The sequence below is a fragment of the Lysinibacillus sp. NPDC096382 genome, from assembly GCF_044762845.1.
GTDB lineage: Bacteria > Bacillota > Bacilli > Bacillales_A > Planococcaceae > Lysinibacillus.
The window spans coordinates 304,749-362,419 of sequence record NZ_JBIWFC010000002.1; the positions used below are offsets into that span (position 1 = coordinate 304,749).

Consider the following 57,671-nt stretch of genomic DNA (forward strand, 5'->3'; position numbering starts at 1 on the left):
AAAATAATAAATATATTTTTGTGACATAAATATTGTCCTTACTGAAATTAAAAACAATTCGAACATCACTTTTTATCATATCCCAAGTAAATCTTTGCCCCCCTATCTCTTTGAGTCTTGAATCAACATTAGGTAACATCATTATAATAAGTGCTGAAATAAATAATGCCACTGCATTTACATGAATGGCAGTATAAGGGGTACCCATCCAAAATAATATCCCAGCAATAGCAGGACCTATTAGCGAACCACAAGAGTTGATAAAACTACGTAGTGCATTAAAGCGTTGCCGATCTTGTTCTGGTATAAGTTTAGTCATATAAACCATAGATGTAGGTTGAAAAATAGCACTTCCCATATTTATGATAAACGCTAGTACATAAACATAAATAAGTGAAGGTAAAAATGGAATTAACGCAATACATATTGCTCGGAAAACGTCTAATCCCATCATAAGTCGCCGTGTATTTACCCGATCAATTAAACTACCTGACCAAGCATTAGAACATATAGTTGCAATTGGACTTAGTATATATAATAAAGCAATTGCAAGTGGGGAACCTGTTTCGTTCAATATTATTAAATTCAGTGCAATTAGGTAAACCCATGCACCCACATTTGAAATGCCTATTCCTCCTAATAGTATTAAAGGATATTTCCATCTGGACATAATCACCACTCCTATTTTATTTTTTTTAAAACAAAATAAAAAACTCACCCCCAAGATATTTATCTTGGGGGCGAGTCATATCGCGGTGCCACCCCAGTTTACTTCTACATTGCTGCAGAAACCTTATCGAGTACGGCTTTGTAAATAAATCACCTGCGATACTCTATCTCTATAACGTGAGAACACGTTGCATCATCATTGTTCCAACAAACAAATCCTATACACAGCTCAAAGACTTGTTTCAACACATTTCCTATCCCTCTTTTTCAGCTACCAGAGGTCTCTGTTGATAGTACATATGTTTACTCTTCTTTTCATAGCTTTTTATATGCATTTTTGTAAATTTTATACTATCCCAAACTGAAATTCAATACAAAAAAGTATGACCACTAATATTCTTTCCATGATAAATACAGAATTATTTTCATTTAAAGTATTGGTGTTACAGAATTTATTTACTTCATGCAAAATATCCATCTTTATTCAAACCGTCCCTGTCTTTCAGTAAGCACCCATTTTCGTACATAGCCCATCTTTTCTTGAATACTTTCGACTGTATTTTCACTTTTAAATGCCTTTTGCATGACAGTGTAGCGCAAATCCGTGGCTCTCACATTTGTAACGATATCCTTTGATATCGTTTGGAAAATTCGCTCAATTGTTTTTGTTGAGATGGCTTTTGATTGACTCGCCTCGCTTACCCAAACCCATTCTCCAAGCTTTTCTTCATGTAATTCCTCTGTTGCCTCTTTATAGTGCACCAACATCCCCATTAAAATTGGAGAAAGCTGTATTTCTCTACGCCCGTTTTGATTAGCAATGAAAACTACCGAAGATTCAAAATCAATATGAGACCATTTCATACGTACAAGTTCTGCAGGCTTACATCCTGTTTCCATCAGTAGTTGGACAATGCAGCCATTACGTCTTGCTAGCCAAGCATGCTCCTTTGTTTTAGCGTATTGAAAATAAGTTGGCCAGACATTCGCAATTTGCATCAATTGTTTCTTTGTCAGTAATGTCAAAACCTCTTTCTGTCTCTTTTTTGGCTGTAAAATGCCCTCATAATCAAAAGGCGCCACCCACTCTCTTAAAAAGACAAAGTCTATAAAGCCTCGTAATGTAGCAATTTTATGATTAAACGTGTTGCCATTTGCGTAGGTCTCTTTCAAGTAATTACTATATATATATAACAATTCTTTTAAATAATGATCTACATACAAGTAGTTGTTCTCATGAGCAAACGCTAAAAATTGCTGTCCATCTATATTGTATTGTTTTTTCGTAGCAGCACTTTTCTTCAAAGAGTTTAAAAGTAAAAAATAGCTATTCCATGCCTCGACTAGTGTGACCATCTTGCGACCTCCTTAATAACTGTGCGTGTTTTATTCAAGTTTACTATATTTTTGGGGCGTCAGTTATAATTTATTTATTTAAATTTTAATGTCGGATAATCTGTAGTATTTATACACTATTCTGCTTCCCGTGTTCAAATGCTTCTTTCAAAATGAGGAAACAAATGATCCTATAGCAGTGTCCCACATCTTTTGTTTTCTTACAATAGTAATTTTCCGCACATTGTTGTAGGACAATTTCTTTAAAATGACCCTATTCTTGTATAACCGGGCTAATTTACATGAAAATTCGTATAATTTAGTGTTTATTGCTGTTTGTGTTATATAATAAGAGTATCAACTATACATGTAGGGGGTTTTTTAAGTATGCAAGTAAAAACAACTCGACTTGAAGCAGAAGACGCAAAAATTATTTATCAAGAAACAGCTGGGCTAGCAATAATTACGATCCATCGCCCACAGGCTAAAAACGCACTAACAGCAAATATGTGGGATCAATTAGCAAAAATTGCCTTACAAGTATTAGATAATCCGAAAAATAAAGTATTGATTTTACGCGGCTCTGGTGAAAATTTTACGGCAGGTTCTGATATTAAAGAATTCAACGCCATATCCCTTGAAAAAGCCGAAGAAGCATTTGTACATATGGAAAAAACGATATCCACAATTGAGCGTTTACCGATTCCAACGATTGGCGTCATTAATGGTCCCGCAATGGGGGCTGGTTTAGAGCTTGCGCTAGCTTGTGATATTCGCATCGGCTCTGAAAAGGCAAAGCTCGGCATCCCTGTCGGTAAATTAGGGATCACTTTAAATAACAAATTTGCACAACGTTTAGTTCAACTAGTTGGCCCTTCTACGACGAAAGATTTAGTATTTACTGGTCGTATGTTTAAAGCTGAAGAAGCCTTTAAGATTGGCATGCTTAACTATTTAGTAACTGAAAAAGACTTAAATAAATACATGATTCGCATGGGTAAACTTGTTGCAGGAATGTCACCTGAATCTTTACTGGCTGTGAAGCAATCTGTTCAAGAATGCGTGGACAGTGTACCCACATTATGGCAAGGTTCAACACCGTTTGTCGGAAAGGATTTTGCGGAAGGCTGCAGTGCCTTTGTAGAAAAACGTCAGCCACAATTTACACGTCAATCAAAATAAAAAACAGGTACTCTGCTCGCCCCATTAGCGATTGGAGGTACCTGTTTTTAGTCTTTTCGCTTTAACGCTACCGACTTAATGTGAAGATGAATGGCATCTAATTCATAACCAAAATGCTTATAAAATTCCTCCTGTATCGTTTTTTGTAAAGTATGCAATCGATCTGGTAAGGAATAATTAATAGGTAGCTTTAACTGCAATGTAATCGTTGCTTGCGCTAGATCGCCTAATACGAAATGTACGTGCTCGACTTTCTGTACATTATCTTGCTTTGCACAGCAATACGTTAGTAGTTGCACATAAACATGCTTACTAATATCGATATACTCTTGTTGAAAATCAGGGCGAACAATTGTCGTCTCCCCTATTTTTTCACGCTTTGACGAGAAAATCTCGATCCCTCTTTGAACGAGTCGTTTAAAAAAGTTTTGCTCGACTTGTCGATACGGTATAGGCATTACATGCATCCCCTGCGTCTGTCGAATAAAGCGCGCTTTTGCAATTTCTTTTTGGGAACGCACATCCTCAACATAGTAAAATTTATCGATAGGACCAAGCTCTAGCTGTCGAGCTATCGTTTTTGTCATTTTATCGGACGTACCGATCAGTAAAATTGTCTGTACCTTATATGTATCGAGTGCGTTTTTTACTTCCTCGCAATGTGTATCATCTGTAAAAATAGCTCGACGAACGGCTGTTATCGTATTTTTCTCAAATTTTGCGGAGATACCCGCTACTTTCACACCATTGACAATAAGAAGACCATCATCAATAAGAGCATCTACCCCAATTTTATGGGCGAAAACAAGTGCGCTTGTACTTTTCCCTGTTCCACTTGGCCCACTTAAAGAATATACATTCATGTTATACAGCTCCTTTCCATTTCATGATAGCAGAAACATAACATTTTTTTCGTTAAAATTATTATTCCCAACATAAGTTAAATCATTTCCGCTAGCATAGGCACACATCTTCTTTAATTTAGAAATATATTCTTTTTTCAGAATAACTTTCCCTTTATGTGCTTTAGTATGATAAAATGTGAACTACTATTCTGTTATACAACTATAAGGAGTGTACTAGTTTGAAAATCGTACCATCTAAAAAAATGTCATTATTTAAACCAGCAATTTTCGGAGATTTAAAAAATCATGCTAAACAACAGGAAGCTAAAGGCATGAAAATAATAGATTTAAGCTTAGGTAGCCCTGACCTTCCCCCAGACGCTAAAATTCGCGAGCATTTATCGTATAGAGCGGGTTTAGCAGAATCCTATGGCTATACTTTAACAGGCACACAACGTTTTTATGATGCAGTTAGTCGTTATTATAAACGTCGTAGCAATGTAGATTTAGATCCCGCATCTGAAATCATTCAAACGATTGGCTCTCAAGAAGGATTAGTACATTTACCAATCGCCTTTTGTGATCCAGGAGATATCGTATTATCCACAAACCCAGCTTACGTTGCCTATGATGCAGGAATTCATCTAGCAGGGGCAACACCTTACTATATGCCTCAAACAGCTGACAACGATTATTTACCAGACTTAGATGCTGTTCCTGAAGATATTGCGCAAAAAGCTAAGCTACTAATTCTAAACTTACCAGGTAACCCAGTACCTGCAATGCCTTCATTAGCCTATTTTGAAAAAGTCATTGCATTTGCTAAAAAATATAACATCATCGTTCTACATGATGCGGCATACTCTGAGTTCTACTTTACAGGTGATGGCCCGATTAGCTTCCTATCAACTCCTGAAGCAAAAGAAGTCGGGATGGAAATTAACTCATTATCGAAAAGCTTTAGCCTTGCTGGTACACGTATCGCTTATATCGCGGGTAACGCCGAGATGATTTCGATTTTAAAACAATTAAAATCAAATTTAGATTTCGGTATTTTCGAACCAATTCAAGATGCTGCGGTCGTAGCGCTTGATAACGCAGAGGAAATTACAGCAAGCCTACGTGCAATATTCTCAGAACGCCATAAAACATTAATGGACGGCTTGCGTGAATTAGGATGGGATGCAGCCCCTTCTGACGGTGGCATGTTTGTCTGGGCAAAATATCCGTACGATATTGACTGCACAGAGCTTGCATTTAAAATAATTGAACAAGCTGGTATCGTGACAGTCCCTGGTACAGTATTTGGTTCGGCTGGACAAGGTTACTTACGTTTAGCTTTAGTACAACCGAAAGAATTGTTGCAGGAAGCTGTTGATCGTTTAGCACAAGTGCAAATTACATCACAGAAATAAACATATAAACAATATGAAAACCCTTCTAACTTTAATGGTTGGAAGGGCTTTTTCTATAGTTACCGATATAATCCTCAAGTATCGGTCTATCAGGAGGACTAATATTTTTGGGTAAATCATCTAAAGAGTAAAATTGTAGCATTGTTGCCTCATTTTGATCATGAACTAGGAGACCACTATATTCTTTACATTCGAATGCTGTAACAACGATATAAACTTCATCACCATGCGGATATTGATAAAAAAAATCTTGTCCGGAATACGTGTTGATTAATTGTAGACTTTTAGCAGTTAGTCCTGTTTCCTCAAATAATTCTCGATGGGCAACTTGCTCTAATGTTTCACCTAACTCCATTGATCCCCCAATTAACCCCCAACACCCATTATCTTTCCGAAGCTGCATTAAAACCTGTTGACGATTATTAATGACCAATACACAAGCACCACACATAATTAATGGTCGAGTTCCAACTACTTTACGCAAATCTTGTATATATCCCATAAAATCCTCCTTTAAATGTAAGTTTCATTTATACAACGCTCTTATTCGTTAAAATTGACTGATATTTTCACTAACACATAGTCTCCAGTCACTTTTGTGTCGCTACAATCAAATTTCCACCATGTCTTTCAAAGAAGACAATTCGCAGTACTTTTTGTGCAACTTGGTTTGATATTTCGTGAAGTACCCAGCTTATTGTATAACGACTTCTTTATCTTTTCTTCAATACCTGTAAAATTACCTTTTGCCTGTGCCACCTGAACATACGGGGAGGTTCGTCAAAAAGTTTAATTAACTATATTATACATTTTTGATTGATAAATGTCTTTGAAGGCGAGAATTAACGTGTTTAAAATGCTTCTTCAAATAAACTGCACCGTAGTTGTTTAAATTAATACGTTAACTAATTCGAGCAAAATAAAGATTATGTATTCGCATCGTTAAAGAACTTTCTATAATGTAACTTTATTAATGCGATTTGATATACCAATTCGTATGAAAATTGTTAAAAAGTCGCTTTATATCAATAAAAAAAGGATATCCAAATCATTTCGATTTGATATCCCTTTTATCGTGATTTTTTAAGTTTTGGACTCGAAAACAGAACCCGTTATCATAAAGGAGTCCTTTTTTCATCTACGACCCATTTTTATTGTGTAGCATCATTTTTCATCTATCAACACACGTAGTTCAATTACTTTTTCTCCGTCGCATAATAAATCATCGCAATGGTCGGTAAAGCTATTCCAATCAATATTGCTGCTTTCCAGCCAACCATGGCGTATGCCCATGCTCCTGTCGCAGAACCTATAGCGCCGCCACCAAAAAAAATGGCCATATATAAACCATTAAGTCGGCTTCGAAACTCGGCTCCCAATGAGAAAATAGCGCGTTGACCAAGAACCAGATTAGCAGAAACCCCCATATCTAAAAGAATGGCCGAAACTACCAAAGTTACTAAAGCAAACGTCGAGCCGCTTTGGATCATAAAGGGTAGCATTACAGAAATGATAACTAAAGCTAAAGCTACTCCAGTAGCTGGTCTAACCCAATCTTTATCAGCAAGACGCCCTGCCACAGGTGCAGCTACCGCCCCAGACACCCCAACCAATGCGAACAGCGCAACTTCTTTTTGGGAAAAATTAAAAATTGGACTTGTCAATAACATAGGAACAGTTGTCCAGAACAAACTAAAAGTTCCGAACACACAAAAGTGATAGAATGCTCTACGTTGCAGGACTGGTGTCGTTTTAAGTAAATGCAACATCGATTTCAGCAGTGTTGGATATTGTGTTGTTGTCATCGGCTGCCTTGTAGGAAGTAACTTTACTAATAGAAGTGCCAGAACAAAAATTATTGCTGCAGAAAAGACGAATATAGCCCGCCAGCCCATAAACTCCGTCATTACACTTGATATTGGACGAGCTAGCATGATACCAAGTAACAAGCCACTCATAACATTACCCACATTACGGCCGCGTGTGGCTTCGGGCGAAAGATGAGCTGCATACGGTACTAGTACTTGAGCAGCGACTGAGCCTAACCCGATAAACAGTGAAGTTGCAAGAAATAGCGTAGCGCTTTTAACTACAGCAGCAATCGCCAACACGACTGCAGTGAAAAGCAATAACGTAACAACAAGTTTTCGGTTTTCAAGGATATCTCCCAGAGGAACGATAAATAACAATCCGATTCCGTAACCAATTTGAGTCAGCGTGACGATAAGGCCTGCTGCCCCGGAAGATAATCCGAGTGTAGAACTGATGGGTCCTACTAAAGGCTGCGCATAATAAAGATTAGCAACAATCACGCCACAAGCTATGGCAAGAATGAGTATAATCCACGATGAAACTGGTTTCTCTACTTTTGGTTTTGTGATTGAACGCATAGAAAACTCTCCCTCAGTTTTTTTTGGTCGCATTTTCGGAATGATCATTCCAGTAATCGCAAAAAAAAAATTATTTATAGCATCTCAATTACAGTATTCATCATGTCATAAATAATTTTTTTGTTGTTTTTCACCTTGGATACTACTTTGATACTATGATTTAGATTAAGCAATAAATGTGATAAAGCCTTAATATCTTTCTCAGGGTCGATTTCTCCCGTCTGCTGTCCTTTACTTAATAGTTCATAGAAAGCCTGTTCTAATTCCTCAAAACTGTCTCGTATCAATTTGCTTAGTTGTTCATCCGGTGAATCCAAGCCAATGCTTGCTTTTGTAATCAAGCATCCTTTGGGCAAATCATCATCAAATGCAGAAGTAATATGCAGATCAAAATACTGCCGTATTCCGACTTTCGCAGACGGCGCATTTACCAAGAGGTTGCGTTTATTTTGATTGAATTTTTTGTATTGGTGTATTGCCTCAATATAAAGTGTCTGTTTGTCCGTAAAAGTTTCGTACAAACTTGATCTGCTTAATTCCATAGCTTTTAACAAATCCGGTATACTTGTTGCATCGTACCCTTTTTCCCAAAATACTAACATTGCCTTATGGAGTACGCGCTCCTTGTCAAACTCTTTTGAACGTCCGATGGTAAATTCCTCCTTTCAATAAGAATACTATAATATTTCCGGAACGAATAGTCCAGTATTATTTTTTCGACTCAATACGGGCGATCAAAATCTTCTCCGCTTGCCTTATCGACATATATGTGGTGAGCTTATACCCTTCGTTCTAGTATTTTCTGTAATTTCGTTGTTCGTTTTATTCTTTCTTACCTACGTGCAACATTCTCAGAACGCTATAAAACATTTATGAACGGCAGGGGCTGCATCCCATCCTAATTTTCGTAAGGACAGAGCTAGCCTTCCGTTTGTATAAGCCCACTTATGATTATATTGGTATTACATTGATGTAATTGCTAAAGCTAATAACAATAGACCCAACTTTTAATATAACCATATAAAAAAACAGCTACTGCTTGTTCGCAGTAGCTATCTCTTTTTACACATCATATTTTTGATGTATCTCATCCTCGTAACGATTGTAACGATGTTTAAATAGCTTGAATAAATGTGTCACAAGCACTTTAATAATAGCATAGCCTGGAATACCTAAAATAACACCTGGTACACCAAACAAAGAACCAGCCGTTAATAACACGAAAATAATAGTTATTGGATGGATACTAAGTGATTTACCCATAATTTGTGGAGAAATGAATTTCCCTTCAATCAACTGTACGACCGTCCACACTATGGCTAGCTTAATAAGCATGAATGGTGATGTTACAAGAGCGATAATGACCGCTGGTGTAATGGCGATAACTGGACCTAAGTATGGAACAACGCTCGTAATCATAGCAAGGAACCCTAGCAATAAAGCATATTTCATACCGATAATTAAAAAGCCAATTGTCACCATGGCACCTATGCACATTGACACTAAAATTTGCCCTTGAATATAGGAACTTATTTGCTTGTCCATGTCATGGAAAATTTCGTGTACTTCTTTACGCATACGTGGCGGGCACATTTTTAAAATAAAGCTTGGTAGTTTTTCGCCATCTTTAAGTAAGTAAAATAAAATAAATGGCACCGTTACTAATGATAGAACAATTCCTGTTAAGGCTGAAACGAAGCCAGTAATACCAGAAGCCACGCCTTGCGCTAAATTCGCAGCCGTATCTTTTACCGTCTCCACCATATCCGTAGTAAAATTTTTCACCATTGCGTCATAGTTTAAATTAATTTTATCTAGGAACTCGTTAATACGAGCATTATTCAGATAATCAGCAATATTTTGTGTAAACGCCATAAAATATCCTGGGAATTCCTGCGCTAAATTAGTAAACTGGTCTCGTAAAAACGGATAGACAAGTACTACTAATAACGTAATTATCCCAATCAGAATGATATATAGAAGAAAGATACCCCAAACTCTTGGGATACGCCATCTTTCGAATAGCCCTACTATTGGGCGTAATAAATAATACCCAATAATGGCAAGTACCCCTGGTAGAATAACTACCTCAAATAAAACTTTTAGCGGGGTAAATATAAAGGAAACTTTTTGGAACATAAAAATAACGCATGCTAGCAATAATAAAATAATCAGTGTAAAAAATAAGTTTTTACCACCTAAAAAACGAATAAACTTCGTTGAAAAGAAATTCGAACGCTCTTTTGGTCTTTCTTTCTCCATCTACTCACCCCAATACAAATCCTATATCCATATAGTACAGGATAATGTTGGATTTTGCGAAAAATCACTCTAGGGAAATGCCTAAAAAGTTACGTAAAAATTCTTTATTTTTCTCTACATTAATAACAATTGAATCACCGACACCACTAAAGCTTTTGAAACTATAACTACCTTCAATTGGAACAGTTGCTTTTTCTATTTTGACTTTACCTTTCGACACCATTTTAAGCACTTGCTGAATCTCTCCTGAAGATGAATAGTCCGTTGTTACATAACCTTGTGCTGCACCAACGAATTTTGGTAAGTTCAAAATATTTTGAGGTGATAAAACTTCATTCTTTAACGCTTCGATAACCTTTTGCTGACGTTCTACCCGACCAAAATCTCCTTTTTCATCGTGTCGGAATCGGGCAAAACCAAGTAATTCTTTACCGTTTAAGTTATGCACACCTTGTTTTAATGAAACCCCAATTTTTTCGGACATATCCTTGTCTACATTCATTTCAACTCCATTTGGCGCTATAATATCTACAAGAGATTCAAAATTTTTAAAATCGATAATTGCATAATGATTAATGGGCAGGCCAAACATATTACCGATCGTATCCTTTAATAATTGGACACCGCCTAAATAGTAAGCCGTATTAAGCTTATAGGATTTATAACCTGGTATATCTGCATAAATATCTCGCATTAATGACACGAGCTTCACATCATTTGTTTTCTTATTCCAAGATAGTACCATCATTGTATCTGTACGTGATTTTTCTTCACCACGAGTATCGATTCCTAATAATAAATAATTTTCAACATCGCCTTTTACTGCATCACCTTTAAAATCCTCTTGGGCTACCTTTGTATCCGTTGCCAATTCTAGTCCACTGCGGTATTGCATAACGGAATAACCTACAATAACAATGACACAAAGTAATAGCAATGTGAACAATGCTCTCCCTTTACGCAAGCGACGTTTTTTTGGACGTTGCGAGCGTCTTGAATAATCTTGCTCTTCCATAACTGTTAACTCCTCTATTTTTTATAGTTAATGTAACGATTCCATATAAAGAAAGGTTCATTTTATATTATATTATGAATGCTAACAACAACTATTTATAGATTATTTTACACCCTATTTGCCAGTTATGAACAAAATAATGCTATAATATTTTCACGAAAGAAAGGATGATGTACATGATCGAGAAAGCTACGTTTGCTGGCGGTTGTTTTTGGTGTATGGTAAAGCCATTTGTTGAGTGGGACGGTATACATAAGGTCACTTCGGGCTACATGGGTGGCCATTTAAACAACCCTACTTATGAGGATGTCAAAAAAGGTACTTCTGGCCATTTAGAAGTAGTCGAAATTGAATTCGACCCTAACATTTTTAGTTATGAGCAGCTCCTTGATATTTACTGGATGCAAATCGACCCAACGGATGCTTATGGTCAATTCCATGACCGTGGTGAATCATACACAACGGCAATCTTTACATATTCAGAAGAGCAAAAACACATTGCTGAAGCATCCAAGGAAAAACTAGCAAAAAGTGGTCGCTTTGATAAACCTATTGTAACCACAATTCGCGATGCCAAGCCCTTCTACCCTGCAGAAGATTATCATCAGGACTATTATAAAAAAGAGTCGGAGCATTATCAGAATGATCGAGCACATTCTGGTCGAGATCAGTTCATCAATAAAAATTGGGGGAAATAGCCAAATAAAATCATTTATTTCGATAGACGATTCACTTCCCTGACTCAAAATATAACCGCTTTTTTTCTTTTCATAATAAGATGAAGATTTCAACCTAAACAAGTCGAATTCTCGTACGCGAAGGATTCGACTTGTTTTACATTAATGCCTGTAAAAACGTTTGATTAAAAGCGTTTTCTGATCTTTCTATAACGTGTATAAAAAATAATAAATAGCCAATACTATTTAAGATTTCACTTCAAATCCAATGACAAGGAGGGTTAACCCGATGAGTGGGGCTGACCGGTAACTCAGAAGGACCATCAAAGCTGAATGAAGCTAAAGCACAGTTGTCTTAAAGAATTTTAAGATGAATGCGGAAGCGAGGCAGTGTGTCATGGAGCACTATAAGTAAGTGAGAATCAAGCCCGGAATAATAATTATTCCGGGTTATTTTTTTGTTTAATCACCTCTTTAGTTATGTTTGACTAATATCGTGTCGGCCCTCATGTTGCTGTTGCTACCGCTGCTCTTTCGCACAGAAAACATCTGCTGGCCTAAGCACAAAGTCGATCTTGAACCCATTGTTTATCAGTAGCGAAAAAGCGACAACTACAATTATGCCCAGTCACAATTAATCTCGATGTATAGCCGTTTTCAATGGATTTTTTCATTTTTTTAAGTAACATGTATAGAAAATAATAAACAGTTTATACTATTAAAGATTTCACTTCAAATCCAATGACAAGGAGGGTTAACCCGATGAGTGGGGCTGACCGGTAACTCAGAAGGACCATCAAAGCTGAATGAAGCTAAAGCACAGTTCTTAAAGAATTTTAAGATGAATGCGGAAGCGAGGCAGTGTGTCATGGAGCACTATAAGTAAGTGAGAATCAAGACCCGGAATAATAAATATTCCGGGTTATTTTTTTGTTTAATCACCTCTTTAGTTATTTTTGAGGTGATTTTTTCAAGTTTATTTTGGGAAAAGTTGTACTCAAAGCAGTATAGTTGAAGAAGGAACTGAGCAATAAATTGAAAAACTAAAAATTTGAAGGCAGACAGGAGTTAGAACGATGATAAAAGGTGTAGGAGGAATATTTTGGAGAACGAAGAATATTGATGTTATAAAAAAATGGTACGGTGAAGTGTTGAAGACGGACATTGAAGATTGGAATGGGACTGTGATTAAACCCCAATTAGGAAATGAGACTATCTTTTCATTCTTCAGTGAAAATGACAGTTATTTCCCAAAAGAACAACAAGTGATGTTAAATTTCCAAGTACATGATTTAAACGAGACTATTAACCATCTTGATCATATTGGAGTACCTCTTGAAAAGGAACAAGAAATCAATGAATTTGGAAAGTTTATTTGGATTAAGGATCCTGATGGTCGACTGATCGAGCTTTGGGAAAACTAGCCATTGTCATACTTTGTAAAATAAAAAGGAGGTGCATAATTCTTTTGAATTAAACACTTCCCTTTCTTCCTATATCATGTTGTTTTCAAAAAAGAGTGAAGAGCATCGAAGAAACGCTTACCGTATTTTTCGAATTTAACTTCACCAATCCCACTTACATGACGTAAGTCTTCTAGTTCTGTCGGCTTTTTATCACATAAATCACGCAATGTTTTATCAGAGAACACAACAAATGGTGGTACTTGTTCTTCATCCGCAATCTCTTTACGTAATAATCGTAAATGTTCAAATAACGGATCATTGTCAACAAGCTTACGAACAGTAACAGCTTCTTTTCGCATGACCTGTCGATTCCCGAGTAGAACTTCTTTGCCTTCCTCTGATACATAAATAGTTGGAAACGTGCCATGTTTAACGGCAAGTACACCCTCAGCAATTAAAAATTCAATAAAGGTTGAGACATCCTTTGAGGAATATTGTCCTTTTAAAATGCCATAAGTAGACAGCCTTGCAAAGCCAAATTCAGTGACCTTTTGATTTTTGGAGCCAATTAACACTTGGGCCACCATCGTCTTACCGAATTTTTGCCCCATCCTTACAACACAAGCTAATACCTTTTGTGCATCTACCGTCACATCTTTGACTTCTCGCCCATCATTACAATTACTACAACGACTACAAGGTGCCCCTGCTTCCTCGGCAAAATACGTTAAGATGGCATTTTGTAAGCAGCCTTCTGTATGACAATAATCAACCATCGTTTGTAGCTTCGCTAATTCCTGTGCAATGCGTGTTTCATCCTGCGTCTGTTCAATTAAAAAGCGCTGTGTTTGAACATCACCTGATGCATAAAGTAAAATACAGGCACTTGGCAAGCCATCACGTCCTGCACGTCCCGCTTCCTGATAATAGCTCTCCATATTGCGCGGCATTTGATAATGAATAACAAAGCGTACATTACTCTTATCAATACCCATTCCAAATGCATTGGTCGCTACCATAATGCGTGCCTCGTCTTTTAAAAAGCGCTCCTGCTCTGACATACGCATGTCCTCTGACAGGCCCGCATGGTATTTTGCCACAGCTTCGCCCGAGCGACTTAAAAGCTCATAGATTGCGTCTACAGCCTTTCGTGTAGCTGCATAAATAATGCCCGCTTCATTTTTATTTTTTACTAAATAATTTTTAATGTAACGCTCTTTGTTTTCACCAATTAACACTGAGAAAGATAAATTCTCACGTGAAAAGCCGGTAATCACAGTTGATTGCTCATCAATCCCTAATAATTGTCTAATATCGTCACATACAGCCGGTGTAGCTGTTGCTGTAAGTGCTAAGACAGTTGGCTTTTGCGGCCATAATGTAAATAATTTTTGGATTGCTCGGTAACTTGGTCTAAAATCATGCCCCCACTGAGAAATACAATGTGCTTCATCCACTGCAAGTAAAGGTACTGATAAATTCGATAATACCTGTAAAAATGTTGCACTTTCTAATCGCTCAGGTGCTATATAAAGGAGCTTTAAATAACCTGCACTCGCTAGCTGCATTGTTTCGTTCACTTCTTGCACGGTTAAAGTACTATTTATATACGCGGCCGGAATATTTGCAGCACGTAATGCTTCTACCTGATCTTGCATAAGAGAAATTAAAGGAGATATGACGACTGTAAGGCCATCTAGCATGAGTGCCGGAATTTGATAGCAAATTGATTTACCTCCGCCAGTTGGCATCACACAAAGACTTGATTGACCTCGTAATGTTTGTTCAATAATTGGTTCTTGTCCATTGCGAAATGAATCATAGCCAAAATGATGTTGTAGCATTTGTCTTGCTTGCTCCATCCAACTTTTCACTCCTCTGTTGTTAGGCGAATAAGCTTATACTCGCCCTGTTTATTTTTATTTAATTCATATACCATCATAGAGTTCGCAAATGCCTCTTGACCAGCAGAATTTGTTAGTACATACTCTATTTTTGCACGAATAACAATAGTTTGGCCCTTCATGCTGATGTTTTTAATCGATGTATTGTAAAAACGAATTTTTGCTTGTTTAGTTGCGTAATGCGCTACCATATTATCCAGCATGCTTTGTAAATCGTCTGAACCTACAAAAGGCTTCATGACACTAGCATCATGATTTTCAACAGCCGCTTTTAAATGCTTATAAAATGTATCTAAAAATAGTTTTACCTCATCGGCATTATAAGCAAAAATATTTTTCCCGTATTGATCAATAGCTTGCTGGACTGCTTCTTTATCGCCTTGTTCAATATATGGATTTAAGTTTTTGGATTGGGTTAGCCGATCACTTGTCTTCATAGTACCTGAGATCCACTCATCCAATAACTGTACAATATCTTTATATGGCAATATAAACGGCTGTGATCCACCGTTTTGCTGGCGTTTAAAATAGATGCCCACAAGTTCACCATTTTCTGCTTCTAGAACCGGGCTCCCAATAAGTGTATGTTGTTTTGCATCTATGTAATAAGCTGCTACGCTGTCACTATATTTTTTAATGATGTGTGGTAAGCTATCAACATAAACAGCTACCTGATTTAATTCACCTTTATAGACGTTCGGCACCTTTACCGATGCGTTATACGGTACTTCTAAAATGGCTATATTATAAGCGGTAGATATATAGTGCACATCGGCTTCCATAAGTTTATCATTATTAAATTGCACGAGCGCAACTGGCTTTGAAGCGACGAGCGCACCATTTGTCAAAATATAGAGCTTAGTGTCTTCTTTTTTAATAATGACTCCTGCACCGATTCCGTCCTCCCCAACTACTTTTACTTCTGGTACAATTTTTTCTTGCTGCTTCGTCACAGCTTTTTCCGATTTTGCATCGGTCTTTTCAGTATGAAACACCTCTGCCAATGTTTCATTTCCACAGCCTGTTAATAATAAAGCTGTTGCTCCAAGGATGAGCATCTTTTTCCGCATACGTTCACCAAAACTTTCTATCAAATCTGCCTCTGCAAAGGCACGATGTTGGTCACTTAAGCATTCTCACAAATGTGAAGTTCATAGCCGAGTTCCGCTATCTCAGCGGTTATTTGTAAACCGCCAAACAATAACCTCACCCCGCACCCACTTATCACCAATAGAGGTGATGACTATCAGTGCTAAATGCAAGTTAAACATCTTTCTTTACTATCATAAACAAGGTTACAAAACGTTTCAAGTTTACATAATAATATTATTTGAGATTAAGTGTTATAAAAATATTGCCCTCACCTTTTAGTCAATCCGATATACCTATAAAAAACGTCTCTTTTTTACATTTGCTATGAAAAATGACTTATTATTTGCGGTTAAAATGTTATTAACAATAGAAGTCTTCTCACTTATGTGACCGTTCATTTATTTTATAGACAATACATTGTCCATTTTATTATGATGATTTTAGACAATATATTGTCTAAAGGAAAGGACATCTTTATGAACAATGACTTATTTCTAATGCAACAAATCTATTCAGCCCTTTTTTCTGTTGGCAATAAAATTCAAGTACAATCCGATCAATATTTAGAAAAACTAACGTCTAGACAATTTATGGTGATCTTAGCTATTGCCCATTTACCTGAAGATCAAGCATCGTTCAACAATATCGCAAGAAAATTAGGAACGACTAAACAGAATGTAAAGCAATTAGTCACTACTATGAAAAACAAAGGCTATGTTGAAATTGCCCCTAGTCAGCAAGATAAACGTGCGGTCAACACGACGATTACTGAGTTTGGTAAACAAGTTGCGCTAGAGGCGGGAGAAAAAGGAACATATTTTTTAGCGGAGCTTTTTAAAAATTTTTCTACTAATGAGCTCGAAACAATGTGGGGTTTATTAAAGAAGTTATTTAGTTTTGATGGTGAAGAACAAGATGGCTTTGAGGAGCGCAGTAACTTGACAATGGATGAAAATCAAATTGACGTTCAGCTAAAGGTTTTAAAGGAGTTTGAAAGACGAAGAAATCATCTAGAGGGAGAATGAGAAATGAACAGTAAATCCGAGAAATTAATTAATAGTGAAGAATTTGTCTCGGTTAACGGTGTAAATCATTATTTATTTCATTCAGGTACTAATTATGATAACCCAGTATTGCTTTATTTACATGGTGGTCCTGGTAGTGTTGAATCTCTTTTTGCCCATGCTTTTCAATATAAAATAGAAGAAACGTTTACGATTGTTCATTGGGATCAGCGTGGTGCTGGAAAAACGCTTACTAAAAACCCCGATAAGTACCCTACAATTGATGTCATGCTAGAAGATTTATATGGGATTATTCAATATTTAAAGCAGAAATATAATAAAGAAAAGATTGTTTTACTCGGAAGGTCTTGGGGCACTATTATAGGAAGTATATTTATCAAGCTATATCCTGAAGATATTGCTTATTATATTGGCGTGGCACAAGTTGTCTCCCTTCTTGAAAATGAGCGTGTTGCTTATGCCAAAATGAAGGAACAAATAGTAAAGGCAAATGATAAAAAAGCTTGAAGCTATAGGAACTTATCCTGGAGAAAAAATAAAATTTGATCGTGAGTTTTTAAAGAAATGTATGAAAATCCGAAAACTTCAAGGGTTATATGGTTTAGCTGTGAAAAGTGATCTTCCTGTATTTATATCAGCGTTTAGAAGTCCTATTTTTAAGTTATCGGATCTTTTCGCATTTTCAAAAGGACTAAAAGCAAATAGCAAAGTCCTTGAATTTTTAGAAGACTTTGACCTGGCGGCAGACTCCTCAGATTATAAAGTTCCCATTTATTTCATTTTAGGTGACGATGACTGGCAGGCTCCCTACATTATTGCCGAAGAATACTTTACTATAATTAATGCTCCCCATAAAAAATTATTTATCATTCCAAATGCCGGTCATAGAATTATGATGGACCAAACCAACTTGTTCTCAGATACATTACTCCAGATATATAACAATGAACATTGTACGGAGGCGTCTAGATCTTATAAAAGTTCATCATAAAAATGTGAACTTAAAGCCGATTATGGAGCTTTGAAAAAAGACATGCTCGTACATTTAAGCATGTCTTCCCATTATTTTTTCTTAAGCATAAATGTAGTAGCAATTATGCCAATCATTAATAGTATAAAAATCAAATAGGTAAATGTATGGTTTCCAGTCACATCATAGCAATAGCCGATCAATATTGGGATAACGGAGCTTATCATAAAGCCTCCTGAAAACACCATAGATGACCAGCTATTTGCCTCCTCGTCATTTCTTGCCTCATCCAGTGGTAGCAATAAACCAATTGGAAATAAGCCGCTTAATACGATACCTATTATAAATACAGCAATCCATAACAAAGTCCCTGAGCCTAACCATAGGAACACAAAGCCAATCACGCCTAAGACCCCTAAAGAAAAGAGCCAACCGATTCGACTGAACCATTTTTCCATTAGTATAGGAACCGAAATATTTCCAATCATTTGTACAATAGACATAAATGTTAGCATAGAGCTTGCAGCGACAAGAGAAAAGCCCTTATCCTGTAATATCGGTGCTAGCCAAGACATTATTGAAAAGAACAAAGATGTTTGTATCCCAAAGTAAATTAAAATGGTCCAAGCACGTGCATTTTTCCAAGGATTTCGTGCTGCATTTTCTGTCAATACACCTGTTTCTGGCCGCTCTTGATTTTGTATTGCTAGTAACCATATACAAAGAGCAATGATAGCAAGTATTGCCCAATTGCCAAGCGCCATCGTCCAGCTCTCATGAAAATGATTAAAAAATGTTATGGTTAGTGCCGCACTCAATGTTGCCCCTGTTCCTATTCCGAATGAATAAACACCTACCACGGTTGTAAAACGATTCGGGAATTTTTTCTTTATATAGGCATTTAAGATGGGTCCAATAAGAGCAATGGCAAATCCTGTAGCGAAGCTTGTGACTACAAGTAGTACATAACTTTCTTTTAAAAAGCGTAGCCCATTTGCTAATGCTAGGATTATTATTAAAAGCGTAATGGCTGTTTTTGTTCCGAGTTTTCTTTGTAATGGTACTGCAAATGGTGCAAAGAGACCCATACAAAACACCGGAATAGAAGTTAAAAAGCTCATTTTTGTATTTGATATATGGAGTGATTCCAAAAGTATATTAAATAGTGGTCCTATTCCTGTGATTGCTGGGCGCATATTGAGTGCAACGAAGAAAATACTAACAACCACAAGTACCATGGAAACACGCCATTGCTTTTTCTCCATACGTTATAAAAACCTTCTCTCTATTGATACGGTTAAAAATTCAACGAAATTTGTTAGACCTTTGAATTCTCACTATTTCCTTTTACCATTTTTTCTAGTATCGGTCAATTTAATGGTAATTATTGATGTAGTATCAAGACATAGCTGCAGCTTACGATACTTACATTTTTTTTGGCGCTGCAATGCCCAATAATGCTAACGATTCTTTTAAAACAATGGCTACACAATGACAAAATGCTAATCGTGATGTTCTCTGGCTATCATCGACCAATATTTTATTTTGAGCATAATATTTATTAAATACACGCGCTAATTGCAAGGCATATTTAGCAATTTGTGATGGATCTGCTTGCTCAAAAGCGTTGACGATTACATTCGGAAACTGTTCTAGTAATAAAACAACTGGCCACGCTTGCTCCCCTAATGCTTCAAACGATACTTCGTAACTAGTTTCATTTGCTTTTTCCAAAAGAGATGAGATACGTGCATACGTATATTGAATATATGGCCCTGTTTCACCCTCAAAATGCATCATTTGCTCAATCGAAAAGTCAATATCATGAAGACGATCATTTTTTAAATCATTAAAAATAACCGCTCCTACACCAACCTGACGTGCAATGTTCTCTTTATCCACTAGATTTGGATTTTTTCCCTCGATATTTCGCTTCGCCGTAGCTATCGCTTCTGTTAGTACTTCTGCTAATAGAACAATCTTTCCTTTACGCGTCGACATTTTTTTACCGTCTTTTAGAATCATCCCAAAAGGTACATGCTGTAAGTCTTTTGCCCAATCGTATCCCATCTTCTCAATTACGTTAAATAGTTGTTTAAAATGAAGAGATTGTTCATTCCCTACAACATAAAATATTTTTTTAGGATCATATTGTTGTTTACGATAAAAAGAAGCTGCTAAATCACGTGTAGCATAGAGCGTAGCACCGTCTGTTTTAGTGATTAAGCATGGAGGCATATTGTCTATTTCAACGACATACGCACCATCTGATTGCACAAGTAGATCTTTCTCTTTCAATTCTTTAACAACAGCAGTCATTTTGTCATTGTAGAACGCTTCCCCAGCGAAAGAATCAAAGTTTATTCCAAGCAATTGATAAATGGTTTTGAATTCTTCGAGTGATGCATCTCTAAACCATTGCCAAAGAGCTAAAGCCTCTCCATCTCCATCTTCTAATGCTTTAAATGCAGCACGCCCCTGTTCATTGAGTGTTTCATCCTGTTCCGCTTCTTTATGGAACTTTACATATATTTTTAACAGTTCCTCTATTGGGGCAGCTTCAATTACTTTTTGATCTCCCCATTTTCGATAGGCAACGATTAACTTACCAAACTGTGTGCCCCAGTCACCTATATGATTTATACGAATTGCTTGATAGCCATTTTTCTCAGCAATATTCGCCAAAGCATTCCCGATCACTGTTGAGCGTAAATGGCCCATGGAAAAAGGCTTCGCTATATTTGGGGAAGAAAAGTCTAAAACTACATTCCCTTTTGACTCCTGATGAGTCCCGTATAAATTTTCTTCTTTTACTATTTGGCAAAGTACTTGATGTGTAATCGTTGGCTGATGGTAAAAAATATTGACATAGCCACCTACTACTTGAACTTCTTGTATTAAATTACAGCTTAAATTGTGTTTTATGTCGGATGCAATACTGTTTGGAGATTTTCTTAATTTTTTTGCCAGTGTAAAGCAAGGGAATGCTACATCTCCTAAGCCCAAATTTTTCGGTCTTTCTAGTAGATCTTGAATGTCATTAACAGATAACTCATTATTTAATGCCACAGCGATTCTTTTCGCAATTTGTGTATGCATGTTCATTCTCCTCTCAATAAAAAAAGCCCCCATCTCTAAATATAGAGACGAGAGCATAGTTATCCCGTGGTACCACTCTAGTTGCCATATAAATATGACCACTTTCCATTGTTAACGAGGTGACTCCCCGATATTCTCTACTACTCATTCGAGAACCTTCTCCAAAGTGCGTTTCATTTATGGCTGCTGCATTAGGCTCACACCATCCCTAATTCGCTTTCCAGTAGCTCCATAAACTACTCTCTTTTTCATCGAATTTGACTGTAATTTCAAAATATTCTACACGAGCTACTAATTATTGTCAACAGTCTTTTCAGAAATATCAAGAAGTAAATGTTTACATTAAAAATGTTCTGCTGAATAATTAACAATAACACTTTTTTTAGCCCGCCATACATTTCGCACCTTATTTTTCTTGATGTCATAGTACGAGAGTACGCTCTCCTTTGGTATTTCCAAAATACTATAACCCTTTTTTTCATCAATAAAACTAGATAAGAAATAAAACCCTTCTTTTTTTTCATCGTATTTAACTGAGCGAATTTTTGAATAAATATTACTACTATCTAGTAGGTGCTTTACTTTTTTTGTTTTGACATCTATTTCAACAACATGCGAAATAGGACTATCTACAGCTTCATCATAGCTAATAATAACAGAGCTTGCATCTGGAGCCAATGATGCGCCACTTATAAATCTTTCTACATCGGCTACATGTTTCTTTTTTTGTCCTTCAATATCATAAATATCTAAACTGTATTTGGTCGGTTGTAATTTCGTTTGATTTTTATTAACCTCGTCAAGTTTCTTCTGATCTTCGTCCTCGGAGAAAGAAACCACAATTAATTGATTATTGTTCGGGTTATAATTAAAATCTAAAATACTGCTATCCTTGTTGTCTTCGTCCCATATTTGTATTTTCTGCGTATCAAGATTATAGGTAGCCATATGAAAATTTTTAAGTTCATCTCTTAATAGCACTCTCATAAAGATAATTCTTTGAGCTTTGTCTATTTGGATAAAGTCAACGTTATGAAATACAGTGGTTAATTGTTTCATTTGATTCGTGTTTAGGTCATTTTCAAATAATTGTATTGTATGATCTGATATGACATCAGCAAAATACAATATATTAGTACGTTCAGAATAAGCGAAAGCAGTAAAATCCGTCGTTTCCTTACTAAATAGTACTTTACTTTTATTTTGACTCTGATCAAAATGATAGAATGTAAACTTCAAACTTTTAGGATCAAACACATTGATATAAAGTTTAGATTCTGAGGGATTATGATCATTAATTGAAAATATTTTTTTACTAAAGACAATGCAAATCATTACGGTAATTATCAAAATTAATGTAAGTCTCTTCAAGATCCCCTCCCTTTCTACTAAAAGTTTGCTATTTCGCCCTACTATTTAATGTACCCCTCATCCTTACCTGCTAGAACTCTTCCTAAAGGTTATTTAGCTTACGAGTACTCACAACACATTTACACGCTTTTTTATAAAAGTAAAACCAGTATTATTTGGCAATCGTCTAATGAATGAACACGTAAGGAGGTACGATATGGAGGAAACAATAACAGCAAGCGGTTTATCACGAGATCAGGTGATTGAGGAGCTAATGTCCAATTATGGCCAAGCGATTCTGCAGCTTGTTTATACATATATACATGATACTGCTCTTGCTGAAGATTTGACGCAAGAGATTTTTATCAAGTGCTATAAGGCTCTCTCAACATATCAGGGGCATGCCAGTTTGAAAACTTGGTTATGGCGTATTGCTATTAATCATTCAAAGGACTATATAAAGAGCAAGAAAAACGTCGATGTTATCGAAACGAATGTGTTAGAGGAAACATTAGAAACGAGCGATTTGCTTGAGCAAGTTGTGAAAAATAGTGAGGACGAGGCGTTGTTTGACTTAGTGATGGCACTTCCCGTAAAGTATCGTGAACTTATTTACTTTTATTATTTTGAGGACTATTCGATCCAGGAAATTGCTAGCATTTTATCATTGAATAACAATACGGTGAAAACAAGACTTCGTAAGGCACGTTCCTTGTTACAAAAAGCGTTAGGAGGGAATCCATTTGACGGAAACACGTTTTAAACAAGCTATGAAAAATCAATTTAAAAAGGTGCAGTTTACGGAGACACATAAGGAAGCTGTGCGCAAAGGCATTCATGAGGAACTTTCGGATCAGGTGCTGTTACCGATGCTACAAACGATGCGCTCAGGCTATGAGATTACGCAACTTCTTTATACAAAAAACAAAGAGGTAGTTCATTTTAACGAAGGGATGATCTATGCTTCTCTACATCGCCTTGAACAGCAACAACTCGTCGTAAGTGAGTGGCACGAGAACGAAAAGCGATATGTTCTTTCACGTAAGGGTGTTAAACTTCTGACGCTTAACAAAGAAACAGACAAGCTCCCTTCTCTTCAGCAATTACTGAAGGAGGTGCGCTATGCGAACGGTTAAAGAATTTATTCAACATGTAAAGGGTCATATTCGGAACAAGGAGGCACATAAAGCTGTTGAAAAGGAGTTAACCTATCATTTAGCGAAGTCAAAACAGGCTTGGCAGGAAAAGGGCTATAACGATGCAGATGCAGATGCAGAGCAACAGGCTGTAAGTGAAATGGGTAATGCTACAAATCTCGGCGTCTCACTCAATCAAATTCATCAGCCGAAAATCGATTGGCTACTCGTTATTCCATTTGTGCTGGTAGCGATGTGTAGCTTTTTACCGCTCCTACCAGCTGAGCTCTCGTTACGACATTTTATCATGCGTAATGTCGTTATTGTTATTGGTGGAATTGCTGTGACAATTTTCTTAACGCGACTCGATTTCCGCAAGCTAGAGCGCTATTCCACGCATTTGTATGTACTGGGATGTCTCATATTTCTTATTATCTTAAATGGTAATCAAATGATGAATGATGTGATCTTTTTTCAAGCAGGTTCCCTAGAACTTAAAGGTTGGATGACATTGCCTCTCTTTTTAATAGCATTTGCGGGATTTTTTGCTAAACAAAAAAAATCATTATGGTGGTTGCTCATTCTTTATTCTATCGGTGCATATTGCTACATACGATTGCCGGACTTTTCATTATTCTGCACGTACACGGTGATTGTTGCCATATTATTTTATGCGAGTAGCTTTTCTCGCAAACAAAAATTAGCCTGTACCGTAGCTTTTAGTTTCTTATTTGTTGCCTTAATAAGCTATTTAATGGTTGTGCCTTTAGCCCCCTATAACCTTTCACTGGCTCGAATGAAGACTATATATACACCAGGTTTAGAAGATAATGGTGTATCCTATATTTCAACCGTGATGAAGAACCTCACATGGTTTGGCAACAGCAAGGTAATATGGGAGATTGAGGCACATACTAATTATGTATTACTGACGATTTTACAAACGTATGGAATTATTGCAGGAGTAGCCGTTGTATGTCTTCTTGGCTTCATCATTTTCCGTTTAGCATACACACTAGGCTCCATTCATAACGAATACGGTCGTTTATTAATTGTAGGTGGCCTTGCCTATGTCACAACGCAAATTATATATCACATACTTATGCTTTTCGGACTTGTCCCCCTCATGTCAATGCCAATCCCATTCATTAGCCATGGTGTTTTCCCAATGCTACTAGGGAGCGTTGCTATCGGCTTGACGCTAAGTATTTATCGAAGAAAATCATATATTTAATGTTTTTAAGCCATTTAAAGTAACCTTTTACCAATCTATCTGATAAAAGGTTACTTTATTTATAGAGCATAATTTGTCCCTTAACTATATGTCTCTGAATTAAGTGAGAATTTATCAAAAAAGCTACCCAATTACAGGTAGTTAAATTTCATTAAGTATCGATATTTAAAAAATCTATTTAGGAAAATAGACAGGTTCTGTGTACATGAAAACCGATATAAATATGCCCACAGTCACTACAAATAAGGCAATTTTCTGTAATAATGAAAAGTCTCGGAATTTTTTATTGTGAAAAGCAAGATCAGAAATTATCGTAAATAGAAAAGCTACTAACAAAACCTCCAAAGCTCTATTAAGAAATGAAATATTGTATATAGCAATTGCTATAATTGCTATAAATGAAAAGATAAACTGCCTAAAATATTTGTTTCTTAATAGCATTTCATCACCTCCACATCCCCTTGTATTACCAAAATGTATTTACATTGATATATATGTGAATAAAACTTTGAATATTTACCTTAGGAGGGAATCACGAGAAGTTTACTTTTACTGCTGGTATGATGGCGAATTTAATCAGAAGTAGGGAAGAGGAAATAATGTAGTAAACTCATGCCCTTCTTACAAGAGAGGGCTTTTATTATTATTACGCGTTCTTTACCTTAGTGACGATAAAATACATATGAAAGTATCTGGCTTTACTTTTTATTAACATTATCCCACTCTCCTATTCCACTCGAACACCCGAGAACTAATAACGCAAACGTTGATTTAATAATGTTTATAGACTATGGTACATATTTCATGATATACTAGTGCCATTGTGAAAAAAGGAGGAACTTGCATGATTCAAGTAAGTAATGTAGGTCTTCGCTATGGCGATCGTAAACTATTTGAAGACGTAAATATAAAATTCACACCGGGGAATTGCTACGGTTTAATCGGAGCAAATGGTGCTGGTAAATCAACATTTTTAAAAATTCTTTCTGGTGAAATTGAAGCACAAGAAGGTCACGTATCGATGGGTAAGGACGAACGTTTATCAGTTCTTAAACAAAACCACTTTGAATACGATGAATTTAATGTATTAGATACAGTTGTTATGGGGAACAAACGTCTTTGGGAAGTAAAATCTGAAAAAGACGCTATCTACGCAAAAGAAGACTTTTCTGATGAGGATGGCATGCGTGCTGCTGAATTAGAGGGTGAATTCGCTGATCTAAATGGTTGGGAAGCTGACTCAGAAGCAGCAACATTATTAAACGGATTAGGGATTGGCGACGAGCTTCACTATATGCTAATGGCTGACCTTGAAGGTTCTGACAAAGTCAAAGTATTGTTAGCACAAGCTCTATTTGGTAAGCCAGACGTTCTATTACTAGATGAGCCTACCAACCACCTTGACTTAAAAGCAATCCAATGGTTAGAAGAATTCTTAATTAACTTTGAAAATACGGTTATTGTCGTATCCCATGACCGTCACTTCTTAAACAAAGTATGTACACATATTGCTGACCTTGATTTCTCTAAAATCCAATTATATGTTGGTAACTATGACTTCTGGTATGAGTCTAGCCAACTAGCACAAAAAATGATGGCAGACCAAAACAAGAAGAAAGAAGAAAAGATTAAAGAGCTACAAGCATTCGTTGCTCGTTTCTCTGCGAACGCTTCAAAATCAAGCCAAGCAACTTCTCGTAAGAAAATGTTGGATAAAATCGAGCTAGACGACATTAAACCTTCTAGCCGAAAATATCCGTTCATCAACTTCCAAACTGGACGTGAAATCGGTAATGATGTGTTAACGGTGGAAGGCCTTACAGCAAGCAATGAAGGCGAAACACTATTTAAAGATATTCGCTTTTCAATGAACAAAGAGGATAAAATCATTTTACTTGGTAATCCAATGGCAAAAACGGCTCTTCTTGATATTCTAATGGACGAAAGAAAAGCAGATGCTGGTACATTCAAATGGGGCGTAACAACCTCTCAAAGCTACTTTGAAAATGATCACGATAAATACTTCGAAGGCTCAGAGAAATCATTAGTGGAATGGTTACGCCAATATTCTCCTGATGATGAAACAGAAAGCTTCTTACGTGGCTTCTTAGGTCGTATGCTATTCTCTGGTGAAGAAGTGAAAAAATCTCCTTCCGTTTTATCAGGAGGCGAAAAAGTTCGTTGTATGCTATCAAAAATGATGCTTGCAACAGCAAACGTTATTTTACTGGATGAGCCAACGAACCACCTTGACCTTGAGTCAATCCAAGCATTAAACGAAGGACTTATGCGCTTCAAAGGTGCAATGCTCTTCACATCTCATGACCATCAGTTCATCCAAACTATTGCTAACCGTGTCATCGAAATCCGTGAAGACGGTACAATTTTAGATAAACTATTAACTTATGATGAATTCCTAGAGTGGAAAGATAGCCAAGGCTTAAACTAATGAACAAAACAGGGTCCTCCTATTCAAAAAGGAGAACCCTGTTTTTTTATACATTTATTTACTTAATTTTTGCAAGTAAATTATTACTTTGTCGAGCTTATACTAGCTTCTCCCATCGATCAATTTCTGTAACAAAGAAAATTCGTAATAAAACTTTCCTTTCCACGCAAATTCACTATAGAATTAAGATAACTTATTCTTGAATCTTTTTAATTCTTCTATGAATGTATGGAATTCCAGAATATCCATTTGCTGTGCAGAATCAGATAATGCGACTGCTGGGTCTGGATGTACTTCTGCCATAACTGCATCTACACCAATTGCTAGTGCCGCTTTTGCAGTTGGAAGAAGTAAATCTTTTCGTCCAGTTGAATGTGTTACATCAACAACAACCGGTAAATGTGTTTCTTTCTTTAAAATCGGCACTGCAGAAATATCAAGTGTATTACGTGTTGCCTTTTCATATGTACGAATACCTCGCTCACATAAAATTATTTCATCATTTCCTTGCGCAATAATATATTCGGCTGCATGGACGAACTCATCAATTGTCGCTGCTATGCCCCGTTTTAATAATACTGGTTTACTCGTTTTTCCTAGGGTTTTTAATAAATCGAAGTTTTGCATATTTCGAGCGCCAACTTGAATTACATCAACGTAATCAAGTGCCATTTCTACATCATTGGGATTTAATATTTCACTAATAATTGCTAAATCATATTCATCTGCTACTTGGCGTAAAATTTGTAATCCTTCTATTCCCAATCCTTGAAAATCATAAGGCGATGTTCTCGGTTTGAACGCACCACCCCGCATTAATTTTATTCCATGTTCTCTCATAGCCTGAGCTACTTGACGAACCTGGTCTAAGCTTTCAACTGCACAAGGTCCCATAATAAATGTCTGTAAGCCACTTCCTAATAATTCACCTTTAATATCTACAATTGTATTTTCCTGTTTCTTTTTTCGTGAAACCAATAATGCTTTCCGATTATCATCTTCTTGCAATTCTAGACTTGCTTTAAAAATAGTTTTGAAAATATGCTGAATTGTAGCTGTTTCGAACGGACCTTCATTATTCTGGGCAATCAAATCAAGTGCTTCACGCTCGCGTAGGGGATCAAAGCGTTTTGTACTTTGTGATTTTTTGTATCCACCAATTTCTTGAACAACCTTTGCACGTTCATTTAGTAAATGTAATATTTGTAAATTAATATCATCTATTTTTTCTCGTAGCAAGTCTACTTCATGAGTTAATATCATAAAATCCTCCTTGTTAGTTACTTAACTATATATGATAAAATATGATCGTTTTTTGAGCTCTAGGAAATTCATTTTGTAACAATCTGTTTATTTAAAAAAATGCAAGCAATATTGAACGGTATATTTCTACCAAGAAATAATACCACCCAATATTGCTTCAACTTCAAACTCTCATTGGACAAATAACTAATAATTGAATGTTATATATTATAGGTGGATAGATTTCTCGAACATTCGCTTTCCAAATATGAAGCTTGAGCCACACAGCAGCGTAAAACCAGCATAGATGAATAAAACTAGTGAAGTTAGGTTCAATGATGACTGGATGCCTTGAGCTTCAATTGTATTAGCTATGATAGGAACAAGGAACACTGCTACCAATGACATGAACACATCCTGAAAAATAGCTGTCCGACCCAGGTAATTGCTTCCAACACGTAATTGCAAAGAAGTATCTAAGCATATCACTGCACTTGTAGATGAAAAGCCTATTACAAATAACCAAAAACCAGCAAAGTAAATGTTACCCCCTCCAACTAAGAAGATCGCTCCTGTAGATAACCACAAACTAATATTTACAATATATCGAGATAAACGTTCTAACCTAACTATACGTGAAAGTAGATAGGAAGCTAAAAATGCTCCGACTATGTATCCACCATCCAATATAACGTATCCAAATGATTGACCTTTAAGTGATTCGTTGAGCGGAACAATCAGCAAGTTAATAATTGCTGTAATTAATAGACCACTACTGGATATCAAGACATGGGCATATATGCTTGGGGTAGTGCGAAATGCCACTAATAGCTCCTTCCATTCAAGTAATGTTTGAGTAAAGTTAAACATTTTGGAATGTATTGTTTTTTCAAGAGAAGGTAATTTGCCTAGTGAAAATGTCATAAGACCTCCCAGCAAGAACCAAATTCCAAGAGAGATGAAAGCAATCTCTTTATTAGCCATTGCAAGTATAAGGGTGCTCATCCCTAGACCAAGTAATTGCCCAGCTTGCATGACCCCCATCCGAAGTGCATTGTAGCGGCTAAGCAATTCTTGCTGGATTAACTGTGGTGACAATGAAAAGATACTTGCACGGTATGCAGGCCCCATTATACTCATGTATAGCGAAACAATTATCACACCCACGATGCTTTTTGTAACGATTACAAGAATACCCGCGATAATTATCAGAAGCCCCCTAGAAATATTGACGAAATTAGCTGTACTACGTGGGCTAATCCGATCAAGAATACCTCCTCCGAAGAACTGACCGACTAAATCAAGAGCAAACCCCAAACTTAATGTAGTGGCAAATGCTACCACTGACCCTGTTACATTATAAATCAAAATCCCGGTCATTAATGAATGACCACCAAGCCCGATATTAGTAAACAATACATTTAATAGTAAAAAGTAAGCTCTTCGGTCTAGCTGTTTTAACAAAAAGGTATTTGACTTCAATCAATCAACTCCCTACGTTACTGTGAACTTTTACTTGTAACTTGAGTTGATCTGCTGCTGCTTTTGCCAACTCTAACGCTTGTATAGGAGTTTCAGCAACTGTTCGAATTGATGCCAGGCGTGAATATGAGTTTTTCAAACCTTCCAAAGTCATACCAAGTTCGAAGCTAGGAATGAATTCTACGACCCCTTCGGCTTGTGATACTTGCTCAGTGTTCTCCACATTTAGTAACTCCCCTTCTAGGTCGGTATGAACAAACCAGATTGCCACTCCTTTTTGCGTTCGTTTGGCTCTTTGTACATCCATCTTCAATCGCTCATATATCGATTCACCAGCGGCCTGTTCCACCACGTACTGCAACGGGTCTAATCCCAGAGAATCTTGTAATAAATAGGGAATATCATCCCCAGCTGCTCGCACATGTGTTTCGATGACACGAGGACCTTCCCCAGTTAACATGATTTCGGTGTGAGTAATTCCAAAGCGAATGTTTAATGCATCTAATACCTTTACGATATGGTTTTCAATTTCTGTATATGTGTTTGAATCAAGTATAGCCGGAATCATATGGCCAATTTCGACCTTACTGACCTCCTCTTTATACTTCTCAACGATAGACAGAATTACATGTTGGCCTCCCTCAGAAATTGCTTCAACACTATATTCACGACCTTGCAGATAACGTTCTACTATTAAGGGTGAAGGTTCCAAACGGGGTGCAGTCGCCGTATTGGAACGTTCAAATTTTATAGCCACATCTTCTGGTCCATAGACAACTGAAACCCCTGCACTAGCACGACCTTTGCAAGGTTTAATAATCAGTGGGTATCCCCACTTTTGTCCAAATTCCATCACTTCTTCAGCACTCATAACTAATGCATTTGGAATATCTTCTACTCCGGTTGAGCGCAGTTGTTCACGCATTTGAAGTTTGTTATGCACCCACTCTATTGTAGAGGAGCTGTGATAGTCCAATCCTAGTGCCTCACTAATTGCAGCTGCTTTATCTTGATCAATCTCTGCGAAGGAAACTACTGAGTCGAAAGGATCAATTTTGTGTAGTGCACCTGCATGTTCTACCCACGCCTGAGTATCCGCTTTTTCTTCTATAACTAAGACTTTATTGTTCTTTTCAATCTCATAAACAAATTTTAAAACAGAGGGACGACAGATTACAGACGTTTGTACATTTGTGTCAACGGCACGAAGTCGAGGTATGAGATCAGAACCACCACCTACAATTAAGACGTGGTGGCGTTTTTGAAATAAAGTTTCGTTCGGTACTTTATCAGATGTGTTCATTATCCACAGCTCTCCTTTGGTTATCAAATTTACTATTTAGTAATTGTGACTTTGGCTTTCACGTGGCGTAGGACTGGCTCTCCGAAAATATCCACCACACGATTTCCAGTAAATTCAAAACGCTCCTTAGCAACTACGTGGTATTGTATCCCGTACCATAATGGTAGAATAGGCATTTGTTCTAATATGATATTCTCAGCTTCTTGATATTTTAATTTACGCTGATCGATATCTAACATAGCACGTGCTTCCATTAACGTATTATCGAAGATTGCGTTGTTAAAGCTTGAAAAATTGTCCATTCCAATAGAATTAGAATGGAAAAGTGGGAACAATACGTTATCGGGACTTGGGCAGTCAATCGCCCAAGTCATTCGGAACATTCCGTCAATTCCACTCTGTAACTTGTCTAAAAATTGACCCCAGGGTAACGGACGTAATTCGAGTTCAATATTGAGATTATTTACGAGCTGATGCTTTACCTCACGTACCCAAGTTTCGTGTCCTAAACCTTCATTGTAATAAAATGGAACTTTTAAAGGTAGAGATACTCCTGCCTGCTTAAGTAGTTCACGTGCTCGGTCTACATTAGTCTCTTGAGAAAGAATATCTGAAATGTTGGTGCGGAATTCGGATCCAACCATTGGTGGTAATACACCCGTTGCTAAGGGACGAGTACCTGCAAACACGTTATCAATTATATTTTGACGGTCAATCCCCAAAGCAATTGCTTGCCGAACCAAAACATTGTCAAAAGGAGGCAAATCATTCGGAAATCCAATATACTGCATCAATGCACAAGGTGTGCTACGGAAGCAGTCTCCAAAAGACATTGCTTCATCCAACGACTTCGGTGGTACTTTTGTGATATCTAACTTACCTTCTTTCCAATCAGAATAGGCATCATCAAGATCTTCATAAATACGGAACTCGATTTCATCTAAATATCCTCTTCCACCATCAATAAAAGCTTCATTAGCTGCATAGTAATCATCAAAACGTTTCAACCGAACATAGCTATTATGCACCCACGGTTCAGCCAACATATATGGTCCTGTAGAGACTACATTGTCACGAAATTTTTCTGGGTCCTGCTCAACCAATTCTCGAGGTACAGCAGCGGTACAATGATGTCCGAAGAGGGCTGGGACTTCAGCAAATGGTTCAGTCAAACGTACTAATAACTCATATGGTCCGATTGCTTCCAAGCCACTCATATGATCAGCTACACCAGAATGTATCTCTTCAAATCCCTTAATTATGCTTAAATGATAAGCAAGCTCGGAGTTTTGTGAAGGTTTTGCTAAACGATTCCAAGAATAGATGTAGTCATCGGCAACAACTTCGCGCCCATGATGAAAACGAACGCCTTTTCGTAAAAACAAACGGATAACGCATCCTTCTTCTTCTAATATCCATGATTGAGCTGCCGCCGGCTTAGCTTGTCCGGTATCCGGTGTAAAGTCTATTAACGGATCGCTTAAAAAACGCAATACCAAGGCACCATCATGCTCTGAACCAAAACATGGGTCAATTGAAGTGGGCTCACCCATAAATACACTTATTACATTATTTTCTTTCATACATTTACACCCTTTCTGTAATCAGAATCGCTACTTTCCTTACCTTTTGTCGAATAACTGAATAAGCTTAAGTCTGACAATTTTGTACCAAGATTGAGAATATCCTCTCTTTTATTTGATACCGCTATAACACGGGCCAAATTACTTCCTGTCCCAATGCGCCAATTTGGTTCCGATCCGACAGGGTACACGATTTCCGCTTCTATCACCCCAGGTAAATCCATAATTTCAGTTACGCTTGGTACTCTTTCTAATTTAATGTCCAAAACAGGCGGTTGTGGCGTGAAAAATCCGCAATAGTCCCTGAATGATGGTTCATTTGATGGCGGAATACCTACTGCAATTCGTGCTAACTCAGCTACTATGTTATAATTAGCAGCATAGGATAACATCTCTGTTATCCCCCCTCCCACACGTCCGTTTACTTCAATTATACGTGGTCCATCTGTTGTCAATTTAATCTCAGTGTGTACAGCTCCTACTTCAATACCAAGTAATTGAATAGCACGCTCCGCTTCCTCATAAATACTTTTTAGTCGAAATTCAGGCAGAAAAGATGGCATGACATCGCCCGTTTCACGAAACGGAAATACCAAAGGCAGTTTGTCTGTCACTGTTAAATGAAGAATATTTCCGTGTGACACTAGTGACTCAACACTTACATGATCTCCGTATCGCTCGTCTTCGTGCCAACGTGTACCAATCAATTTTTTCTCCAACAGAAAATTGGGGGAGCCATGCACACGTGCATCATTTTGATATAATGTTGTCGCTAATTCAAATACTTCCTCTAACTCTGTCATTGATTGAATATCGTAAGTTGACAAACTACCAATTCCAATAACTGGTTTCAGAACAGCAGGGAAGCCAACGTATTTCGCAGCAGCTTGCAGGTGATGAGAACCTTCTATCTTATAGATTTTTGGAGTGGCTACCCCTCCTTTAGATAAAGTTTCACGTTGCAACTCCTTATTTTGTAAAGCTTGTTGTGTCTGCTCCGAATTTGACGGTAATCCCAAACGATAAGCAACTTCGTTTACGTCATGTACAACTCTTTCACTAAAAGCAAGTAATCCTTGAGCTCCAAATAAACTTGCAATACGTTCTACCTCCTGCTTAAGCTTACATCGGTCTTCAACTACATATACCTTCACATGCTTTTCTAAAGCAGATAATCGTTGTTGAAACATCTTATCTTTCTCTGGTTTTGCGAGAACCACTCTCACTTCGAAATCTTTGGGAAGCATAGGTATGTACACTGATGGCGACGGCCCACCTGGAGCATCCACTATTAAAAGACGATATCGTTTTTCACTCATGAATAAACACCAACTTCCTAATAAATTAATAGTCTTTCAATGATTGAACAACCATTTTTCGGAAATAGTTTAATTGCTGTTCTTCACTGTACGACATAAGATTGACAATATGTTTTAGTAATGAATCATCATATTCGGTATCCAGTGTTATATACGCTCCTAAATCAAAAAGTTCACAACCCCGCCTTACCTTCCCTTCATAAGAGGAAAGTCCATAATGAATTCGCGTAATTCCCTGTTTTATCGCATAAATTAAAGGTTCGTAAAAACAAATATTAGGGTAGCAAAATACCTTATCTAACTTTTCATAGTCAAATCCGGCTACATGAGAATACAATACGTTATCATATTCGAAAAATAATACAAACCCAAGGGTCTCTCCTTTACAAACAGCAGTAAAAACTCTAATCCGATCAGCAAGATTTTCCCGCATCGCAATAAAACTGTTGCGTAATTGGTTAAGGTCTCCACCATGACCATACTTTGAGCGTATGGAGAGCTGTAATTCAATTAACTCGTCTGTAAGTCCTTCGGCACCGCATAAGACCTTAACGTCCAACCCAGCATTTATGAATTTTTTACGCTCTCTGCGGATTGTGTTACGGCGATGATCATTAAAAATCTTTAAATACTCCTCGAACGACTTCCAGCGTACAGGTAAAATCGTATCAGCCCCAACCCTTACTTTTTGATATTTATCTGGTAAATTTCGTGCCATATCTGTAGACAAATCCTCTGGTATATAAAATAATCCGTGAACTCGACTTCCTAATTGATATGCGCAACATTCAAAAAATTTCACCATTGCGCTAATGATTTTTTGACGTTCATTAGCAGAAATGCTTGGGCTAACCATAAGCGCACAATATGAATTAGGTGTAGCTGCTATCAAGGATGGATATAGGTTTTGACATTGTATTTCGTTTTGAGATTCTTTAAGTTCCTCTTGTTGTGCTAGAGTCAAAAAATCTGGATTGCCAAAGTTTCCACCTTCAATCAAACTACGGGGTATATTATAAAATAATAAGCCATTTGCATTTGTAACAAGTTGACAAGGTAAAATTCCTGCTAAGTTCCCCTTACAGTCCTCTATTACAAGATACAACATTTGTACTTCTGGTATCTGCTCAACGTAAGTCAACCATTCACTAGAACACCAAAAGCTTTGTTCCTGAGTAATCTTTTGCAGAGCATCCGAGGGAATCTCCTTAACACTTTTATAACAACGTCCAATATTGCCATTTAAATCGAATCTCTCTGAAAAAAGTTGTTCAACCTTCTGTGTAATATCTAAATTCATTTGTGTATTCATACCTTTCACCTTTCTAATACATTTGCTTTGGAAGAATTGAGCCCTCTGCTAGAACCTCCACTTTTGCTCCAAGGAAAGTACGACCGCTCGAATCTTGTTGTAAATAGATACAGCCCCTGCTAGAGGATTCTATATGTCCTTGATCCACACGAACGTTACTAGACAGGCCAAATGAACAATACTGATCATATCCAATTAAACCAAGAGCGGCGCCCCCTGTAGCTGCATCTTCATTACCAGCTAGCGAGGTAGTAAACACACGTAAGAGAATATAATCCGATCTGAGCTTGACAAAAAACGAAATCCCAGTTATACCAAGTTTTGTACATATATGCATAACCTTTGACGGTATTAAACGAATACTGTATAGGTCATCTTCTGTTGCTACCGGAATGTAAAGTCGTCGTCGGCCAACACCGCCTATACAAACTTTTCCAGCCAATATCTCTCCTGATATACCAAGTTGTGTCAGTCCGTGTATATCCGAATAAGGAATGACCAGGTCGGGGTTGGAATCAATCCACCAAAAACCATCACCTTCTGTAAATACAGAAACTATACCAACAGCAGTTTCATATTGAAAGCGCGCAAAACCAATACTTTGCCCATATTGTACTGCGGCACTTGCCAACAAAGTCTGGGTACAAAATTTTAGCTCTTCATACGGAGAGAACGTCCGGTGTTGCATCGTTTTATTATTCCAAATAAAAGCCGTGTCGGGTAATTGAAGTCGGGTAGCTATCCCCTGACTAGTCTCTATTCCTATATCGGATTCAAGCTTGACAACTCCTGTAAGGTTGCCCGAAATATCTTCATCATAAAATACACGTGCTAACCAGAATTTTTCCATAACTTTCTCTCCTCTTAATAATTCAAAGTGGACTCCTCGGTAATCATCTTGCCAATCGCTAAAGCAAACCGATTGCAAATCATATCCACATCTGATGATGTTAAAGTAAGTGGCGGTGTAATTTTGATTACGTTATTAAACGTTCCTCCCAGCAAACAAATAACATATTGTTCCTTTAAATACTCATTAAGCTGCCTTGCTAGTCTTTCAGAGTTAGCTGGCGTATTAGCTTCTATTCGAACTCCTAGCATGAGCCCTCGTCCTGTAACGACAAGGCGAACTCCGCTATTCTCTAAAAACTCTCCGTTAAGTGCCTCCAATCTGCTCCTAAATTGCTCTCCCCGTTCTAAAGCATTTTGAGGTAAGTTCTCTTGGATTAGGATCTCTAACACTTTCACACCAGCCGCACACGCAACCGGATGTGCAGAAAATGTACTGGTTTGCTTGTAAGCAGGTACTTGTTGCATAATTGATGATGGGGCAGCAACTAACGAAATTGGTAAACCACCTCCTAGTGCTTTTCCCATAATAATAATATCTGGTGTTATATTGTCATGCTGGAACCCAAATAAACGACCTGTTCTGCCCATGCCAGTATAGATCTCGTCTAAAATTAACAACATATCATTCTCATCCGTCAGCTGTCTTAGAGCTTTAAGAAAGTTTGGTGGCGCGGCAGTCATACCAGAAGATCCTTGCACCGGTTCAACTATAATCCCAGCAACCTGATCGATAGGAAAATCTGGATGTATAATAAAGCGCTTTATCCATTCAAGATATTCCTCTACGGAAGGGACCTTAAATCCGTGCACACGTAACGCATCATCATCCGGGAAGGGGAGACGAATAGTATCAGCAGCATGACTAGAGACACCTGCACGTAATTTCGGATTTGCCGTCACAGTAAGTGATCCTCCCGTTTTCCCATGAAAACCACCTTGAAAACTAAGTATAGCCGGTCGCTTCTTGGCCATCCGTGCTACTTTCAAGGCACCCTCTACGGCTTCAGATCCTGTAACAGTAAAGAGGAATTGTGGCTGTTCAAACGGGACTAAGTTACTAAGTTTCTCCAGAAGGTTAGCACGGGAGCGAGTAGGAAATTGCCAACCTGTGTGGGAAATAGATTGGAGTTGCTGAATTATAGCAGTGAGAACTTCAGGATGATTGTGGCCAACATTGTGTACGCCAGAACCTGCAGTCAAATCCAAATGTTCATCTCCGGTTTCGTTCCAGACGCGAAATCCTGAACTACTTTCCCAATCCAGTTTTGTTTCTTTACAAATAATATCCGCCATTGATGGGGATTCTAGCTTCGTCACAACATCTATAATCGTTTGTTTATTCATCGAGCGGCTGCTCCTTCCCAATTTAATTCTCGCACCAGTTCTGTTACACGCTTTATCAAGGCTTCTGATATTTTTGCACCTTTCTCGGCATTAGCAAGAGAAGGATTGCCAAACACGCCTGATGCCTCAGGGCTTGGGTTAATCAAACGTGGGTTATATGCCCTATGATCAAGATGGATATCGTTTGAAGCGAGACCTCCTGAAATTTGTGTACCTTCCTTAATTCGCTCCATTCTCACATGTTGAGGAAACCAATGGAGAAACAGTGATGTCAATCCTTCTCCAGCGTGCATTTCATATTTTGACTCACAAACCGAACGTAGAATATCAAGAACCAATTCCGCCCATTCAAAAACCACGACTTCCATACCGTAGTCTGTAACCAGTTGCTGTGCAGCCGTGAGTAGTAAAGGCTGATTTTCATCATGTCCATTAATAATTAGGAGACGCGGACAGATTTTTGCTGCATTAGCTCCGATTTCCACGATAAGCTTAGTGTATGTTTCAGCTGAAATGTTGAGTGTCCCTGCCCAGTTTTGGAACATAAAATTCACTCCAACTGGAGTAAAAGGGAGCTGTAAAACGCTAAAGCGGCGTACGACCTCCTGCGCAATTCGCTCCGCCACAAGATAGTCAGCACCAAGAGGAAGATGTGGCCCATGCTGCTCGACACTGCCAGTCGCAAGTACCAAGAAATCAAGTTGACTCGATTTTAAATCTACCCAAGGTATATCTGTCAAGACTCCGTTTCCGGCTAAAGTATAACTCATATCTCTTCTCTCCTTTTTAAATTACAGATTAAACTGGAGTACGTCCCCCGTCTAAAGTAATAACTTTCCCTGTTATATATGTGTTCCGCTCCGAAGCCAAAAATTGTATCATTTCTGATATTTCATCAGCCTTAGCAAGTCGTCCGAGAGGGACTGTACTCGCATAACGCTCCATTTCAGACTTTACATCGCCCCAGTTTGGGTTTTCGATTTTCCCCGGAGCCACCGAGTTGATCAATATGCCATCAGAAGCAAACTCGATTGCTAGTGATTTTGTCAATCCGATAATCGCAGACTTCGCTGTACAGTAATGTACCCCTGCAGTTTGCGAACCAACTAGGCCAGCCGTTGATGAAATCGTAACGATCCGCCCACTTTTAACGTCTTTCATCTGAGGTAAGAAAGATGCGATGCTGTAAAAGACAGCGTTTAAATTAATATCCATTACTAAACGCCACTCATCACCCTGTACTTCTAATGTGCTCGGTCGTTTACCGTTCCGTTTAGGAGAAAAGCCGTTAGCAGTCACCAAAGTTGCTGCAGGTCCAATTACTCGGTATAAACTATCGGCTTCCTGTTTCATTTGCTCTTCGTTAAGAGCATCTACCACCCTTGGGTGACACTCAATGCCGAGGGCTTGTAATGATGCAGTTGCAGACTTTAACGCTTGTTCGTCACGATCAAACAAGCTAACAGCATATCCATCTTCACCGAAACGTTTAGCTACACTTTGTCCGATAAAGCCAGCCCCCCCTATAATTACTGCGAGTTTTTTCATTCTTATACCCCCACTTCCTCTAGAGAATGAGGACCCCATAACTTCAATTCGCTATCTGCTACGGCATGCCCTATGCGATTAAATTCATCTAAAAAACCCGGAAACGAAACACGTACCACATCCCAGTTATGTATAATCGTTTCCTGAGCGCAACAACTCGCTATAATCATGGCTACCATAGCTATCCGATGGTCATTTGGTACTGTTACAGTTCCAGGACTACTAAACGGTCCCGGAGGAATTATCAGTCCTCCGTCAATAGACCGAGCATTAATTCCAAATTGTCGCAATAACTCAATGGTAGTAAACGCACGGTCAGTATCTTTATCAGCTAGTTCGTGAGCATCTAAAATTACTGTTTCACCTTCAGCGGTTGCTGCTACAGCTGCGATGATTGGTATTTCATCAATCATACTCTGGACAAATGCATCACCAGCAATCGTCACACCTTTAAGTTTACGGCCTGAGCGGATAACCACTTTCCCTATCGGCTCACCACATACCGTACCTTGCTCTAGAACATCTATATCAGCCCCCATACGTCGAATTACATCTAAGAATCCTGTACGTGTTGGATTTAAGTTCACATCTTTAACCGTTAATGATAGGCCTGGATTTCTTTGCATGGCGACCAATCCAACTAGAAACGCAGCAGAAGATACATCTCCAGGAACTGACAAATCAAGCGCCAGTATTTTGTTCGGAGGAGTAAGTTCAAGATAATCACCAGTATCAACTAAATTAAATCCAAAATAGTTAAACAGCCGTTCAGTATGATCCCGAGCTTTTGTCTTCCTATAAATACGAGTTGGGTTATCAGCCAGCAGAGCTGCAAAAAGTAGCGCCGAGACTGCTTGAGCACTTGAGACTCGAATTCGGTGATGCCTGCCCTTTAATAAAGTTCCAGTTACATCTACAGGAAGATAACCAGTTTCTCCTTCCCATTCAATCTTGGCTCCCATATCTCTTAAAGATTCAACAATCCAGCTCATTGGACGACGACGCAAAACTTGGTTGCCATCAACTCGGAAACACCCACGCTGACCACATAAGAGCGCAAGCATGATGCGAGATGAAGTAGCGGAATTTCCCAAGTTAACAGATTTGTTTCCTGTATGATATCCATACTTCCCTACACCAGATATGAGGACATCCTCTTCAACAGTTTTAATCTGTACGCCAATCTGCTTAAGTGATTTCAAATTGTTTATCGTATCCTCAGACCAGAGTAGTCCTGAGATGCGACTGGTTCCCTCCGCTAGACTTGTCAAAAAGGTAGCTCTTTGACTGATAGACTTGTCTCCAGGAGGCCTCCAAATTATATTTTCATGAGGCATAAGCCTCGGATATATTGTCACTTTATTCAAGAAAAAACCCCCATTTTAAAATAGCCGATTCATTAGGTCAGGAGATGCGGTTTGACATAGTAGCAATTATCTCATCATCCTCCCTTTCCGCGTCATCATCTGGAAACAAGACCGCAGAATCCGGAACACGTCCTGGATATTCCTTTGCAAAGCTAGAGCTACGGAATCTTTTACGTTGCAAACCTAAGCTCTCTTCTGGTTCAAATTTTTCAGGCACTGCTACTAAGGTACCAGAATTTACGCCGAGTTCGAGTAATCTCTGACCAATGTCTGTTCGGGTTACTACCATTGAGAAACGACTTGGGATATCACCGTGTTGACTTGAAGCATAAATGTTAGGATCCCCATCTGAAATAGAAATGTCTGCAATACCAGACCACCAATCACGACAAGATAGACACCTGAATGTTTTGAATTTTTTGAACTCCTTTACCAATTCAAAAAATGGAAGTCCTTTGGATTTATCGTCCTTTGTATAAACTGTAAAGGCTCCTGGATACTGGCCATCGCGATATCTCACATTTGCTACCTCTTCGAGCGGGATATTAAGTTTATTCTCTATAAGATGCTCTGTTCCCGACAACTTAGTACTAGATGCACACCCAATTTCAATTGTAAACACTATTTTCTTGGCTAGATCTGCAGTTTTTGGATGTCGTTGAATCTTTCGGATAGCCTGGATCTCACATGCCAACCCAACTATGCCAATTCGTTCGTACTTTGTTTCTTTTAACAAGTGCAAGTTTGGAGCCACACAATATGTTGATTGCGCGCAATTAATAATTGTCTGTTCATCATCAGTCAAGATTGCCTGAGGAATCCAAGGATGTTCTTTATCACGATCAATAACTAGAACTGCATCAACTAATCCTGATCGTAGTGCAGACACTAATAAACCAGTTGCAGCACCACCAGCAGAAGCTCGATCACGTATGCTTGAATCTACAGCGGAAACTAAATTAGATTTTTGCATAATACCAGTCCAACGCTCCTCAGGAATCCGTGTGCGGCCGAAGAGAAACATCTCGGATGCCGGTACGTCCGTCTCCTTCCCAGGACATATCTCACTGCATAGGTTACATGAAACACAAACATTCGATATCATTTCAGAATCCAAAGTCGCTTCAGGTAAAAAAGCGTCGTTTAAACTGATGATGTTAGCCGGACATACTGCCACACAAGCACCACAACTAGTACATAAATCTTGATCCAAAATTTCTTCTTGAAGTTGCAAGTACGACATCTATATTAAACCCCTTTCACTAATTTTTTCAGTCGTTATGTTGACTTCTAACGCCCGTTCTACATATTCGATTGTCCGTTTCATTTGATTGATATGATTCTCATCATGACCTGCCAGAACACCTATTAGAACACGCAGTTGTTCATTTCCTCGATAATCTAAATATCCGACACGATTCCACTCTTCTTCATGTAAGGTATCTAGTAAAGATAACAGGTTCATACGTTCTCTTTTAAAACGTGCGAAACAAGTCCACACATCATCAAGCCTAAACCAACGCTCCCAGTCATCTGAGTCGTATCCAACCAAATTGGGGCAATCCTCTGTTAAAATACAACGTACGCGTACTGAATTACAGACCTCGTTATCAGCTAAATGGCCTATAATTTGGTGTACAGACCACTTGTTTGGAGCAGGACACATATTAAGCCCTTCTTGAGGGCATCTTTTCAACAATTCTTCTAATTTTTCAATAGTAGAAAACAGTGATTGTTTAAGGTCAAAACCAGGCTTGGTAGCAATTTCGTATGCTCTTATTTGCCCTGATGTAGCTTCTTTAAATGCAACAACCTGTTCTGCCCAAATACGATCCTCTTCTGTCAATAATTTACCAGAAAAAATTTTTTCTAATATACTATTAAATCTGAATTTTCCCAAAACAAACCACCTCTTTTTTCTTTTTGAAAGTAAGAAACCTTACACACTAGTAAAATTAACAATACTTGAAATATACGAAGAGATATTACTAAAGAGAAAAATCAAAATATTAAAATTTCATACCCACTTTACAATATATTTCCAGAAAATTCAATACTGTAATTAGAAAAAATTACTAGTAATAGTATTAAATGTGACATAATGGTTAAAATTCCCATCATATTCAGTTCAAAAGTCCACATATCAAATGTGAGCTTTTCAGTGTATAAATAACAAACTAAATGTATTGGAACCTTCTACAATGCTTTACTCTAGATTGTCATCTGTTATAGCTTTTAATACTTGAATAGTGCCTTGTGCTAATGCTGACCACGCCGGTACATATATCAACACCCATTTTTTTGTAAACTGATAACTCTCTTACAAGCTTAGTATCGAGTTTACATAACATTATTATTTATTCATTTATTTTGTTAGAACTATTCATTTAGTTACTTTTTACTTCTCTTTCCTCATAACAAGAATGCGAATCTTTAAATTGTAAAATCATGTATAAAAGCTTTATTAAATAGAAAGAGGTATTTTATGTTCTCTATAACATCCAAATCCCACCTATTTGGACAGATGATCGACTTAACTGGTTAGAAAAAACGACAGATAAAACCTGCATCACAATTCATGGATTACAGTTCAATCTGGCATTGCTAAAGGTCGTTTTTTAGGTGAAAATATAAATACAATGTACGGCTTCGTTGGAAACCTTACTTCCTCTAAAAGTATTGCGAGAAAAACTTTACCATGCAAAACTACACGGCATTTTCGACAAAGCTTCAGCGATTATTTTAGGTAACATGAACAATATGATGGTTTGGGAACTGGAAGAAAGCCTTATAATGTATTGAACAGCTAGATGGATGTACTATGCCTATCATCACTGATGTTGATTGCTACCACACTTAACCCTACATGCCATGCCCATCGGCTTAAGTGTACGTTTCAAACAACTAGCAATGAGGAAAACTGATTTTCATAATGTTCGTATAACCTATATACTTCACGTATAATGAAGGCAAATAGCCAAAGGACTCTAGTATGAGCCTGAATGTACTCATATGAACTACAAGTTAACGAACCACTACTGAAGCAACTGCCTATCATGATGTTATTCAGCTAGCACACTCAGAGGATAATGACGATATCGCAATATTTTTTAAAAATATCAGCCTTATTCGTATAAATGACACAATGCTGACAACTGATAAGGAACCTTTCGTCATTACCTCAGCCCTAAAAATTTAAATAAGAATTACTTTACAGGTGTCCTGCGTGGGCGCTTTTCATTTTGGGTAAGGAGGGTTTTTATGAATGATATACATAGATCAACAACAGATGAAGAATTGACAGAAGAAGAATTAATAGAACTTGTCCTCGCTGAACAGCAAAAGGCGTTGGCACAAGAACAAGAAGAACTACTACAAGGTAAAAAGCCTAAAAAACGAAAACCAATTGTCAAATGGATTGTCTGGAGTATGGCATTTGTATTAATTTTGAATACCTTTGCTCTTATCTTTCAAATTTACTCCCCTCCAGCTCTTGAATTTTTGAAGGTGTCTGCACGGCTATCAGCGCAAGAAGATATAAAAACCTATAAAAAAGCTGTAGTAGAGATCTCTACAGGTTCTAGTAAAGGCACTGGTTTTTCAATTTCTTCAGATGGACTTATCGTAACCAATGCACACGTTGTAGAAGATGCTCAATCATTATTCGTCATTTTTCCTGAAGAAGGGTTAATGGCTGCCAAGGTACTACAAAGTTTCCCTGACGTAGATTTAGCATTATTGCAGGTAGCTGGTGATCACTTACCTTCCCTCTCGCTTGCAGAAAATCCTAACTATAGCAAACATGAGCATGTCTATTTCATTGGTAATCCATTAGCCTTTACGGGCATTGCAAATGAAGGAACTTTACTGGAGTCAACTTTCGTTGATGATTGGCAGGAGCCTATTATGATGATGAAAGCCCCTGTTTATCGAGGAAATAGTGGCAGTCCTGTTATAAATGCTACTGGTGAGGTGATTGGGATCGTCTTTGCAACGGCGAAAAAAGATCCATATGGTCGTGTTGGCTTGTTTATTCCTGTTGAAGTGCTACAACGCATACTAAGTAATTAATCCGAAAAGTTGCTTGTTCTCATACTAAAGAGACAAGCAATTTATTTTGTTTACATAATATAATTATTAAATCGTACAGAAATTGAGAAACTTAATTTTTGATCTGTATGAATCGTAGTATCTAGACTCTTTCAAATACCAAGTCACTAGTAATCATATTTTGTAACTCTCAAATGTTCGAAGCATATAAAAAAAAGGCATCCTATATCAATAGGATGCCTTTTTTTAACGGAAGTAATTTTAATTACTGAGAATTAAAGTTTAGTTACGTTAGCAGCTTGTGGTCCGCGGTTGCCATCTACAACTTCGAATTCCACTTTTTGACCTTCGTCAAGAGTTTTGAAACCTTCGCCTTGGATAGCTGAGAAGTGTACGAATACGTCGTTTTCACCTTCAACTTCGATGAATCCAAAACCTTTTTCTGAGTTAAACCATTTTACTGTACCTTGTTTCATTTAAGAAAACCTCCAAAAAATAAAAGTGAACAATATGTAATTTCTTCAACGATTGTAAAAAATTCACATATTACAAAGAGTACCGAACTAACGCGATCACTTTTTGTAATATGTGAATTCATGTTTCCGGTGAAGCAATTAAATTGTTAACCTAAGTATAACCGCCATTCATAATTTTGTCAAATAAAGAAAAATGTTTTTTTATTAATTTCTAAATTTTATTTCTATTTTCCAGATTTTAAAGCGATAATGCCGTGATATATTTGTACATCATCATCACAGGCTTCGCAAAAAACACTTTCATCTTCTGACCAGAATGCCCAATATCCCTCTTCTTTCGTAGCCTCATTGTCATATGTTAAACGGAAGTGCTGCAGTTTCGTTTGCAATGCTGACTCAAATTGCTCCTCCGATTCAAATGTATCATTTGATTGAATAAAAGCCTCCCAGCCTTCAAACTTCCACCAAGGCTCATAATCAGCTTTCATGTAAATGATTGTATACATATTTGCCACATTCCCTGCTGTAATAAGATATTTTCATTTTAGCAAACACATTTGAAATGTCTATTAAAACACTCTGTCATATGCTATTATTACCTTATTATTCATAATTTTTGGAGGTATTTTTTTTATGTTTTCAAGTATTCGACCTAAGGCCGAACTCGATGAATTATTAAAGCGTGGTACAAATTTAAATGCTACAGGTCGTTTTAATAAAACACTAGCATTTAACCATTTCAATGCTCAAGATGAAGAGAATTTAAAAACTCTCTACAATAAATTAAAAGATATCACGCCTTCAATGAATGCTATTTTTAATAACTATTTAAGAGAAATCTCTCTTTCCTCTCAGCTAACGATTAGTGAAGAAAATATTAATCGATACTTAAATCAATTTTTCTTAGCTACTCGTGATGATGACTATGTAGATGAAACCGTTAAATTTTTTAATTTATTTAGAAAGAATCAATATGAGCCAGGTAAGTTAATCGTCGTCTTCAATCAATTTGCATTTTATATTACTACATACATTTTACATAATTTCGGTTTAAAACCTAATAGAGCATTTGAATATATGAAATCTTTCCAATCAGCTGTTAATGTTGACCAAGAATTACTCATCGAAGTATTAACAGAACGTACTATTGAAAATGTAGTTGCTGAAATTTCTTCTTTAATGGATGTCAACGCAAAAATCATGTACATGAAAGATTTAGTATTTAGCCTAGATAAACAAAACGAAGAAATCCAGTCCTCTACCGCGGCAACTGAAGAAATTGCCGCTTCTATTAACGAGGTTGCTCGAATGTCTTCTCGTATTTCTGAAAAAACAACTGAATCTGTTGATCATGCTGTACAAGGAAAAAATGCAATTGAGCATGCCCTTTCTGAAATCTTTAAAACAGAAGAGACATTTACAACAATTGTTGAATCCTTTTCAGAATTACAAAAGCGGGTAAATGATATTGAGCATGTTGTAACGTTAATAAACCAAATTGCCGATCAAACGAATTTACTTGCTTTGAATGCTTCTATTGAGGCTGCACGAGCAGGCGAACATGGTAAAGGCTTCGCCGTAGTTGCGCAGGAAGTTCGAAAGCTTGCTGAGGGAACGGTATCAGCGCTAAGTGAAGTAACTGCAAATGTACATCATTTAAAAAGCTATTCAAACGATGTGTCAAACTCAATTACAGAAACGACTGAGATTATTAAAGATGCAACAGTAGAGGCTAAAGAATCGTTACCCTTATTAAATGCGATTGTTAGTGCCATTGAAGGTATTAATCTGGATGTCACGAATACAGCTGCGATATCACAGGAACAGGCTGCAGCTATTGATGAAGTATCAGCAAGAATGATTGAAATTTCTAACCTTCAAGATGACATTCGCGAATATAGTCATAATACATCTAGTGATATTCATTCATTAGGGAAAGAAATTAATCGTTTCCGCAATGATATTATTGAGAATAATAATGTTCAGCTATCGTCTATAGCACTTTTACAATTATCAAAGGCCGATCATATTTTATGGAAATGGCGAATTTATAATATGTTCCTTGGTCTTGAAAATGTCGAGCCAAGTGATGTTTCTTCGCGTACAGATTGCCGTCTCGGTAAATGGTATACATCCGCTCGCACTGTCGAACGTTTCGGACACTTACAGGAATTCCGAGAATTAGACGCATATCATTTACGTGTTCATGAATCGGCGAAGTTAGCAGCGGAAGCTTATAAGATTGGGAATATTCAACAAGCTGAAGTTCATTTAAAAGAAGTAGATCAAGCTTCTAAGCATGTTCTCTATTTTATCAATAATTTAATCGTATATTTAGAAAAAGAACGTGTTATGCACTAAGCACCAAGGGGATTCACCCCTTTTAACTAGTAGGAGGTGTTAGCTTGAACAAGCGAGCGCTTATTAAATTTTTCGGTGATGTTTACGGGACTGGCTATCGTTTTTTCATTAAACAGAAAGCGATTGAACTAGGATTAAAAGGATACTGTAAACTAAATAATCAAGATCAAATTGAGGTTGAAGTAGAAGGATCAAAAAAAGCGATAGATGAATTCTTAGTATTCGTTCAAAAGGGTGTTAGCCCTCAAGCAGATTCCAATTCATTTACTTTAGAGCTTTTTGATGATTTAAAAGGTTATACACGCATGGAGTCAGACATTGTTTAGTCTGGCTCTTTTGTTTTTAAAGTGTAGGAATACCAAGGTTTATCAAGCTTTTCGGCTCTTTACATTATTGAATGAATACGGTTTTGAATACGGTTTATAAAAAAAGACGTTGCCGGGGGCAAGTTTATAGGATTGGGGTATACTCCCCAGTCCTTTTATTTTACCTAACACAAAAAACACCTGCCGTAGCAAGTGCTCATTTTTATTACTTTTCCTTATTCGCATCTTGTTGAGATTCCATTTCTTTACGTTTTTGTTCTTCTTCTAAAAGTTCTTTATAGATACGTGGTGCTGATGTTTTCATAAAGAAAGCATGCATACGTTGTTGAGTTTCAATAGATGGTATGGTTTTCAATATATCCCTCCTTTCTCTCTATTCTTTGTCTCCATCTACCTATGAAGTGTGGATGTTATCTCCCACATATTGAATGACCTCATCCCACAACTTTTTTATGGATTTTGTGCCATCTCCCCAAGCCTGTAAAAGTTCCAATGCCTTTTCTGGATTCGACTTAGATAGTTCAGAGAGTTTCACAGGTAAATAAGCATTCTGACGTACTCGTTCGGGATCAATCGGAAAAAAATTCGTTGTCATAAAATCACTCCCTTATAATATATATTTCTAAAATTCCACAAATATACTACTTGTCCACATTGTAATTTGAATAATTAATGTTTTATACCCTTCAAACACTTTGAGCTTCTGATTCACCAATTACAGTATTATACAATTCTTGTGCGTGAATGTTAAGGATATCGACTTCTTCTGACATATCTTTGTATAACGGAAAGAATGCCATATCAATTAAACGTAATGTATCTTGAATTTCTAAAATAGCTGCATGTGCCATTCCAATATCTTTATGCCAACCTTTGTGAGTGATTTCATCAATTTTATCCATTAAATGAGAGGTCGCCTGTTGTACAACTCTTAATTGAATTATTTGTGCAGATAAACTATAAATATTGTTGTTACTTTCTAACACTACTTTTTCTAATACATTTTGTGTTTGTTGCATGTGAATTCCCCTTTTCCTATTTTATTTTCCAACTCAATCAAAGTGAGTTGCTCTTTTTTAATACTGATTTGGTTAGAACGTATAACGTGTCTAATGCCTTTTTGTTGTTAATCTTTAACACCATTTCAACTATGCGCAGATGATCCTTCGCATTATCACATTTATTGCCTTCTATCAAAGCCTGTAATTTATTGTTATCCATATAATCACCTCATATTTTTATTAGTGGAAATATGCTCACTGTACTACTATCTATTAGAGACAGCATTTAACAACAGTTGTTTATTGTGGTCAGACATGACACGCCATTCTTTAGCTGTCACCTTCATGCATCCTCACTCCCTTTCAAAGATACGTTTCCAAACATTTTATACAAGTACTGGCGCATGTAAGCCACTCCCACATCGGTTAATAACTTGTGGTACTTCATAATGCGCGCTAAACGGCGCAAGAAGCTAAATTACGAAAGGCAGCACTACCGCATACAAATATTGAATACCTAAAACTTAATTCTGAATCACCTTTTTCTTTTGAGATGAAAGCCCTGCGAGGATATGTACCAATTTTAATTGAGATTATTGTCTACAATACAGATAACTAATATTGGTTGTCTGTTTTTTTTATATGTACTTTTCCCTCCAAATTTCCTAGAGTGGGAATATAGAGGGAGGTTATTTATTTATGGCAAGTTTTATTGCATTTTTTGGAGTATTAAGTTTTATATCATTGATTGTTTTTGCGGTTTTAACTTACAAAAAGTTTAAACAGAATGATAAGGCTCAGGGAATGAAATTCTTAAAGTTCACTGGAATATCTTTATTATTAGTTGTGGTTTTGATGTCTGTAGATAATTTACTTGAAAAACCGACTGATTCAGCTAAAGTTGATATAGAAAAAACAACAGTTACAGTTGATAAGGACGAACAAGCTAAACAAGAAGCTGAGTTAAAGGCTAAAGAAGCGAAAGCACTAGAAGATGAAAAGGCGAAGTTAGCAAAAGAACAAGAAGAAGTTAATGAAGAAGAGCCTACTACCACTGAAACATCGAAACGCATTATTGATACATCTGTTTTTGAATACGCGGACGCTGTTGATGTGACAGATGCCATTGACTTGAACGATCATGTTACACTGATTATCAGTATGAACGAAGCTATTAGTCCTGGCTTAGCTACACAGCACGTTGTGAACTAAACATATGATTTCGTACAACAAGTAGATGTAAAGGGTGCCAAAACTATCGGAATAAACGTTAAACAGGGCGCTAATAAAATTGCACAATTCACTGTTTATACTGATAAATTCGTGTCCAATGACGATGAACCTATGTCTGACGCTGTAATTACGGCTTCCGAGATTGAATTTATGACGGATGATGTAAAGAATTTCGGCAAAACAATCGGTTCTTGGTAAACACAAAATAGTCACTCAAATGAGTGGCTTTTTTTATTAAAAATAACAAATTTTTATTATGGTAAATAAGTCTCATATTGGTTAAAGTTGTCTTTAGAGGTTATTTAAAGAAATTACCTTTAAAAACTTTAAAGGAGGATACATAAATGAGTAAGCTATTTAAAAATGGTTTTATTTATCTAGCATTAATACTAATAGTACTAATTAGCTATAACGTTGAAAATGCACATGCTGAAGATGGTTATTCAGAAAATCTAATCCCTAAAATGACATCTGATGTATCAGAGTTTGGTAAAGCTTCATCTTCAAGTCAATATTTTCCAAGTTGGCTAGCATTTGATGGACAACTAATTTATCCAAATGCTTGGGGAACATCCGCAAAAACAGGGTGGTTAGCCTATGAATTCACAACCCCAAAAGTAATTAGTAAATATGTAATGCATAATGAAGGAAGATGGCCTGAAATCTTTCCAAATTCATGGACCTTTGAAGCTTGGGACGGTTCAAATTGGATAATATTGGACTCTCAAACCGGCGTTACAGCAAACGATTGGGTAAAGAATCCGAAACAAAGTTTCAAATTTGAAAATACCAATTATTATACTAAGTACCGAATAAATGTTACTCTTACAAACAGTACAATTAATCAAGTCAACTTATCAATTTCCGAACTACAAATGATGGAGAAAACGTCAAGACCATCAGAGCCTGAATCAATTTCATTAGATAGAAATGTATTAGAGCTTTCAGAAAACCGCTATGATAAATTAACAGCTACAATCCTACCTGAGAATACAAATAAAAATATAATTTGGACAAGTAGTGATGAAAGCATCGCAACAGTTGATCAATTTGGTAATGTAAGAGCCATTAAAAAAGGCGTAATTACTATAACTGCTCAAGTCGAAAATACTAATTTAAAAACTGATTGTATAGTTACGGTTAAAAAACTAGGCGGTACAGAATCTAAATCAATCACATTAGATAGAAATGTATTAGAACTTCTAAAATCTAGTCAAGATAAGCTAGTAGCATTCGTTACTCCAAATTCTGCAAAAGTAATATGGTCTTCTAGTGATGAAAGTATTGCCACTGTAGATCAAGATGGTAATGTAACTGCAGTTCGTGAAGGTGAAGTAATAATTACAGCCAAAATTGAAGGCACTGAAATTACAGCCACTAGTACAGTAATTGTTAAGAAACCAAACAATGAATTTTCAAATGCTATTTTAAGTATTACATTAGTAAATGGTATAACAAAAGAGTATGATGTTACCAATAAAGTATTAAATGACTATTTGAAATGGTTTGATAGTGCTCAAGGCACATCCACATTTAAATTTTCTAAAACAATTTCACCTTACAAAAAGGTTACTGAATATATCGTACATGATAAAATCGCTTCATTTGAAGTAAGAGAATACTAAGACAAAAAACCAGGTACTCACATTCCATTGAGCTCCTGGTCTTTATTTTGGTGACTGATTAATAATTTTTCAACCTGTGTTTTCAACACCATATTAGCATAGGTAAACACTTGATCCTCGCCAGCGGTGGCAATAATTAAATCACTAAAGTATTCATCGACCTTTACCCACTTCACGATTCTAATTTTATCTTTGGCCAACAGCCTTTTAGAGTTGTAACATTCTTGTGAAATGTCGTCTAAAAGCTTATCAAGGATTGGCAAATACACTTTGCTCAATTTAAGATCTCAATCACTTTATTATGAAATAATTGACGCTGTTCAATATTCAACATATAATTCCACTCCTCACACAAGAACATTCGTTTGTATCATTTTAGAACAGATGTTTGTAATTTAGCAAGTGAAAATTACAGGAATAAATTTTAAGGAGCGTGATTTCGGTTACTATTGCCTAATTTTATATATACAATTCATGCTAAATTTCCTAAAATGGTAATTAGAAGATAAGATTAGTGAGGAGAATATAATTGAGTAATTGCCCTAATTGTTTAGCCATAAATCCATTTAAGAAAGTACATAGAGATGGGGCTGAGATTGAAATATGTGAGTATTGTAATACTATTAAGGAAGAAGAGCGCGAGGAATATACAGAAAACCAAGTCCAAAATAAAGAGGATGCAGATCCAATTTTTACTGTTGCAATCGGATATTTTGCGGGGGTATTGTTTTTTGTTATTTTGATTATTGCTATTAATAATTGAATCTTGACCAAGATGGCAATTCAGCTATCTTGGTCTTTAATATTATTCACTACTATTTTTGTTACTTGTGCTAATTTAGCTGTTTTAATTTTATTTGCCCCAGCTTGTACAGCATCCATTCCTGTAAATGTTCCTGTTTTAACGCGCCATTTAGCTTCATCTGGCTCGATATATGCCACCCAACCAAAACGATGTTTTAATACATCTAAGACATTTTCAGCAGCTTGTTTTGTAGCGTAAGTACCTGTTAAGACACGATATCTATTAGTATCTGTGGAAGGCTTCTGTTGTGTTGTATTACCACTAGCGTTCTTAATCATCGTGATAAATTGTGACCAACTTACTTTTCCAGCACGCATTTGACTAGGACAGTTCTTACCACTAAAATGATTGTGCTGAACTACATTACTAATTGGAATACCTTCATCTTTCATGATTTTAGCTACTAATTCCGCAGCGTTCAGCATTGCTTTTTGATAGTTACCATCACTATTAACGCAAACCTCTACCTGTATCCCTTGGTTATTGCCTGTTGTGCTTCCTGCAGCCCAACATCTCCAAGCATGTTCAAAAGATTGTACGGCTTCTTTGTCGTCCACAGTATAGTGCCATGATGCATTACGGCTATTACCGTTATATTGTAATCTAGCGTGCGCGTCTGCATCGGCTCCTGTTCGAGTATTATCTGTTTCATGGACTACAATGTATTTTTTAGCATTTCCTTTGCCATAAGAGACCTCGTTTGCTTGTACATCGGGTACTAATTTTTTACGAGTTACAACCATTATTGTCCACCGTCCTTTTTATTTTTCAATTCTTTATCAACGTCTTTCCCTGTTAGTTCATTTAGCATTTCATTTGTGAAATGTTCTTCTGACTGAGACTCAATGACCTTTAACTTTTCAGCTAATTGTTTTGGGATAAGTACCACTAATTGCGCCATGTTTTCTGTGATACTTAAAGCCTCATTTGCTATATAAAAAAGTACCGTCGCAAATGTGAGTGTCCCATTTAACGACAGTACTTGATCGATTATATTTGCTGTGATTATAACGATTAAAACTAATAACTTACGAGCGTAGCCAAATAGTGATTTCCGGCTCCACAGGTTACCATTTTTTATGGCTTTAAAAATTCCAGTAAGAATATCTAATCCCATTAACAATAACAACAGATGTAAAAATTTCACCCCGCCAAATAAATATAAATGCGCTACTTCTAAATACTCCAAATTGAAACCTCCCATAATGTACACTCTTTCATTTCATTATTTATCACTTCGTTTACTTAACAGTTCAACTTTCAATTGCTCCATGTGTATAGTTAACTTCCCTTTGCGTTTCATATACTTTTCATGAAGCTTCCTTACTTCTTCTTGTTCACGTCTTACCTTCGGATCAGTAACGGAAGCAATGTATTCTTCTTTACAATGAGGACATTTAATATACGATTCGATAATTCCTCTTGGATGCTTACGTTCTTTAAGGACTATAGGTATTAACTCTTTGCAGTTATCACATTGACATTGTTGGTTCTCCATTGTTCAGCCCTCCACAATTCATAATGATTTGCTCATTAGCTTTTATAGTCTGTTTAGCTTTCGACTTTATATCTTCAAGACTGTACACCCTATTCATAACCCCACGATTAACGCCTACGATTACTTGATGGTTGATAGGATATACAGTCTTCAAGGCATAATAAAAAGCCATACCCATTTGGATATGACCTCGCACATTACTTTAATTCTTCTATAGATACTATGTGATTTGTAAAGACTAACTCAGATGGTTCACCTTTTTTATCTTTCAAAAAGGTTCTTATATAACCAAAATTAAAATAACCATCATCATCTAGAAACATCTCTTCAATATCTTCAAGACTAGCATCCATTTCTATCTTTTGACCATTAGTTAAATGTAAAATCACACTCATAAATTTAAATATACCTAATCTTATCGACTGGAATTCCAGTCTGTTCAGATATTTTTTGTTTCACATGTTTACTACCTTCAGCAGTATCAATATCAGTATTATCATCTACTTCAACTACTGTGTTTTGATTAACAGGACTTTCTCCCATCACTCTGTAAGCAACCTCTATTTTCAATTTAATCACTCCTTTTACCTACAATGATAGGTCAAAAGGAAACACATGTCACTACTGGAAATGAAATAATAAAAAGCCACACCTTGTTAGATGTGACCTTCTTCATAACCTTCTAATATTCACTTTTCAAAATTGATAATATGGCAAGATCAATATACTTCCCGTTTTCAAATTCATGTTGTCTCAAAACACCTTCTTGACAAAAATTTAATTTCTCCAACAATCTTATAGATGATGTATTTTCTGGTTCTACTTTTGCCTCGATCTTATTAATTCCCATTGACGTAAAGGCAAAATGGATTATGCTACTTAAAGCCTCTTGCATAATACCCTTTCCCCAATATTCAGGTTTTAAATCATATCCAATTTCTATTCGGTTATGTTCATTTTCATAATTCAAATAACCACATGTTCCAATCACTTTTTTGGTTTTAGTTTCTTCGATTACCCATCTTAAACCTGTCTGTTCTTTGAAAATTTTATCATACCAATTTATTTCATATATTGCATCTTCTACTGAAGTAAATAATGTTAATGGAATATACTTAACTACATTTTCATCAGAATAAAGCATAAAAATATCTTGGGAATCATCAACTATTCCTTTTCGTAGGATAAAGCGTTCCGTTTCCAATTTAGGGAAATCTTTAAAATTGAACTCCATATTCATAATAACTCTCCTTTTATTTTAAATTGATACGCATATTATGAACCTTAACATTGTGTGAAGGTCAAATTAATTTAATAGGAACAAAAGTAAGACTAAAATGAAGTTTATACAATTACTAATAAAGTTGCAAAGCCACACCTTGTTAGATGTGACTTCTTAGATTTTATTAATTGTCTTATTCAATCTTAAAAGCTCTTTTTAAGCTAGTTACCATATTTTTTACATCTCCTTTCGGTTCTTCTAAGATTGGTTTAATTTCATTAAGCACTGTCTGATTAATGTATGTAAATTTAACTCCACCATCCCCTTCATTTCTAATTGTTAACACATTTAATGACGCTAACAGCCTCATTTGAGCGTGAATAATATTCGAATATGCTTCAGCTTCGATATCTTTTTTAACGACAGCTTTGAACCAATCTCTGGTTTTTTCTGGTAAAAAATCCAAATCATTTTCATATAGGAAGCATGCGTATACTAATGTCATACCTTCAGTTACTAGTTCTTTAATAACTACATTATGTATATATCTTTGCCATTCTTCAGCTGTTAAAACCTGTAATGTTTTATCCTGATTAGTACTTCCCTTTTGTAGATTCATAAAGCTTTTTAGTGGCTCAAAATTAGTAGTAATATTTTCATGAAGACCTTTTTGCATATCTTGAAGAATTGAATAAAGCCGTTCTTCTAATTCTGTTATAACTGTACTAATTTCGTTATTGTCTAATTCTTTTGTAGCTTCTTCAACCCTATTCGCAGACTCTTCAAGCTTCTTAGTTGAAGCTTTAACATGGAATGATATAAATTTCAAAACACACGAAATTCGTATCAATAAAACTTTGTCACGAGGTTTAAAAGGTCGCCTTTTAGTGAAACCGCCCAAAACAAAAAAATCCATTCGCACAATTGAGATGGATCAAAAAACACTGGATATTTTAGATGAATGGAAAAAAAGACAAAAACAAGATTACTTTAAATTAGGATATAACACATTAAGACCAGATCAACTTGTATTTAGTAATAAGTACAATGAATATCTGCAGCTAGCCATTCCACAAAAATGGATGCTGTCGGTCCAAAATAAATATGGGTTGGAGAAAATCTCTCCTCACGGTTTAAGACATACTCATTGTTCATTGATGTTCGAAGCAGATGCTACTATCAAAGAGGTCCAAGAACGTCTAGGACATAACAACATCAACACAACTTTAAATATTTACACTCATGTTACCAAAAAAGCAAAAGGTGAAGCAATTCAAAAATTCGCAAACTACATTAATATTTAGTTAGATTTGAATACGATTTTGAATACGATTGAATACGACTTAATGAATTTTAGTGAAACTATATAAGTGGAATTACCTTGATTTATGAGTCATTTAACACTCATTGAGCCTAGATGAAACTGTGTTGTCAGACATTGTTTAGTCTGGCTCTTTTGTTTTTATAGTGTAGGAATACCAACAATGTCTAAGGTTATTGGGGGCAAATTTAATTAGGATTGAGGTTAATTCCCCAGTCCTTTTATTTTCCCTTCACAAAAAACACCAGCCGTAGCAAATAATTATTTAGATGCCTTATCTAAAATAGCTACTTACACCATTCCACTGTTCTCATGCCAACCTTTATGAGTGATTTCATCATTTTTATCCATTTAATGAGATGTTGCCTGCTGGACAACTCTTAATTGAACTTTCTAGCACTGCATTTTCTAATACGTATTGGGTTCTCATTCCTCTTTTTATCTATGCTTTATTTAGTTGCTACCGCTTTTAAAAGTAATTGTTTGTTATGATCAGACATTACACGCCATTCTTTAACCGTTACTTTCATTTGCCCTCACATCCTTTCGAATTTTCGCTTCCAAACACTGTATGCAAGTGAGAGCGTATGTAAGACACTTCCACGTCGATTTATCATTCAAATCCCAAAGTTCATGCGATACATCCATCGGGTTTCTTGTCATAATAAAAAGCCACAACTCATAATGAGTATGACTTTGAAGTCCCAATTATAATTCTTCTAAATAGATTGTAACTATGATACTTCTTGGACTGTAAGTAAAAGCTCTTTCACTCACTGCCCTGTAATTATCATCCATATTAACTACATCACCAACGTTCGGAATCAGAGCTGATAGAGAGTTGTTGATGTCATACGTCATAATTATATCTCCGTTTTGTTCACAAAAGCTGATTGTAATCTGTTCTAAATTTTCTCTCATATTTGGCACCACCTTCCACACTAAT

59 protein-coding genes, 1 pseudogene and 2 other annotated features (1 of these 62 only partly in view) are annotated in these 57,671 nt (G+C 36.7%); of the genes and pseudogenes, 18 read left to right on the forward strand and 42 right to left on the reverse strand.

The window, feature by feature from the left end; genetic code table 11:
- Positions 1-670, reverse strand: partial view of an MFS transporter gene (locus ACIQZA_RS05250; RefSeq protein WP_402880425.1) — the 5' portion only. Its footprint begins 560 nt before the window's first position; only the first 670 of its 1,230 coding nucleotides appear in the window; its start codon is at positions 668-670; its stop codon lies beyond the left edge, outside the window.
- Between the two features lie 63 nt (positions 671-733).
- Positions 734-997 (reverse strand) — a binding site (T-box leader).
- A gap of 152 nt (positions 998-1,149) precedes the next feature.
- Positions 1,150-2,025, reverse strand: a complete 876-nt coding sequence (locus ACIQZA_RS05255; RefSeq protein ID WP_402880423.1) for a tyrosine-type recombinase/integrase — start codon at positions 2,023-2,025, stop codon at positions 1,150-1,152.
- Between the two features lie 366 nt (positions 2,026-2,391).
- Here ACIQZA_RS05255 and ACIQZA_RS05260 point away from each other — a divergent pair, with 366 nt between their 5' ends.
- On the forward strand, positions 2,392-3,186 hold the full coding sequence (locus tag ACIQZA_RS05260; RefSeq protein WP_402880421.1) for an enoyl-CoA hydratase/isomerase family protein: 795 nt from the start codon (positions 2,392-2,394) through the stop codon (positions 3,184-3,186).
- Positions 3,187-3,233: 47 nt separating this feature from the next.
- On the opposite strand, the gene ACIQZA_RS05265 is transcribed toward ACIQZA_RS05260, so the two are convergent.
- Positions 3,234-4,049 carry a hypothetical protein gene (locus ACIQZA_RS05265; RefSeq protein WP_400938071.1) on the reverse strand — a complete coding sequence of 272 codons (816 nt, stop codon included), beginning with the start codon at positions 4,047-4,049 and terminating at the stop codon, positions 3,234-3,236.
- A 221-nt stretch (positions 4,050-4,270) separates the two neighbouring features.
- Between ACIQZA_RS05265 and ACIQZA_RS05270 the strand changes: the two genes are divergently transcribed.
- On the forward strand, positions 4,271-5,446 hold the full coding sequence (locus tag ACIQZA_RS05270; RefSeq protein WP_400938068.1) for an aminotransferase class I/II-fold pyridoxal phosphate-dependent enzyme: 1,176 nt from the start codon (positions 4,271-4,273) through the stop codon (positions 5,444-5,446).
- Between the two features lie 31 nt (positions 5,447-5,477).
- On the opposite strand, the gene ACIQZA_RS05275 is transcribed toward ACIQZA_RS05270, so the two are convergent.
- The 5 genes from ACIQZA_RS05275 to ACIQZA_RS05295 form a co-directional block, all read right to left on the reverse strand.
- Complete coding sequence (locus ACIQZA_RS05275) at positions 5,478-5,948, reverse strand: NUDIX hydrolase (RefSeq protein WP_400938066.1); 471 nt, start codon at positions 5,946-5,948, stop codon at positions 5,478-5,480.
- A 694-nt stretch (positions 5,949-6,642) separates the two neighbouring features.
- Positions 6,643-7,836: an MFS transporter gene (locus ACIQZA_RS05280; RefSeq protein WP_402880419.1), complete on the reverse strand. Its 1,194-nt coding sequence runs from the start codon at positions 7,834-7,836 to the stop codon at positions 6,643-6,645.
- 74 nt (positions 7,837-7,910) lie between these two features.
- Positions 7,911-8,438, reverse strand: coding sequence for a TetR/AcrR family transcriptional regulator (locus tag ACIQZA_RS05285; RefSeq protein ID WP_400938060.1), 528 nt, complete (start codon positions 8,436-8,438; stop codon positions 7,911-7,913).
- A gap of 460 nt (positions 8,439-8,898) precedes the next feature.
- The gene (locus ACIQZA_RS05290) at positions 8,899-10,098 is read right to left on the reverse strand and encodes an AI-2E family transporter (RefSeq protein WP_142508078.1); all 1,200 of its coding nucleotides are present in this window, start codon (positions 10,096-10,098) and stop codon (positions 8,899-8,901) included.
- Between the two features lie 64 nt (positions 10,099-10,162).
- Entirely contained in the window at positions 10,163-11,113 is a 951-nt protein-coding gene (locus ACIQZA_RS05295) for an LCP family protein (RefSeq protein ID WP_142508077.1), read from the reverse strand.
- A gap of 176 nt (positions 11,114-11,289) precedes the next feature.
- Between ACIQZA_RS05295 and msrA the strand changes: the two genes are divergently transcribed.
- Together msrA and ACIQZA_RS05305 are read left to right on the forward strand one after the other, a co-directional pair.
- A complete protein-coding gene (msrA, locus tag ACIQZA_RS05300) occupies positions 11,290-11,811 on the forward strand; it encodes a peptide-methionine (S)-S-oxide reductase MsrA (protein ID WP_402880416.1) in 522 nt (173 codons plus the stop codon).
- 1,055 nt (positions 11,812-12,866) lie between these two features.
- Positions 12,867-13,214 carry a VOC family protein gene (locus ACIQZA_RS05305; RefSeq protein WP_402880414.1) on the forward strand — a complete coding sequence of 116 codons (348 nt, stop codon included), beginning with the start codon at positions 12,867-12,869 and terminating at the stop codon, positions 13,212-13,214.
- Positions 13,215-13,288: 74 nt separating this feature from the next.
- Here the strand turns inward: ACIQZA_RS05305 and recQ are convergent, their stop codons facing one another.
- Both recQ and ACIQZA_RS05315 read right to left on the reverse strand, forming a co-directional pair.
- Complete coding sequence (gene recQ / locus ACIQZA_RS05310; RefSeq protein ID WP_402880412.1) at positions 13,289-15,058, reverse strand: DNA helicase RecQ; 1,770 nt, start codon at positions 15,056-15,058, stop codon at positions 13,289-13,291.
- Between the two features lie 8 nt (positions 15,059-15,066).
- The gene (locus tag ACIQZA_RS05315) at positions 15,067-16,194 is read right to left on the reverse strand and encodes a TcaA NTF2-like domain-containing protein (RefSeq protein ID WP_402880410.1); all 1,128 of its coding nucleotides are present in this window, start codon (positions 16,192-16,194) and stop codon (positions 15,067-15,069) included.
- Between the two features lie 474 nt (positions 16,195-16,668).
- On the opposite strand from ACIQZA_RS05315, the gene ACIQZA_RS05320 reads away from it, so the two are divergent.
- Genes ACIQZA_RS05320 through ACIQZA_RS05330 form a run of 3 tightly spaced genes read left to right on the forward strand, consistent with a single transcriptional unit; the run spans position 16,669 to position 18,208 of the window.
- Positions 16,669-17,217: a MarR family winged helix-turn-helix transcriptional regulator gene (locus ACIQZA_RS05320; protein ID WP_402880408.1), complete on the forward strand. Its 549-nt coding sequence runs from the start codon at positions 16,669-16,671 to the stop codon at positions 17,215-17,217.
- Positions 17,218-17,220: 3 nt separating this feature from the next.
- On the forward strand, positions 17,221-17,724 hold the full coding sequence (locus tag ACIQZA_RS05325) for an alpha/beta fold hydrolase (RefSeq protein ID WP_402880406.1): 504 nt from the start codon (positions 17,221-17,223) through the stop codon (positions 17,722-17,724).
- Positions 17,708-18,208: an alpha/beta fold hydrolase gene (locus ACIQZA_RS05330; RefSeq protein ID WP_402880405.1), complete on the forward strand. Its 501-nt coding sequence runs from the start codon at positions 17,708-17,710 to the stop codon at positions 18,206-18,208. Before ACIQZA_RS05325 ends, ACIQZA_RS05330 begins: the two co-directional genes overlap by 17 nt.
- 71 nt (positions 18,209-18,279) lie before the next feature.
- On the opposite strand, the gene ACIQZA_RS05335 is transcribed toward ACIQZA_RS05330, so the two are convergent.
- The 3 genes from ACIQZA_RS05335 to ACIQZA_RS05345 form a co-directional block, all read right to left on the reverse strand.
- Positions 18,280-19,452 carry an MFS transporter gene (locus ACIQZA_RS05335; RefSeq protein ID WP_402880403.1) on the reverse strand — a complete coding sequence of 391 codons (1,173 nt, stop codon included), beginning with the start codon at positions 19,450-19,452 and terminating at the stop codon, positions 18,280-18,282.
- Between the two features lie 160 nt (positions 19,453-19,612).
- Entirely contained in the window at positions 19,613-21,292 is a 1,680-nt protein-coding gene (argS, locus tag ACIQZA_RS05340; protein WP_402880402.1) for an arginine--tRNA ligase, read from the reverse strand.
- Positions 21,293-21,326: 34 nt separating this feature from the next.
- Positions 21,327-21,547, reverse strand: a binding site (T-box leader).
- 81 nt (positions 21,548-21,628) lie between these two features.
- The gene (locus ACIQZA_RS05345; protein ID WP_402880400.1) at positions 21,629-22,657 is read right to left on the reverse strand and encodes a hypothetical protein; all 1,029 of its coding nucleotides are present in this window, start codon (positions 22,655-22,657) and stop codon (positions 21,629-21,631) included.
- 196 nt (positions 22,658-22,853) lie between these two features.
- Between ACIQZA_RS05345 and ACIQZA_RS05350 the strand changes: the two genes are divergently transcribed.
- The 4 genes from ACIQZA_RS05350 (at position 22,854) to ACIQZA_RS05365 (ending at position 27,455) form a co-directional block, all read left to right on the forward strand.
- Positions 22,854-23,399 carry a sigma-70 family RNA polymerase sigma factor gene (locus tag ACIQZA_RS05350; protein WP_402880398.1) on the forward strand — a complete coding sequence of 182 codons (546 nt, stop codon included), beginning with the start codon at positions 22,854-22,856 and terminating at the stop codon, positions 23,397-23,399.
- The gene (locus ACIQZA_RS05355; RefSeq protein ID WP_400938033.1) at positions 23,380-23,772 is read left to right on the forward strand and encodes a helix-turn-helix transcriptional regulator; all 393 of its coding nucleotides are present in this window, start codon (positions 23,380-23,382) and stop codon (positions 23,770-23,772) included. The genes ACIQZA_RS05350 and ACIQZA_RS05355 overlap by 20 nt, the downstream gene beginning before the upstream one ends.
- The gene (locus ACIQZA_RS05360) at positions 23,759-25,006 is read left to right on the forward strand and encodes an FtsW/RodA/SpoVE family cell cycle protein (protein ID WP_402880396.1); all 1,248 of its coding nucleotides are present in this window, start codon (positions 23,759-23,761) and stop codon (positions 25,004-25,006) included. Before ACIQZA_RS05355 ends, ACIQZA_RS05360 begins: the two co-directional genes overlap by 14 nt.
- 844 nt (positions 25,007-25,850) lie before the next feature.
- Positions 25,851-27,455 (forward strand): ABC-F family ATP-binding cassette domain-containing protein, encoded by a 1,605-nt coding sequence (locus ACIQZA_RS05365; protein ID WP_100541926.1) that lies wholly within the window; start codon positions 25,851-25,853, stop codon positions 27,453-27,455.
- 183 nt (positions 27,456-27,638) lie between these two features.
- Here ACIQZA_RS05365 and ACIQZA_RS05370 read toward each other — a convergent pair whose 3' ends face one another.
- The 14 genes and pseudogenes from ACIQZA_RS05370 to ACIQZA_RS05435 all read right to left on the reverse strand — a co-directional run bounded on the left by ACIQZA_RS05370 (position 27,639) and on the right by ACIQZA_RS05435 (position 42,707).
- Entirely contained in the window at positions 27,639-28,715 is a 1,077-nt protein-coding gene (locus ACIQZA_RS05370; protein WP_402880728.1) for a bifunctional 3-deoxy-7-phosphoheptulonate synthase/chorismate mutase, read from the reverse strand.
- Positions 28,716-28,925: 210 nt separating this feature from the next.
- A complete protein-coding gene (locus ACIQZA_RS05375; protein ID WP_402880395.1) occupies positions 28,926-30,179 on the reverse strand; it encodes an MFS transporter in 1,254 nt (417 codons plus the stop codon).
- Positions 30,180-30,183: 4 nt separating this feature from the next.
- A complete protein-coding gene (locus tag ACIQZA_RS05380) occupies positions 30,184-31,482 on the reverse strand; it encodes an ATP-grasp domain-containing protein (RefSeq protein WP_402880393.1) in 1,299 nt (432 codons plus the stop codon).
- Between the two features lie 32 nt (positions 31,483-31,514).
- Positions 31,515-33,065, reverse strand: coding sequence for an ABC transporter substrate-binding protein (locus ACIQZA_RS05385; protein WP_402880392.1), 1,551 nt, complete (start codon positions 33,063-33,065; stop codon positions 31,515-31,517).
- A complete protein-coding gene (locus tag ACIQZA_RS05390; protein ID WP_402880390.1) occupies positions 33,062-34,384 on the reverse strand; it encodes an ATP-grasp domain-containing protein in 1,323 nt (440 codons plus the stop codon). Before ACIQZA_RS05390 ends, ACIQZA_RS05385 begins: the two co-directional genes overlap by 4 nt.
- 25 nt (positions 34,385-34,409) lie before the next feature.
- Positions 34,410-35,696, reverse strand: a complete 1,287-nt coding sequence (locus ACIQZA_RS05395; RefSeq protein ID WP_402880388.1) for a GNAT family N-acetyltransferase — start codon at positions 35,694-35,696, stop codon at positions 34,410-34,412.
- Positions 35,697-35,709: 13 nt separating this feature from the next.
- On the reverse strand, positions 35,710-36,546 hold the full coding sequence (locus ACIQZA_RS05400) for a PhzF family phenazine biosynthesis protein (RefSeq protein ID WP_402880387.1): 837 nt from the start codon (positions 36,544-36,546) through the stop codon (positions 35,710-35,712).
- A gap of 14 nt (positions 36,547-36,560) precedes the next feature.
- Positions 36,561-37,913, reverse strand: a complete 1,353-nt coding sequence (locus ACIQZA_RS05405; protein WP_402880385.1) for an aspartate aminotransferase family protein — start codon at positions 37,911-37,913, stop codon at positions 36,561-36,563.
- Complete coding sequence (locus tag ACIQZA_RS05410; protein ID WP_400933283.1) at positions 37,889-38,662, reverse strand: creatininase family protein; 774 nt, start codon at positions 38,660-38,662, stop codon at positions 37,889-37,891. Before ACIQZA_RS05410 ends, ACIQZA_RS05405 begins: the two co-directional genes overlap by 25 nt.
- A 28-nt stretch (positions 38,663-38,690) precedes the next feature.
- A complete protein-coding gene (locus ACIQZA_RS05415; RefSeq protein ID WP_185903422.1) occupies positions 38,691-39,440 on the reverse strand; it encodes an SDR family NAD(P)-dependent oxidoreductase in 750 nt (249 codons plus the stop codon).
- 2 nt (positions 39,441-39,442) lie between these two features.
- Positions 39,443-40,777, reverse strand: coding sequence for a 3-phosphoshikimate 1-carboxyvinyltransferase (gene aroA, locus ACIQZA_RS05420; protein ID WP_402880727.1), 1,335 nt, complete (start codon positions 40,775-40,777; stop codon positions 39,443-39,445).
- Positions 40,778-40,844: 67 nt separating this feature from the next.
- On the reverse strand, positions 40,845-41,831 hold the full coding sequence (locus tag ACIQZA_RS05425) for a Coenzyme F420 hydrogenase/dehydrogenase, beta subunit C-terminal domain (protein WP_402880725.1): 987 nt from the start codon (positions 41,829-41,831) through the stop codon (positions 40,845-40,847).
- A 39-nt stretch (positions 41,832-41,870) separates the two neighbouring features.
- Positions 41,871-42,050, reverse strand: a pseudogene (locus ACIQZA_RS05430) (4Fe-4S binding protein); the annotation flags it as partial.
- Complete coding sequence (locus tag ACIQZA_RS05435) at positions 42,051-42,707, reverse strand: DinB family protein (RefSeq protein ID WP_402880383.1); 657 nt, start codon at positions 42,705-42,707, stop codon at positions 42,051-42,053.
- Between the two features lie 1,361 nt (positions 42,708-44,068).
- Here ACIQZA_RS05435 and ACIQZA_RS05440 point away from each other — a divergent pair.
- Positions 44,069-44,878 (forward strand): S1C family serine protease, encoded by an 810-nt coding sequence (locus tag ACIQZA_RS05440; protein ID WP_402880381.1) that lies wholly within the window; start codon positions 44,069-44,071, stop codon positions 44,876-44,878.
- Between the two features lie 254 nt (positions 44,879-45,132).
- On the opposite strand, the gene ACIQZA_RS05445 is transcribed toward ACIQZA_RS05440, so the two are convergent.
- Positions 45,133-45,333, reverse strand: coding sequence for a cold-shock protein (locus ACIQZA_RS05445; protein ID WP_004230088.1), 201 nt, complete (start codon positions 45,331-45,333; stop codon positions 45,133-45,135).
- Positions 45,334-45,557: 224 nt separating this feature from the next.
- A complete protein-coding gene (locus ACIQZA_RS05450; protein WP_400933292.1) occupies positions 45,558-45,839 on the reverse strand; it encodes a DUF1033 family protein in 282 nt (93 codons plus the stop codon).
- Positions 45,840-45,966: 127 nt separating this feature from the next.
- Here ACIQZA_RS05450 and ACIQZA_RS05455 point away from each other — a divergent pair, with 127 nt between their 5' ends.
- A complete protein-coding gene (locus ACIQZA_RS05455) occupies positions 45,967-47,694 on the forward strand; it encodes a globin-coupled sensor protein (protein ID WP_402880379.1) in 1,728 nt (575 codons plus the stop codon).
- 44 nt (positions 47,695-47,738) lie between these two features.
- Complete coding sequence (locus ACIQZA_RS05460) at positions 47,739-48,020, forward strand: acylphosphatase (protein WP_132364826.1); 282 nt, start codon at positions 47,739-47,741, stop codon at positions 48,018-48,020.
- Between the two features lie 205 nt (positions 48,021-48,225).
- Here the strand turns inward: ACIQZA_RS05460 and ACIQZA_RS05465 are convergent, their stop codons facing one another.
- The 3 genes from ACIQZA_RS05465 to ACIQZA_RS05475 all read right to left on the reverse strand — a co-directional run bounded on the left by ACIQZA_RS05465 (position 48,226) and on the right by ACIQZA_RS05475 (position 49,039).
- Positions 48,226-48,375 carry a hypothetical protein gene (locus tag ACIQZA_RS05465; RefSeq protein ID WP_274067831.1) on the reverse strand — a complete coding sequence of 50 codons (150 nt, stop codon included), beginning with the start codon at positions 48,373-48,375 and terminating at the stop codon, positions 48,226-48,228.
- A 39-nt stretch (positions 48,376-48,414) separates the two neighbouring features.
- Positions 48,415-48,615, reverse strand: coding sequence for a hypothetical protein (locus ACIQZA_RS05470; protein WP_400933297.1), 201 nt, complete (start codon positions 48,613-48,615; stop codon positions 48,415-48,417).
- A gap of 91 nt (positions 48,616-48,706) precedes the next feature.
- The gene (locus ACIQZA_RS05475) at positions 48,707-49,039 is read right to left on the reverse strand and encodes a hypothetical protein (protein ID WP_400933299.1); all 333 of its coding nucleotides are present in this window, start codon (positions 49,037-49,039) and stop codon (positions 48,707-48,709) included.
- Between the two features lie 681 nt (positions 49,040-49,720).
- On the opposite strand from ACIQZA_RS05475, the gene ACIQZA_RS05480 reads away from it, so the two are divergent.
- Both ACIQZA_RS05480 and ACIQZA_RS05485 read left to right on the forward strand, forming a co-directional pair.
- Positions 49,721-50,233 (forward strand): hypothetical protein, encoded by a 513-nt coding sequence (locus ACIQZA_RS05480; RefSeq protein WP_400933301.1) that lies wholly within the window; start codon positions 49,721-49,723, stop codon positions 50,231-50,233.
- A 365-nt stretch (positions 50,234-50,598) separates the two neighbouring features.
- On the forward strand, positions 50,599-51,879 hold the full coding sequence (locus ACIQZA_RS05485) for an Ig-like domain-containing protein (protein WP_402880377.1): 1,281 nt from the start codon (positions 50,599-50,601) through the stop codon (positions 51,877-51,879).
- Positions 51,880-51,896: 17 nt separating this feature from the next.
- On the opposite strand, the gene ACIQZA_RS05490 is transcribed toward ACIQZA_RS05485, so the two are convergent.
- Positions 51,897-52,148 carry a YhjD family protein gene (locus tag ACIQZA_RS05490; protein ID WP_402880723.1) on the reverse strand — a complete coding sequence of 84 codons (252 nt, stop codon included), beginning with the start codon at positions 52,146-52,148 and terminating at the stop codon, positions 51,897-51,899.
- 260 nt (positions 52,149-52,408) lie between these two features.
- Here ACIQZA_RS05490 and ACIQZA_RS05495 point away from each other — a divergent pair, with 260 nt between their 5' ends.
- Complete coding sequence (locus ACIQZA_RS05495) at positions 52,409-52,642, forward strand: hypothetical protein (RefSeq protein ID WP_400933307.1); 234 nt, start codon at positions 52,409-52,411, stop codon at positions 52,640-52,642.
- A 20-nt stretch (positions 52,643-52,662) separates the two neighbouring features.
- On the opposite strand, the gene ACIQZA_RS05500 is transcribed toward ACIQZA_RS05495, so the two are convergent.
- From ACIQZA_RS05500 to ACIQZA_RS05535, 8 genes are all read right to left on the reverse strand, one after another.
- Positions 52,663-53,427 (reverse strand): peptidoglycan recognition protein family protein, encoded by a 765-nt coding sequence (locus tag ACIQZA_RS05500; RefSeq protein ID WP_402880375.1) that lies wholly within the window; start codon positions 53,425-53,427, stop codon positions 52,663-52,665.
- Positions 53,427-53,888 carry a phage holin family protein gene (locus ACIQZA_RS05505; protein ID WP_400933311.1) on the reverse strand — a complete coding sequence of 154 codons (462 nt, stop codon included), beginning with the start codon at positions 53,886-53,888 and terminating at the stop codon, positions 53,427-53,429. Before ACIQZA_RS05505 ends, ACIQZA_RS05500 begins: the two co-directional genes overlap by 1 nt.
- Before the next feature lie 21 nt (positions 53,889-53,909).
- Complete coding sequence (locus ACIQZA_RS05510; RefSeq protein ID WP_400933313.1) at positions 53,910-54,182, reverse strand: hypothetical protein; 273 nt, start codon at positions 54,180-54,182, stop codon at positions 53,910-53,912.
- Positions 54,157-54,360 (reverse strand): hypothetical protein, encoded by a 204-nt coding sequence (locus ACIQZA_RS05515; protein WP_402880372.1) that lies wholly within the window; start codon positions 54,358-54,360, stop codon positions 54,157-54,159. The genes ACIQZA_RS05510 and ACIQZA_RS05515 overlap by 26 nt, the downstream gene beginning before the upstream one ends.
- Before the next feature lie 19 nt (positions 54,361-54,379).
- Positions 54,380-54,577, reverse strand: a complete 198-nt coding sequence (locus ACIQZA_RS05520) for a hypothetical protein (protein ID WP_400933317.1) — start codon at positions 54,575-54,577, stop codon at positions 54,380-54,382.
- A gap of 4 nt (positions 54,578-54,581) precedes the next feature.
- Positions 54,582-54,752 carry a hypothetical protein gene (locus tag ACIQZA_RS05525; protein WP_400933319.1) on the reverse strand — a complete coding sequence of 57 codons (171 nt, stop codon included), beginning with the start codon at positions 54,750-54,752 and terminating at the stop codon, positions 54,582-54,584.
- Between the two features lie 112 nt (positions 54,753-54,864).
- Positions 54,865-55,422, reverse strand: coding sequence for a GNAT family N-acetyltransferase (locus ACIQZA_RS05530; protein ID WP_400933320.1), 558 nt, complete (start codon positions 55,420-55,422; stop codon positions 54,865-54,867).
- A gap of 175 nt (positions 55,423-55,597) precedes the next feature.
- Positions 55,598-56,305, reverse strand: a complete 708-nt coding sequence (locus ACIQZA_RS05535) for a hypothetical protein (RefSeq protein WP_400934062.1) — start codon at positions 56,303-56,305, stop codon at positions 55,598-55,600.
- Between ACIQZA_RS05535 and ACIQZA_RS05540 the strand changes: the two genes are divergently transcribed.
- Positions 56,262-56,708 carry a site-specific integrase gene (locus tag ACIQZA_RS05540; protein WP_400933321.1) on the forward strand — a complete coding sequence of 149 codons (447 nt, stop codon included), beginning with the start codon at positions 56,262-56,264 and terminating at the stop codon, positions 56,706-56,708. The two genes, ACIQZA_RS05535 and ACIQZA_RS05540, sit on opposite strands and share 44 nt — an antisense overlap.
- A 725-nt stretch (positions 56,709-57,433) precedes the next feature.
- Here the strand turns inward: ACIQZA_RS05540 and ACIQZA_RS05545 are convergent.
- Complete coding sequence (locus ACIQZA_RS05545) at positions 57,434-57,646, reverse strand: hypothetical protein (protein ID WP_400933323.1); 213 nt, start codon at positions 57,644-57,646, stop codon at positions 57,434-57,436.
- Positions 57,647-57,671: the final 25 nt, after the last annotated feature.

What these genes read in the sequence shown, in the direction of transcription:
- ACIQZA_RS05515 (WP_402880372.1), bottom strand. Translation starts at nt 54,360, where the DNA reads ATGGGTATGGCTTTTTATTATGCCTTGAAGACTGTATATCCTATCAAC.
- ACIQZA_RS05480 (WP_400933301.1), top strand. Translation starts at nt 49,721, where the DNA reads ATGGCAAGTTTTATTGCATTTTTTGGAGTATTAAGTTTTATATCATTG.
- ACIQZA_RS05520 (WP_400933317.1), bottom strand. Translation starts at nt 54,577, where the DNA reads ATGAGTGTGATTTTACATTTAACTAATGGTCAAAAGATAGAAATGGAT.
- ACIQZA_RS05390 (WP_402880390.1), bottom strand. Translation starts at nt 34,384, where the DNA reads ATGAGTGAAAAACGATATCGTCTTTTAATAGTGGATGCTCCAGGTGGG.
- ACIQZA_RS05265 (WP_400938071.1), bottom strand. Translation starts at nt 4,049, where the DNA reads ATGAATGTATATTCTTTAAGTGGGCCAAGTGGAACAGGGAAAAGTACA.
- ACIQZA_RS05545 (WP_400933323.1), bottom strand. Translation starts at nt 57,646, where the DNA reads ATGAGAGAAAATTTAGAACAGATTACAATCAGCTTTTGTGAACAAAAC.
- ACIQZA_RS05335 (WP_402880403.1), bottom strand. Translation starts at nt 19,452, where the DNA reads ATGGAGAAAAAGCAATGGCGTGTTTCCATGGTACTTGTGGTTGTTAGT.
- ACIQZA_RS05295 (WP_142508077.1), bottom strand. Translation starts at nt 11,113, where the DNA reads ATGGAAGAGCAAGATTATTCAAGACGCTCGCAACGTCCAAAAAAACGT.
- ACIQZA_RS05410 (WP_400933283.1), bottom strand. Translation starts at nt 38,662, where the DNA reads ATGAGTTATACTTTAGCCGGAAACGGAGTCTTGACAGATATACCTTGG.
- ACIQZA_RS05505 (WP_400933311.1), bottom strand. Translation starts at nt 53,888, where the DNA reads ATGGGAGGTTTCAATTTGGAGTATTTAGAAGTAGCGCATTTATATTTA.
- ACIQZA_RS05500 (WP_402880375.1), bottom strand. Translation starts at nt 53,427, where the DNA reads ATGGTTGTAACTCGTAAAAAATTAGTACCCGATGTACAAGCAAACGAG.
- ACIQZA_RS05280 (WP_402880419.1), bottom strand. Translation starts at nt 7,836, where the DNA reads ATGCGTTCAATCACAAAACCAAAAGTAGAGAAACCAGTTTCATCGTGG.
- ACIQZA_RS05330 (WP_402880405.1), top strand. Translation starts at nt 17,708, where the DNA reads ATGATAAAAAAGCTTGAAGCTATAGGAACTTATCCTGGAGAAAAAATA.
- ACIQZA_RS05510 (WP_400933313.1), bottom strand. Translation starts at nt 54,182, where the DNA reads ATGGAGAACCAACAATGTCAATGTGATAACTGCAAAGAGTTAATACCT.
- ACIQZA_RS05385 (WP_402880392.1), bottom strand. Translation starts at nt 33,065, where the DNA reads ATGAAAGAAAATAATGTAATAAGTGTATTTATGGGTGAGCCCACTTCA.
- ACIQZA_RS05350 (WP_402880398.1), top strand. Translation starts at nt 22,854, where the DNA reads ATGGAGGAAACAATAACAGCAAGCGGTTTATCACGAGATCAGGTGATT.
- ACIQZA_RS05475 (WP_400933299.1), bottom strand. Translation starts at nt 49,039, where the DNA reads ATGCAACAAACACAAAATGTATTAGAAAAAGTAGTGTTAGAAAGTAAC.
- ACIQZA_RS05530 (WP_400933320.1), bottom strand. Translation starts at nt 55,422, where the DNA reads ATGAATATGGAGTTCAATTTTAAAGATTTCCCTAAATTGGAAACGGAA.
- ACIQZA_RS05275 (WP_400938066.1), bottom strand. Translation starts at nt 5,948, where the DNA reads ATGGGATATATACAAGATTTGCGTAAAGTAGTTGGAACTCGACCATTA.
- ACIQZA_RS05450 (WP_400933292.1), bottom strand. Translation starts at nt 45,839, where the DNA reads ATGTATACAATCATTTACATGAAAGCTGATTATGAGCCTTGGTGGAAG.
- ACIQZA_RS05380 (WP_402880393.1), bottom strand. Translation starts at nt 31,482, where the DNA reads ATGAACACATCTGATAAAGTACCGAACGAAACTTTATTTCAAAAACGC.
- ACIQZA_RS05305 (WP_402880414.1), top strand. Translation starts at nt 12,867, where the DNA reads ATGATAAAAGGTGTAGGAGGAATATTTTGGAGAACGAAGAATATTGAT.
- ACIQZA_RS05400 (WP_402880387.1), bottom strand. Translation starts at nt 36,546, where the DNA reads ATGGAAAAATTCTGGTTAGCACGTGTATTTTATGATGAAGATATTTCG.
- ACIQZA_RS05425 (WP_402880725.1), bottom strand. Translation starts at nt 41,831, where the DNA reads ATGTTTCTCTTCGGCCGCACACGGATTCCTGAGGAGCGTTGGACTGGT.
- ACIQZA_RS05360 (WP_402880396.1), top strand. Translation starts at nt 23,759, where the DNA reads ATGCGAACGGTTAAAGAATTTATTCAACATGTAAAGGGTCATATTCGG.
- argS (WP_402880402.1), bottom strand. Translation starts at nt 21,292, where the DNA reads ATGAACATGCATACACAAATTGCGAAAAGAATCGCTGTGGCATTAAAT.
- aroA (WP_402880727.1), bottom strand. Translation starts at nt 40,777, where the DNA reads ATGCCTCATGAAAATATAATTTGGAGGCCTCCTGGAGACAAGTCTATC.
- ACIQZA_RS05290 (WP_142508078.1), bottom strand. Translation starts at nt 10,098, where the DNA reads ATGGAGAAAGAAAGACCAAAAGAGCGTTCGAATTTCTTTTCAACGAAG.
- ACIQZA_RS05485 (WP_402880377.1), top strand. Translation starts at nt 50,599, where the DNA reads ATGAGTAAGCTATTTAAAAATGGTTTTATTTATCTAGCATTAATACTA.
- ACIQZA_RS05325 (WP_402880406.1), top strand. Translation starts at nt 17,221, where the DNA reads ATGAACAGTAAATCCGAGAAATTAATTAATAGTGAAGAATTTGTCTCG.
- msrA (WP_402880416.1), top strand. Translation starts at nt 11,290, where the DNA reads ATGATCGAGAAAGCTACGTTTGCTGGCGGTTGTTTTTGGTGTATGGTA.
- ACIQZA_RS05395 (WP_402880388.1), bottom strand. Translation starts at nt 35,696, where the DNA reads ATGAATACACAAATGAATTTAGATATTACACAGAAGGTTGAACAACTT.
- ACIQZA_RS05285 (WP_400938060.1), bottom strand. Translation starts at nt 8,438, where the DNA reads ATGTTAGTATTTTGGGAAAAAGGGTACGATGCAACAAGTATACCGGAT.
- ACIQZA_RS05255 (WP_402880423.1), bottom strand. Translation starts at nt 2,025, where the DNA reads ATGGTCACACTAGTCGAGGCATGGAATAGCTATTTTTTACTTTTAAAC.
- ACIQZA_RS05455 (WP_402880379.1), top strand. Translation starts at nt 45,967, where the DNA reads ATGTTTTCAAGTATTCGACCTAAGGCCGAACTCGATGAATTATTAAAG.
- ACIQZA_RS05445 (WP_004230088.1), bottom strand. Translation starts at nt 45,333, where the DNA reads ATGAAACAAGGTACAGTAAAATGGTTTAACTCAGAAAAAGGTTTTGGA.
- recQ (WP_402880412.1), bottom strand. Translation starts at nt 15,058, where the DNA reads ATGGAGCAAGCAAGACAAATGCTACAACATCATTTTGGCTATGATTCA.
- ACIQZA_RS05365 (WP_100541926.1), top strand. Translation starts at nt 25,851, where the DNA reads ATGATTCAAGTAAGTAATGTAGGTCTTCGCTATGGCGATCGTAAACTA.
- ACIQZA_RS05440 (WP_402880381.1), top strand. Translation starts at nt 44,069, where the DNA reads ATGAATGATATACATAGATCAACAACAGATGAAGAATTGACAGAAGAA.
- ACIQZA_RS05470 (WP_400933297.1), bottom strand. Translation starts at nt 48,615, where the DNA reads ATGACAACGAATTTTTTTCCGATTGATCCCGAACGAGTACGTCAGAAT.
- ACIQZA_RS05320 (WP_402880408.1), top strand. Translation starts at nt 16,669, where the DNA reads ATGAACAATGACTTATTTCTAATGCAACAAATCTATTCAGCCCTTTTT.
- ACIQZA_RS05260 (WP_402880421.1), top strand. Translation starts at nt 2,392, where the DNA reads ATGCAAGTAAAAACAACTCGACTTGAAGCAGAAGACGCAAAAATTATT.
- ACIQZA_RS05415 (WP_185903422.1), bottom strand. Translation starts at nt 39,440, where the DNA reads ATGAAAAAACTCGCAGTAATTATAGGGGGGGCTGGCTTTATCGGACAA.